Annotated in this window: 45 protein-coding genes, 3 tRNA genes and 3 pseudogenes (1 of these 51 running past the window's edge); 10 read left to right on the top strand and 41 right to left on the bottom strand. The window is 43.0% G+C overall.

Going from position 1 to position 57,671, the window contains the following annotated elements; genetic code table 11:
• Positions 1 to 550, bottom strand: partial view of a Cof-type HAD-IIB family hydrolase gene (locus STRDD12_RS00245; protein WP_066913791.1) — the 5' portion only. 251 nt of this gene lie to the left of the window's left edge; the window shows 550 of its 801 coding nt (coding positions 1-550); the start codon lies at positions 548 to 550; the stop codon falls past the left edge of the window.
• Between the two features lie 423 nt (positions 551 to 973).
• Between STRDD12_RS00245 and STRDD12_RS00240 the strand changes: the two are divergent.
• A pseudogene (locus STRDD12_RS00240) lies at positions 974 to 1,066 on the top strand (helix-turn-helix domain-containing protein); the annotation flags it as partial.
• Between the two features lie 34 nt (positions 1,067 to 1,100).
• Here the strand turns inward: STRDD12_RS00240 and STRDD12_RS00235 are convergent.
• The 3 genes from STRDD12_RS00235 to shp3 all read right to left on the bottom strand — a co-directional run bounded on the left by STRDD12_RS00235 (position 1,101) and on the right by shp3 (position 6,395).
• A complete protein-coding gene (locus tag STRDD12_RS00235) occupies positions 1,101 to 2,309 on the bottom strand; it encodes an MFS transporter (RefSeq protein ID WP_066913789.1) in 1,209 nt (402 codons plus the stop codon).
• Complete coding sequence (locus STRDD12_RS00230) at positions 2,302 to 5,673, bottom strand: non-ribosomal peptide synthetase (RefSeq protein ID WP_231853432.1); 3,372 nt, start codon at positions 5,671 to 5,673, stop codon at positions 2,302 to 2,304. Before STRDD12_RS00230 ends, STRDD12_RS00235 begins: the two co-directional genes overlap by 8 nt.
• A gap of 650 nt (positions 5,674 to 6,323) precedes the next feature.
• Positions 6,324 to 6,395, bottom strand: coding sequence for a peptide pheromone SHP3 (gene shp3, locus STRDD12_RS08145; protein ID WP_156471450.1), 72 nt, complete (start codon positions 6,393 to 6,395; stop codon positions 6,324 to 6,326).
• Between the two features lie 80 nt (positions 6,396 to 6,475).
• Between shp3 and STRDD12_RS00225 the strand changes: the two genes are divergently transcribed.
• Positions 6,476 to 7,327, top strand: a complete 852-nt coding sequence (locus STRDD12_RS00225; protein ID WP_066913787.1) for a helix-turn-helix domain-containing protein — start codon at positions 6,476 to 6,478, stop codon at positions 7,325 to 7,327.
• Between the two features lie 624 nt (positions 7,328 to 7,951).
• Here STRDD12_RS00225 and STRDD12_RS00220 read toward each other — a convergent pair.
• The 10 genes and pseudogenes from STRDD12_RS00220 to rfbD all read right to left on the bottom strand — a co-directional run bounded on the left by STRDD12_RS00220 (position 7,952) and on the right by rfbD (position 21,655).
• Positions 7,952 to 8,877, bottom strand: a pseudogene (locus STRDD12_RS00220) (glycosyltransferase family 2 protein).
• A gap of 22 nt (positions 8,878 to 8,899) precedes the next feature.
• A complete protein-coding gene (locus STRDD12_RS00215) occupies positions 8,900 to 10,687 on the bottom strand; it encodes a hypothetical protein (RefSeq protein ID WP_197456637.1) in 1,788 nt (595 codons plus the stop codon).
• A gap of 3 nt (positions 10,688 to 10,690) precedes the next feature.
• Positions 10,691 to 13,354, bottom strand: coding sequence for an LTA synthase family protein (locus STRDD12_RS00210; RefSeq protein WP_082753024.1), 2,664 nt, complete (start codon positions 13,352 to 13,354; stop codon positions 10,691 to 10,693).
• 17 nt (positions 13,355 to 13,371) lie between these two features.
• Positions 13,372 to 15,153, bottom strand: a complete 1,782-nt coding sequence (locus STRDD12_RS00205; RefSeq protein ID WP_066913785.1) for a rhamnan synthesis F family protein — start codon at positions 15,151 to 15,153, stop codon at positions 13,372 to 13,374.
• Positions 15,153 to 16,550 (bottom strand): glycosyltransferase, encoded by a 1,398-nt coding sequence (locus tag STRDD12_RS00200; RefSeq protein WP_066913782.1) that lies wholly within the window; start codon positions 16,548 to 16,550, stop codon positions 15,153 to 15,155. Before STRDD12_RS00200 ends, STRDD12_RS00205 begins: the two co-directional genes overlap by 1 nt.
• A gap of 12 nt (positions 16,551 to 16,562) precedes the next feature.
• Positions 16,563 to 17,804, bottom strand: coding sequence for an ABC transporter ATP-binding protein (locus STRDD12_RS00195; RefSeq protein WP_066913779.1), 1,242 nt, complete (start codon positions 17,802 to 17,804; stop codon positions 16,563 to 16,565).
• Entirely contained in the window at positions 17,804 to 18,607 is an 804-nt protein-coding gene (locus STRDD12_RS00190; protein WP_066913776.1) for an ABC transporter permease, read from the bottom strand. The genes STRDD12_RS00195 and STRDD12_RS00190 overlap by 1 nt, the downstream gene beginning before the upstream one ends.
• Positions 18,608 to 18,609: 2 nt before the next feature.
• Positions 18,610 to 19,539 carry a glycosyltransferase family 2 protein gene (locus tag STRDD12_RS00185; protein ID WP_066913773.1) on the bottom strand — a complete coding sequence of 310 codons (930 nt, stop codon included), beginning with the start codon at positions 19,537 to 19,539 and terminating at the stop codon, positions 18,610 to 18,612.
• The gene (cps2T, locus tag STRDD12_RS00180; protein ID WP_066916148.1) at positions 19,529 to 20,689 is read right to left on the bottom strand and encodes a beta 1-4 rhamnosyltransferase Cps2T; all 1,161 of its coding nucleotides are present in this window, start codon (positions 20,687 to 20,689) and stop codon (positions 19,529 to 19,531) included. Before cps2T ends, STRDD12_RS00185 begins: the two co-directional genes overlap by 11 nt.
• A gap of 114 nt (positions 20,690 to 20,803) precedes the next feature.
• Complete coding sequence (rfbD, locus tag STRDD12_RS00175; protein ID WP_066913770.1) at positions 20,804 to 21,655, bottom strand: dTDP-4-dehydrorhamnose reductase; 852 nt, start codon at positions 21,653 to 21,655, stop codon at positions 20,804 to 20,806.
• Between the two features lie 143 nt (positions 21,656 to 21,798).
• Between rfbD and STRDD12_RS00170 the strand changes: the two genes are divergently transcribed.
• Positions 21,799 to 23,178 (top strand): aspartate kinase, encoded by a 1,380-nt coding sequence (locus STRDD12_RS00170; protein ID WP_066913767.1) that lies wholly within the window; start codon positions 21,799 to 21,801, stop codon positions 23,176 to 23,178.
• 85 nt (positions 23,179 to 23,263) lie between these two features.
• Here STRDD12_RS00170 and STRDD12_RS00165 read toward each other — a convergent pair whose 3' ends face one another.
• The 5 genes from STRDD12_RS00165 to STRDD12_RS00145 all read right to left on the bottom strand — a co-directional run bounded on the left by STRDD12_RS00165 (position 23,264) and on the right by STRDD12_RS00145 (position 27,776).
• A complete protein-coding gene (locus tag STRDD12_RS00165) occupies positions 23,264 to 24,043 on the bottom strand; it encodes a (S)-acetoin forming diacetyl reductase (RefSeq protein WP_066913764.1) in 780 nt (259 codons plus the stop codon).
• A 142-nt stretch (positions 24,044 to 24,185) separates the two neighbouring features.
• Positions 24,186 to 24,584, bottom strand: coding sequence for a preprotein translocase subunit YajC (gene yajC, locus STRDD12_RS00160; protein WP_082753023.1), 399 nt, complete (start codon positions 24,582 to 24,584; stop codon positions 24,186 to 24,188).
• 66 nt (positions 24,585 to 24,650) lie between these two features.
• On the bottom strand, positions 24,651 to 24,992 hold the full coding sequence (traF, locus tag STRDD12_RS00155; protein WP_066913761.1) for a DUF6568 family protein: 342 nt from the start codon (positions 24,990 to 24,992) through the stop codon (positions 24,651 to 24,653).
• Positions 24,993 to 25,006: 14 nt separating this feature from the next.
• Complete coding sequence (pepF, locus tag STRDD12_RS00150) at positions 25,007 to 26,818, bottom strand: oligoendopeptidase F (RefSeq protein ID WP_066913758.1); 1,812 nt, start codon at positions 26,816 to 26,818, stop codon at positions 25,007 to 25,009.
• A gap of 4 nt (positions 26,819 to 26,822) precedes the next feature.
• On the bottom strand, positions 26,823 to 27,776 hold the full coding sequence (locus STRDD12_RS00145; protein ID WP_066913755.1) for a competence protein CoiA: 954 nt from the start codon (positions 27,774 to 27,776) through the stop codon (positions 26,823 to 26,825).
• Between the two features lie 88 nt (positions 27,777 to 27,864).
• On the opposite strand from STRDD12_RS00145, the gene queA reads away from it, so the two are divergent.
• Complete coding sequence (gene queA / locus STRDD12_RS00140; protein WP_066913752.1) at positions 27,865 to 28,908, top strand: tRNA preQ1(34) S-adenosylmethionine ribosyltransferase-isomerase QueA; 1,044 nt, start codon at positions 27,865 to 27,867, stop codon at positions 28,906 to 28,908.
• A 228-nt stretch (positions 28,909 to 29,136) separates the two neighbouring features.
• On the opposite strand, the gene STRDD12_RS00135 is transcribed toward queA, so the two are convergent.
• The 4 genes and pseudogenes from STRDD12_RS00135 to STRDD12_RS00120 form a co-directional block, all read right to left on the bottom strand.
• Positions 29,137 to 29,745, bottom strand: a complete 609-nt coding sequence (locus STRDD12_RS00135; RefSeq protein WP_066913749.1) for a superoxide dismutase — start codon at positions 29,743 to 29,745, stop codon at positions 29,137 to 29,139.
• An 80-nt stretch (positions 29,746 to 29,825) separates the two neighbouring features.
• Positions 29,826 to 30,857: a DNA polymerase III subunit delta gene (gene holA / locus STRDD12_RS00130; RefSeq protein WP_066916146.1), complete on the bottom strand. Its 1,032-nt coding sequence runs from the start codon at positions 30,855 to 30,857 to the stop codon at positions 29,826 to 29,828.
• A 25-nt stretch (positions 30,858 to 30,882) separates the two neighbouring features.
• A complete protein-coding gene (locus STRDD12_RS00125; RefSeq protein ID WP_066916144.1) occupies positions 30,883 to 33,129 on the bottom strand; it encodes a DNA internalization-related competence protein ComEC/Rec2 in 2,247 nt (748 codons plus the stop codon).
• Positions 33,113 to 33,562 (bottom strand): annotated as a pseudogene (locus STRDD12_RS00120) (helix-hairpin-helix domain-containing protein); the annotation flags it as partial. The gene STRDD12_RS00125 and the pseudogene STRDD12_RS00120, both read right to left, overlap by 17 nt.
• Positions 33,563 to 33,887: 325 nt before the next feature.
• Between STRDD12_RS00120 and STRDD12_RS08465 the strand changes: the two are divergent.
• The 3 genes from STRDD12_RS08465 to STRDD12_RS00110 are packed head-to-tail and all read left to right on the top strand — an operon-like array spanning position 33,888 to position 35,753.
• Complete coding sequence (locus STRDD12_RS08465; RefSeq protein ID WP_197456636.1) at positions 33,888 to 34,025, top strand: SPJ_0845 family protein; 138 nt, start codon at positions 33,888 to 33,890, stop codon at positions 34,023 to 34,025.
• The gene (locus tag STRDD12_RS00115; RefSeq protein WP_066913743.1) at positions 34,022 to 34,939 is read left to right on the top strand and encodes a permease; all 918 of its coding nucleotides are present in this window, start codon (positions 34,022 to 34,024) and stop codon (positions 34,937 to 34,939) included. Before STRDD12_RS08465 ends, STRDD12_RS00115 begins: the two co-directional genes overlap by 4 nt.
• Position 34,940: 1 nt before the next feature.
• Positions 34,941 to 35,753: a TIGR03943 family putative permease subunit gene (locus tag STRDD12_RS00110; RefSeq protein WP_066913740.1), complete on the top strand. Its 813-nt coding sequence runs from the start codon at positions 34,941 to 34,943 to the stop codon at positions 35,751 to 35,753.
• A 130-nt stretch (positions 35,754 to 35,883) separates the two neighbouring features.
• Here the strand turns inward: STRDD12_RS00110 and STRDD12_RS00105 are convergent, their stop codons facing one another.
• From STRDD12_RS00105 to STRDD12_RS00090, 4 genes are all read right to left on the bottom strand, one after another.
• The gene (locus STRDD12_RS00105; protein ID WP_066913738.1) at positions 35,884 to 37,608 is read right to left on the bottom strand and encodes a septation ring formation regulator EzrA; all 1,725 of its coding nucleotides are present in this window, start codon (positions 37,606 to 37,608) and stop codon (positions 35,884 to 35,886) included.
• Between the two features lie 77 nt (positions 37,609 to 37,685).
• Positions 37,686 to 39,632 (bottom strand): DNA topoisomerase (ATP-hydrolyzing) subunit B, encoded by a 1,947-nt coding sequence (gene gyrB / locus STRDD12_RS00100; protein ID WP_066913735.1) that lies wholly within the window; start codon positions 39,630 to 39,632, stop codon positions 37,686 to 37,688.
• Position 39,633: 1 nt separating this feature from the next.
• A complete protein-coding gene (locus tag STRDD12_RS00095; protein WP_066913732.1) occupies positions 39,634 to 40,197 on the bottom strand; it encodes an HAD-IA family hydrolase in 564 nt (187 codons plus the stop codon).
• Between the two features lie 224 nt (positions 40,198 to 40,421).
• On the bottom strand, positions 40,422 to 41,636 hold the full coding sequence (locus tag STRDD12_RS00090) for an FtsW/RodA/SpoVE family cell cycle protein (RefSeq protein ID WP_066916142.1): 1,215 nt from the start codon (positions 41,634 to 41,636) through the stop codon (positions 40,422 to 40,424).
• Positions 41,637 to 42,193: 557 nt separating this feature from the next.
• Between STRDD12_RS00090 and STRDD12_RS00085 the strand changes: the two genes are divergently transcribed.
• From STRDD12_RS00085 to nrdF, 3 genes are all read left to right on the top strand, one after another.
• On the top strand, positions 42,194 to 42,418 hold the full coding sequence (locus tag STRDD12_RS00085) for a redoxin NrdH (RefSeq protein WP_066913730.1): 225 nt from the start codon (positions 42,194 to 42,196) through the stop codon (positions 42,416 to 42,418).
• 28 nt (positions 42,419 to 42,446) lie between these two features.
• Positions 42,447 to 44,606 carry a class 1b ribonucleoside-diphosphate reductase subunit alpha gene (gene nrdE / locus STRDD12_RS00080; RefSeq protein ID WP_066913727.1) on the top strand — a complete coding sequence of 720 codons (2,160 nt, stop codon included), beginning with the start codon at positions 42,447 to 42,449 and terminating at the stop codon, positions 44,604 to 44,606.
• Positions 44,607 to 44,839: 233 nt separating this feature from the next.
• Positions 44,840 to 45,802: a class 1b ribonucleoside-diphosphate reductase subunit beta gene (gene nrdF / locus STRDD12_RS00075; RefSeq protein WP_066913724.1), complete on the top strand. Its 963-nt coding sequence runs from the start codon at positions 44,840 to 44,842 to the stop codon at positions 45,800 to 45,802.
• A 176-nt stretch (positions 45,803 to 45,978) separates the two neighbouring features.
• On the opposite strand, the gene STRDD12_RS00070 is transcribed toward nrdF, so the two are convergent.
• The 14 genes from STRDD12_RS00070 to STRDD12_RS00005 all read right to left on the bottom strand — a co-directional run bounded on the left by STRDD12_RS00070 (position 45,979) and on the right by STRDD12_RS00005 (position 57,668).
• Positions 45,979 to 47,025 carry a D-alanine--D-alanine ligase gene (locus tag STRDD12_RS00070; RefSeq protein ID WP_066913721.1) on the bottom strand — a complete coding sequence of 349 codons (1,047 nt, stop codon included), beginning with the start codon at positions 47,023 to 47,025 and terminating at the stop codon, positions 45,979 to 45,981.
• Between the two features lie 31 nt (positions 47,026 to 47,056).
• On the bottom strand, positions 47,057 to 47,656 hold the full coding sequence (gene recR, locus STRDD12_RS00065) for a recombination mediator RecR (RefSeq protein ID WP_066913718.1): 600 nt from the start codon (positions 47,654 to 47,656) through the stop codon (positions 47,057 to 47,059).
• A 12-nt stretch (positions 47,657 to 47,668) separates the two neighbouring features.
• Positions 47,669 to 49,741 carry a penicillin-binding protein PBP2B gene (gene pbp2b, locus STRDD12_RS00060; RefSeq protein WP_066916140.1) on the bottom strand — a complete coding sequence of 691 codons (2,073 nt, stop codon included), beginning with the start codon at positions 49,739 to 49,741 and terminating at the stop codon, positions 47,669 to 47,671.
• Positions 49,742 to 49,887: 146 nt separating this feature from the next.
• Positions 49,888 to 50,919 carry a YeiH family protein gene (locus STRDD12_RS00055; RefSeq protein ID WP_066913715.1) on the bottom strand — a complete coding sequence of 344 codons (1,032 nt, stop codon included), beginning with the start codon at positions 50,917 to 50,919 and terminating at the stop codon, positions 49,888 to 49,890.
• Positions 50,912 to 51,259 (bottom strand): YlbF/YmcA family competence regulator, encoded by a 348-nt coding sequence (locus STRDD12_RS00050; protein ID WP_066913712.1) that lies wholly within the window; start codon positions 51,257 to 51,259, stop codon positions 50,912 to 50,914. Before STRDD12_RS00050 ends, STRDD12_RS00055 begins: the two co-directional genes overlap by 8 nt.
• Positions 51,260 to 51,270: 11 nt before the next feature.
• Entirely contained in the window at positions 51,271 to 52,374 is a 1,104-nt protein-coding gene (locus STRDD12_RS00045; RefSeq protein ID WP_066913709.1) for a prephenate dehydrogenase, read from the bottom strand.
• A gap of 9 nt (positions 52,375 to 52,383) precedes the next feature.
• Positions 52,384 to 53,550 (bottom strand): chorismate synthase, encoded by a 1,167-nt coding sequence (aroC, locus tag STRDD12_RS00040; protein WP_066913706.1) that lies wholly within the window; start codon positions 53,548 to 53,550, stop codon positions 52,384 to 52,386.
• 1 nt (position 53,551) lies between these two features.
• Entirely contained in the window at positions 53,552 to 54,619 is a 1,068-nt protein-coding gene (gene aroB, locus STRDD12_RS00035; RefSeq protein ID WP_066913703.1) for a 3-dehydroquinate synthase, read from the bottom strand.
• Entirely contained in the window at positions 54,616 to 55,497 is an 882-nt protein-coding gene (locus STRDD12_RS00030; RefSeq protein WP_066913700.1) for a shikimate dehydrogenase, read from the bottom strand. Before STRDD12_RS00030 ends, aroB begins: the two co-directional genes overlap by 4 nt.
• Positions 55,487 to 56,164: a type I 3-dehydroquinate dehydratase gene (gene aroD, locus STRDD12_RS00025; RefSeq protein WP_066913697.1), complete on the bottom strand. Its 678-nt coding sequence runs from the start codon at positions 56,162 to 56,164 to the stop codon at positions 55,487 to 55,489. The genes STRDD12_RS00030 and aroD overlap by 11 nt, the downstream gene beginning before the upstream one ends.
• The gene (locus STRDD12_RS00020) at positions 56,161 to 57,333 is read right to left on the bottom strand and encodes a class I SAM-dependent rRNA methyltransferase (RefSeq protein ID WP_066913694.1); all 1,173 of its coding nucleotides are present in this window, start codon (positions 57,331 to 57,333) and stop codon (positions 56,161 to 56,163) included. The genes aroD and STRDD12_RS00020 overlap by 4 nt, the downstream gene beginning before the upstream one ends.
• A gap of 75 nt (positions 57,334 to 57,408) precedes the next feature.
• Positions 57,409 to 57,496, bottom strand: a tRNA-Ser gene (locus STRDD12_RS00015).
• A gap of 2 nt (positions 57,497 to 57,498) precedes the next feature.
• A tRNA-Ile gene (locus tag STRDD12_RS00010) sits at positions 57,499 to 57,572 on the bottom strand.
• A 25-nt stretch (positions 57,573 to 57,597) separates the two neighbouring features.
• Positions 57,598 to 57,668 (bottom strand) — tRNA-Gly (locus STRDD12_RS00005).
• Positions 57,669 to 57,671 lie beyond the last annotated feature (3 nt).

Genomic DNA, 57,671 nt, shown 5'->3' with positions numbered 1-57,671 from the left:
GTGATTCAAAGCCTGTCGTCACAGCTGTAATCGCCGAACACTGCTCATTGAGCCAGGCTTCGCCTTGCGCCACTTGACTGGCTGCAAAGTTCGTCGTTAACTTCAAAATCGCATCGTCTACTTGAGAAAAATCAGACACCACTTGGATATTTTCATAGTAGAGTTGCATAAAGTCCCGATAGGACTGTGGAGCAGACTCTAGCAGATAACTGCCCTGACGCCCAGACAAAAGCACCTCTTTTCCCGTGCTATAAGGGTTGTCCTGTAAAAGGTCAACCAAGCTAAGATAGAGTTCTGGCGCCATGGCCTGCTCATAGAGAAGCTGGTCGCGGTAGCTGGCTACACAACCATTTTCCGCAATGACAGCAATCTGATCGCGAAAAGGCTCAAAGAGCTTATCCACAGCCAAAAGCGCTCGCCCACTAGCCACAGTAAAAATGATATCTCGCTTGGCAAGCTCCGGTAAAAGCCGGCCAAGTCGCTCCCTATCATAGGAACCCCTGTCATCTAAAAAGGTACCATCCATGTCTGTTGCTATCAATTTAATCATACCATCTAACCTTTTCCTTTCAAGGGAGACAAAAACAAGTGAGCTCTGCAAGTCAATGCCTAAAATAACTTCTTCTATTGTAACACAGTTGCTCTAAAAAAAGACGTGTCAATCCGGCACGTCTCTTATCTTTTACACATCAAGCCCCAAAGAATTTTTAAAAGTTGGGGTGATGTCCTTCCCTTCTTTAATATCCAGCCTCCCGACATTGTACTGCAGAGTTATTGACTGCAAGCGATGACGAAGTCGTCTTTCCTTTCTTTTTGTTTTTCTTGAGTCCCAATCAAATATGAAATCCTAGTTCTTGGGATATAGAGGTTGGAAAGTCACTTAACAACTCTAAACTAAGAGCTACAATCACTGCACTATCAGAACAAAACGAGGCTTACTTAAAAGAGTCTGCTCCATCCGAAGAAGACTCAGATGAAGTTTAGCTACAATAAATTATGGAAACTTCTTATTGATAAAGGTTGGACCAAAACCAAGCTTAAGCAAAAAACAGGAATCAGCACTTCCAGGCCGTTTACTTAGTATGACTTAGTTAGAACTATCAAGTCATATCATATCTCTTGAACAACCTTCCAAAGACCAGTGATAATACCGTAATAGACGCACCAATAATAAAAAGATTAAATGTATTACTAGAACTTAATATTACCGAGAAAAAGCCAGTACCAATAGGCATAAAAAGTATTGCTACCGTAAAAATGATTCCAAAGACTCTACCAAGAAACTCATTATCTACATCTCTTTGAACAATGGAGAAAAATTGGATATTAAATATAGATAGAAATAGACTAAACAAAGCTGGAGACAAGGCTAGAACAATGGCATTGTGGAAGATAGAATAAAGCGGAGTAGATAGCATTAACATAATACCCGAACACGCCAAAAGGAGCATTAAACGTTTACTTGATAAAGATCTATTGACAAAAGCACTTAATATCGCTCCAATAAATCCACCTATTGCTTCTGCTGTTAAAAATGTTCCATAAAGCCCAGCTGATATTTCTCCAAACATTTGATTGCTATAAGGTAACAATAAATTATAAGCTGCTAGAAAAAAATTAACTAAGGCAGAGAGTGCGATAATCATAAATATTGGCTTATGGCTGTATACATACTTGAACCCTATTTTTAAGTCGCCAAAGACTCCACCTATTGTCATTTTCTCCTTTGTGACCACTTCTTCATTAATGGGTACAATCAAGAAAATCAGCAAGGCAGCAATGAGAAACGAGAAACCATCTAATAATAATACACCATGTATGCCCAATATACTACATAGGAAAATTGCTACCAGAGGAACTGTTACTTTAATAATTGTACTAGAAGTCTCCAAGTAAGAATTTAATTTTGTTATTTGATCTTTTTTCACAATTTCTTTCGTAAAGGCTTTGTAGGACGGCCCAGAAAAAGCACTCATAAAAGCCAAAATTACATTGGTAATGAGAATAGCATAAACCAACCATTGTTGTTGAGATATGAACGAAAGAACTATACAAGCAATAGCACATAAGATATTAGTTCCAATGATAATTTTTTTCCGCTTGAAGCTATCAGCAATAACCCCACCAAACAAATTAAATAGAACACCTATCACACTTTCTAGTGACTGATATACTGCAACTAATGATAGTGACGTTGGATGTAAACCCGCAAGAAAAGTATTATTCGCAAAGTCAAACATAATGTCTCCAATACGTGATATCATTCTACTCATCACTAGCAGTTTTACATTAGCCTTTACTTTATTCATACTTCTCCTTTTCAAATTGTTTCGAAAAGATTATTTCAAGTTTATTATCAACGATATATGCCGTTATGTTCATTTTATGACCATTTAGTTTTTTTATTTCCTTATTTATTTCAGAAGTAATTTGTTTAGTCTTTTCAAATTCTTTTCTTGACACCACCCCCAAATAGTCGACGGAAATAAAGACAGTATCATCAAAACACTTTACAATTTTCTTTTCATCCAAACCAATATTCGGAAAATTCTTGTAACCAATCGCTTTGGGGTTAAACATATTTTCTTTATAAAAATTTATTAGTTCTTCCAAAGTTTCCTCTATATCATCATTAAGATTAAGATTGTATGTTAAACCTAAATGTAAATCACCTATAGTCGAAGTAAAGTCTAAAGCTTCGTTAAATTTACGTATATTATAAATCAGATTGACCTTAACATTATCCAATTGATACTGTTTCAAAAATTTATCTCTTAAAAATAGAAGAATTTCAACATATACATTTCTAGTTTCAGTACTTAAATAGTTAAGAGTTGTGAAATTTACTCTATCGTTTATACCAACTAAAACTCCTGATACTTTTTCATCATCTTGTAAATCGAATCTCTCAACCTCCCTCAGAAGTCCATCTATTTTATTCCTAGAATGGACTTCTTTGATATAGGAAGAATAATTTTTACTTAGATTATTGATGCCAAGAAGATATCTTTCCAATGCATCTATCGAAGATGAATCGCATATACTATGATCAATTGAATAGTGAAGAACTAACTCATTTTCATCCTCAAAAAGAACAAACTTATACAAGAGACCATTGTTTTCCTTACTGTTCTTTACTAGATTACGTAATTCCTCAGAAATATCCAGCCGTGCATCACTGATTTCAATTCTAGAAATGTTGATTGGTGTATCTAGAACCTCAAAATAGTTCAAGTCATTCGACAAAACCGACTTAAATACCTCAATTTTGGAAAGTTTATGGTATATTTCTTCATAACTTATCTGTTCTTTTCTTAGATAAATTTTTCCCGTTAACTGACTATCAAAATTTAATGCATTATATATTCTAGCATAGAAAAAAGTTGGAAATCTATACTCAACATTTCTTATTATTGGATTATTTTTTAATTCTATTTTAGGTTCAACAATTGAAGTTACCTTTACGCTAGACAGTTTCTGAGATTTTTCTATAAACTTTGTCATTTCTTCTATTGATGAATTTACATAAAGATTTAGACTGCCTAAATCAATATTCAACCGCTCTTCTAGTTCTAATATAATTTCCACAGAGTTTAGAGAATTCAATCCCATATCCAATAAATTTTCATCAGGTTTTATCTGCTGCTGCATAACCGATTCTACTACATTGAGTACTATAGCACGTATATTGTTTTCCTCATGATTTCTGATTTCATTACTTGTAACTTTTTCTAACAGTAATTTCTTATCGATTTTACCATTAGAAGTTAAAGGAAACTCCTCAATGTTGATATATTTAGAAGGTATCTTATAAGAAATCATCTCCTTCTCCAACATCTCTCTGATATTATTTATTTTATCACCTGTATAAAACAGTATCAGCATATTGTTATCAAAAATGACTTCAAGATCTCTTTGGGAATCATTGATTATTTGTGCAATAGAAGTCCTAATTTCTCCTAATTCTAGACGTATACCGTAAAGTTGTATTTGGCTATCTTGCCTCCCTCTATAAACAAGTAACGAATTCGATTCCTCTACTATGTCTCCTGTATGGTAAAAAATACTACCATTAATTTTTGTAAATTTCTTTTCCGTCTGAATGACATCATTATAATAGCCATCCGCTACACCTTGGCCACCTATCAATAATTCATTATCAATAATTAGTGTCTCGACTCCTGGTAAAGGTTTTCCAATAGGTACTATATTTTTTAATCTAAAAGATTCACTTATCTCCCTAACATTGAAATAGGTCGCATAAACTGTTGTTTCAGTTGGGCCATATACATTAAATACATCTACTTTTTTTAACTTTTCTTCAGCTATTTTTAGTAATTCATATTTAAATTCCTCTCCTGCGATTAACAGGTATTTCAACTGATTAATATACTGTAATCCGATTTCATTACTATATTTAAGTAATACCCCTAGTATTGATGGAGACAAGGCAACATGAGTAATAGCAAATTTATTAATTATATTTGGTAATTCTTTATAAAAGTTCTTGTTTTTTACAGAAAATAAATAGACACTTCCTCCATTGTATAAAAAGCCAAAAATTTCTGTTATTGAAACATCGAAAGTCGTTCTTGTAGAAAATAAGTAGCAATCACTAATAGATACCGGCGCAAACGATTGGCAAGCTCTCATAATATAATTTAAATTGCTTGTTGTTACACAAACACCTTTAGGAACTCCTGTCGTGCCAGAGGTATGTATAATATATGCTAACTTATTTTTTTGATAATTCACTATTCTGTGATTAGAACTGAAAATCTTTGGTATGTCCAGATCAGATTCAACTTCACTAATATGTATACTATCAGGAAATTTTTTCCTAATTAACTCAATTTCTTTTACAGGGCTAGTATTATCTACTGGAATGTATACTTTCCCAGATTTCAATATTCCAAATATTATTGGCAGAAGTTCATAAGTATGAGAGTAATTCACAACTACATATTTTGATTCAAAATTTAACAATGAATCAGCCACATTATCTGAAAATCTATCTAGTTCCTCATAAGTAAGGTTCTTCGCTTCTGAGTAAACAGCTATCTTTTGAGGATGTTTGATTACATTAGTCTTTAACAACCTAATAAATTCACTTTCCGAATGATATTGATAGAATCTATGATATAAATCTTTAATAATTTTTGGAGAATACCCCCAATATTGCTTGTAATCCCAATTAACTTTAAAGATTTTAATAAAATCTGAAAACGTTTTTCCTCCAAAATTTCGAAACCTCTCTAAAACTTCTTTCCAAGCTCTATTACTGTATTCCTCATAATTTTCATCATCATCAAATAATTTTACTTTGGTCGTAAATATGTTAATAATTAGCCTATTAACGACATCTCTATAATCGTTTTCTAAGTCAAAGTCTTCAGATTGATTACTGTAACTTTCAAGAGCAGACTCGATCTTACTCTCACTCAAGAATAATTTATCCTTATATCTTATTTCCTCATCAATAACAAGTTTATTATCAATGAGAAATTGTCGATATCTATCATAAAACTCTTCATCAACAACTTTGTTAGTAATAATGCAAACATCAACATCTTTTGTATTGGAATGATTTTCGATACAGCTTCCGTAAAATATTTTTGTACCCGAAATTTTTTCTTTATTCAGATAATTCATTACTAGATCGATTTTGTTCATTAGATACCTCCTTCCCAATCTTTTCTATATATTTTACAGCATCTTCTAACTCGACTTCGGTAAGATTGATATTTCCACTGTTGTATCGAAGAACAAATCTATTGACACCATTTACATTAATTTCAAAACCATGAAAATAGTATTTACCATCTTCTAATAGAGTAGAGTCTAGTTTCTAGCCTCTCTCACACCACCGTATCTGTCTCCTTCTCTGACCGGCTTAGGGAAAACAAAATTGTGTTGACAGATTTTTTAGCCCTTCGCTCCACTACTCATCACAAAAGTTTCTTAACTACTATGACTTTCACTGATATCTCAGGTTCCTTGTTACTACATTTCTCCTGAAGTTAATAATGCCTCACGAGATAAATCACACATTTACTGATTGACGTACGTGATTTACACATATAAATTACGGCTACATATTTACACTTTCATGAGTTGTACGATACTTCGCCAATACAGTTCTCCCGAGAAAGATACTCGTAGAGGTGTCATAGGTCATAAAATCACTAAGGAGGGGATACGACGAAATTACTGATTTCTGTCCCACTCTCTTATCTGTACTGATGAGTACTAAAATTTTTAATTACACAACACAATATTTGCATTCTGCGAACTAGTCTACCAATCTACAACACTTATTTATACTATCTACCGACGATGATAATAATATCCATCACCAAAATAAAAATCGGTAAAAATTTTGAAATTTTCTTCATGCTCGGACTTCCTTTCAGTTTTTATTTATTGTACAATAAACAAAAACTGAAAGCATTTTTGTTGGGAAAATGGGAAAAATATGAAATCAAAACTTGGAATCACTCTTAGAAAAGTCCGTAAAGGAAAACAAATTAGCCTGTGTTCTCTAGCTGACGAACACCTTTCAAAATCACAAATCTCTCGTTTTGAGCGTGGAGAATCAGAGATATCGTGTATTCGGCTCATCAATATTTTAGATAAATTACACATTACTTTAGATGAGTTTCTTATTTTATATGATGAAAATTGCACCAAAACCAAATCATTTGGCGACCTAGTACAATACATCCGTAAGCAATATTCTTCACAAAATTTCAATAATATTGCATGCCTACTTTCCGATAGTTCTAATTACACTCTCAATTCGTTTGAAAAAACAATGGTAAAATCCATTTTACACACAATAGATTCGAGCATCATCCCATCTGATGAAGAGCTTCTTCAACTGACAGACTATCTTTTCAAAGTGGAAAACTGGGGATACTATGAAATTACTTTATTAGGTAACTGTGTACGCACAATTAACTACAACTCCTACTTCTTATTAACTAAAGAAATGTTAAACAACAGCATTTACTCATCTCTCAATAAAACTAATAAGCGGGTTGTCTCTCAGCTTGCTATCAATTGTTTAATCCTTAGTATAGATAAGGGGGAATTTTCAAATTGCTCTTATTTAATTGGTGAGATAAAAGCACTATTAGATAGTGAATTAAACTTTTATGAGCAGACAGTTTTTCTCTATGCAACGGGTTACTTTGAATTTAAGCGCCAATCAGGTACTGGAATTGAAAAGATGAGACAGGCCATACAGGTGCTTGATATTTTAGGAGAAGACAAGTTAAAATCACATTACACTGAACATTTTGATACATTAGTTAACAGGGAATAAGTGAAATCGTTCTCTACCTTTTAACGATATACCAATCAAGAGTATGCCCGCAGAATCTAAGTAATTCTAACAACCCTTCGCTTCTAGTTAAAGACAGTAAAAAAGCCTTGGAAACAGCTTATTCCAAGGCTTTATTTCTATTCTATTGTATCAATTACCTTATTCCGATTTCTGTTGCTATCAATTTAATCATACCATCTAACCTTTTCCTTTCAAGGGAGACAAAAACAAGTGAGCCGTGCAAGTCAATGCCTAAACTAATTATCTCTTTCTGTGATAAGAGGAATGACAGGACATTCTATGAATGCAACTGACATCAGGCGGTGAACTCACTCTCATCCGAGAAGCAATCTTTCAGTTCCTTCATCGAGTATGGTCTATCAAATGGTGACTAGAAAATTCTCCTGTTTGATTCAGCGAATGGGTCATCTCAGACGCTTCTAACATCTCATCAACCTAGGGCCTATTTGAGAGCTTCAAAATCAAACTTGTTACTGCTTCGTCATCAAAAAAGAAAGAATCTCTTGATTCTTTCTAGAACTTCGCTCTACATTGACAAGAGTTCACATATGATTTGTGTCTTCGACCTGAAAAAAGCTTGTGACCTCTTTCACTCTCAAATCCCTAGCCACGTTCTTTGACGATGTAGACGGGACGTTTTTTGGTTTCCAGGAAAATCTTAGCAATGTAATTCCCGATGATGCCGAGCGCCAACAGCTGAATGCCACCGATAAAGAGAATGATGGACACTAGACTTGGCCAACCGGCTACACTACCACCAACCGTGATTTTTCGAATAATGATAAATAAAATGCTCACTAGAGAAATCACAAAGGCAAGAGCACCTGACCATGTCGCTAATTTTAAAGGGACTTCGGAAAAATTGATAAATCCGTCAATGGAGTAGCGAAGTAAACTCCAGAAAGACCAAGAAGTCTCTCCTGCCACTCGCTCTTGGTTCTCATAGGCAACATAGGTCACCTTAAAACCTACCCAAGAAAAAAGACCCTTGGAGAAGCGATTGACCTCATGCATTTGCAAGATGGCCTGGACGACCTGACGCGTCATCAGGCGAAAATCACGCGCTCCGTCCACCATTTCCGTATCTGACACTTTATTAATGAGCCAATAAAAGGTCTTGGCAAAGAAGGAACGAATAGCTGGCTCCCCCTTGCGGTCACTACGACGGGTTCCTACCACATCATAGCCCTCTTGGATTTTGGCGTACATCTCCTTGAGCAACTCTGGTGGGTCCTGCAAGTCTGCATCCATAACAGTAACCAAGTCTCCATCTGCCGCCTCAAGACCAGCCAAGAGTCCTGCCTCCTTACCAAAATTTCGTGAAAACGATAGGTAATGCACATTTGGATAAGCCTGAGAGACTTCGCGCAGTACCTGCAAGGTCCCATCCTTGGACCCATCATTCACAAAATAATAGCTAAATTGCAGGTCATTTGCCAACTCTTTTTCAACTAGCTGACAAGCCGCTAAAAAGGGTAAATGGTCTCTTCTTCGTTATAACAAGGTACAACGACTGACAAAGTTTGCATAGACGACTCCTTTCTTCAAAAATTAAGCTTCTGTAGAAGCGACCGTTTTTGCTGTCGATTTCTTTGAACGATTTTTGAAGGTAAACAAAACACTATAAGTGATCAGGCCTAACCAAGCTAAAATCTCAAGGACAAATCCAGTTATCTGCGTAGCTGTCTTCTGATAAAAGACTTTCACATGACCGCTTGAGGTCACATCAATCACCCCACGGCCATCATAGAGAACCTTACTAGTTACTTTAGGTTTCTCCACCTCTTGATAAGCTTTTTCTTCTTCTGCAGTTAAAGGTTGCGATTTCTGACTGACTTGGCTACCGCTAGCGCCATTAGAGTAAGTGACGGCATATCCCTTATACCACATTTTCGGTAAAACAATCTCTGCCTGTGTCACTCCCTTAGGGAGCGTCACATCAAACTCTAAATTATTGTAAGTTTTATGAATGTTAGTCACCGCCACCGTTTGGCCATCATACTGGAACTGATTGAATTGACCGTTACGGGCATTTTCATGGTTGGTATCCAAATTAAAATACTCATCTCCAGATGTGTCAAAGGTGACTTCATTGTCGTAAGGGTTGGTGAAAACTTGGACAGCCTTGGCATTCATCCCCCGCATGACCTCAATATTGCTCGCAACGAGTCCGAAGGAATCTTTGTAGTTTGAAGCTGATGGTAAAAAACTCAAGGGGAAAACTAAGGCGAAATAAATCACTTGGATGCTAGCCAATACTAATACGACAAGCTTTTTCCCCGAGATAAAGAGGGCCATCATGACAAAAATAGGGAGGAAATAGGTCAAACGATGCGTGTACTGAAAGACTGCCAAGGAGGTGTGGCGCAAGATATCCCAAGGCAGGAGGCTTGAAGAGGCCAAGAGTAAAATTGTGGACACCAAAACCAGTTGTTTTGAAAGCTGATTAAGCTGTCTGAAAAGAAGAATCAGCGCCAGCAAAAAGACGAGGGCCAAGGGGAAGGTATAGGCCTGGATAATTTCCCAAAGATTCGACGAACTCATCACTGTCACTGTCGGGAAGGGAAAATCTCTAAGTTTCCAGTTAACAAAGAAAGTTTGAGAACGGCTTTGTTCCAAATACTGGAAGATGAAGCCAAGCGTCAAAAGGATAGAAATGACACCCGACAAGGCAAAGGAAATCATCTTTTGCAGGGTCCATTTTTTCAGATTGAGGAGAACAAACAGACCGCTGGCAATTGCCAATACTATGGTTGAAATGATGTGTGTCTGCACCAATAAAGCAATGACAACACCCAACAATACAGGATTTTTCTTATCGAGGTAGAGCACCTTATAGATGGCGTAAAAAAGGAGCGGAATAAATGGCACAACAGCCGTCATGCCAAACCCGTAATAAGGAATCAGGGTTGGGTAAACAAGTGAGAATAAAAGGGCACGATTTGTGCTGTTTGTGATTTTCTTAACTGACCAGTAGGCAGAAAAGCTTGATGACAGCGTCAATAAAAAGACGTAACTGGAAAAAGCAAGGGTCGCTACTTTAGTCCATAGAAATACGAAAGCTGGTAGGTAAAACTGCCAATTGCCGTAAAACATGGGCACACCATAACCAATGCCTCGGTTGTACATATCATTTAAGTTTGGCAACCAATCCCCATGAGAAATGGAATTGGCCAAACCAACGATACGAGCCAAGTGAAAGGGATAGTCATAAATCTGACTACTGGTATTGGCCACCACATAGTTTAAACCGGTGAACACCAGTGAGAATGCAGCTAAAACCAAGTAGGGCATATAGCCCTTACTTAGCCACTGATGTTTATGTTGTTTTCTTTTCATTTTCTACTCCACTTTAAAGAAATTGCTATCTTGAGTCAGGTAATTGTCACCAGTGGTCAAGTCATACTCGACCAACTTCAGATCTTCGCTAATGTCCTTTTGACTGGCATCCAACTCTCCCTTGTCCACACTGGCATTATTAAGCACATCCGTTAGAAGTGCATAATAGGGAGAAACCTTGGATTGCGTCACTGCTAAAAGTTCTGCAGGGAAATCGCTAGAATTCACATAAGGGTAGTCCAACTTAGGCGTCTCGTAGTTGCTCCAGATGAAATAGTCCGTCTGATATTGACTTCCCGGATTACTTGAAAAGACTGAAGTTGGGTAATACCCTGGCAAGTGGTCACCATAAAAGACAACCGTGATTTTTTTATCAATTTGGGACAATTGACTCAACCAGGTCTGCGTTTCTTGGTCGGTCTGGTTAATCAACTTCGTATAGGTGTCCAGTACCTTGTTGAGCCCCGGATCCAAATTGGCATCTGACGCACTAATATCACTGTCACCAGTATATGTCCACGGCGTGTGATTCTGATAAGTAATGACTGAGAAAAATTGATTTTGGTTCGTATTGATATTGTCAAGAACGGCATCATAAGTTGCCGCATCCCTTGGGAAAGTACCGCCCGGCAGGGCATCCGTATCCTTATAGGTTTTTGTCCCATTTTCCCTAGCGATAAATGTATCAAAACCAAGTTTTTTATAGAATTCTGACCGTGAATAAGTGGATCCATCTCCCAAGTGAATCGCAATCTTATTCTTGTTCTCAAATAAATTACTAATACTTGGCACATAGGACATGCGTAGCCCCACCTGCGTCATCGCCGAGCTAATTGAAGAAGAGAGGTTATACAGAGGTAAGCCCGTCAAGGATTGGAATTCCATATTGGCTGTCCCACCACCATAGCCATCAGATTTCATAAGGCCACCGGTACTCGTTTCTTTGACAGAATTGATAAATGGCAAGGGCTGGCTACTTAGTGTGACGCCAGCGATACGGTCTGGGTTAGCCAGACTCTCACTTAGCACAAAAATGACCGTCTGATCATTGATGTTTTGTGTGCGGCTAGCATTAATCTCAGCAGCCCGTTTTTGGTACTTTTTAGCCAAGGCTTCCATCCGCGCTTTCGAATAATTGGCTGGCTTTTGCATGGTGGGTGAAGACAGTTCCACTGACCAGACATAGAGCAAAGACTTATAGCTGGCAGTGCTTGCCTGACCCATCCAATCCAGATTATTCCAGTTGTTTAACTGAGAAAGCACAGGAATTCCATAAGGAATAATATTTCCCTTTCGCTGAGCCAGGGTATTTAGACTGGTTCCAAAGATGGCTATTACCCCTACTGCTGTGAGGACACGCGTCAGCATGTTATTGGTTACCCGGTCTTTAAAGAGATGTTTTTTTAGAAAACGATAAAATGCCAGCACCGCAATCAAGCCAAGCACATTATAGAGTACGATGGAAATATTAATATAACCGAGGAGTTGGTTAATTTCCTTAACCCAAGAAAAATCAGATAAGAGTAAGGGCTCATTGCGCATACTAACTTTTATGGCATTGATGGTTGAAATCGCCGCACCCAAAACAATCAGAAACAGGGTCACTTCCAAATAGCGATTAAAGATCATGTAACATAAAAGTGCGATAAGTGATAAGGCTAAAATTTGATAGAGCGTTGCAGCAGGAAAAACATAGCGGTTAACAATGGCCCCGCTTTTACGAACCCCCATCTGGATGGTGTAGTTAAAGAAGGTGCCTAATACCAGACTGGTACAGACCACCGACGCATAGGACGTCTGATTACGTCGAAAGGCGTGAATTCCTCGTAAAAAGAGATTTGCTAACCCAGAAAATATGAGAAGAACCAGCAAGAGCAGGCCTAGACTTTCAAAGAAATAGGCAGCAAAGTCATAGCTGTCAATTTCAATAGACAGACCTGTCACCAAGCTATCTTTAACCAAGGAAACCAAGCGATCATCTACAGCCATGGCCCCGCCAAGGAGGATGGAAAGCAGATAACGTTGAAAAAGAGGCATGGCATAGGATGGTCGCAGCCTATGCACATATCTTTTTCGTAGGGCAAAATAGGCAATCCCTAAGCCAATCGCAAGCAAAAGGGACAAAAGATAATCCCATTGGAAAAAATGATTGCCAATTAGGTCCCAGCCTTTAAAGTCTTGGTTATTTATGTTGCGTGAATAATAAATAAAATAAGACGCGACGAGAAAGATACCGTAACCAGAAAATAGGCGAATAAAGAACCTTTTCTGAATGTTCCGCGAGATAAAATACCCAATCCCCGCTAAAGAAATCAGATAAGGAAAAAGAAGGAACTGCTTCAATTGCCGAAAGCCAACTGTCAAATCATAGTCAGACTTCACCAGCATCTTCTGATTAAAAATATAAAGAACAATAAACAAAACAAAAATGATGACAAGCACCATTTGTAGAACTGTTGCAGGCGTTAATTGACGCCAAAAAGACAACAGGTTCTCCTTGCTATTAAGGATTTCCTGTTGTTGGTCTTTAAGCCATGTTTTTAGTGAGAAATGCTCGATTTTTCGCTTTATCCGCGGAAAAAAGGTCTGTATTGACCGCCGAGTCCGCTGCATTTTTTTCGCACTTCTCCCTTTAACTGCTTCGTAAAATTGCGTAAACCGATTCATAATAAGTTTCCTAATGATTAGTTAAAAGGCATCACCTTATGGTAGATTCTGAGCGCAGGGGCCAAAACACGTTTTGTAACATATTTAAGGATGCCAAAGTTAGCATGGAAGAAGAACTTGACCGATCCTTTCAAGCCACCAAATTGCGTGAATTCAATAGGTGCCCAAGGGTAAAAAGTATTACTTGGCTTGGTATTGAGCAAATTAACGTCAATATAAGGCGCTAAGCGTTTTGGATGGGGAGCGATGATAAAGTCATAGTCTTGACCCCAAGCGATGTAAACCATCATCCGCTCAATGGCATGCAAAATAGACCCCTGAGGCAATGGCTCTGCTGGAACCTGCTCCTCTGTCAAATCCAGGTCAAACAGGGGCTTCAAGGCATCGTACTTAAACCAAATGAAGGTTCCATAGGACATGACATAGGTCGAATAGGCTTTAAAATCAATAACCTTGGTCATTCCCATCTCTTTCCACATCTTGGTCATCATCGGTTCAATCATCGCCTCATGTGCAGGGTCCAACTTGACAAAACGGAAATAAGTTGGAATGTCCGCAATAACGAGACCCAAATCCGGTGATTTCTCTAATTGCGCCAAAAGGCTACCCGCCGGTCGAACGAGCATGTCTACAAGGTCATTGCGCCAAGATTCGCCCGCCCAGAAATCCGCTTCTTTTGACTTCTTCGTGTGAAAATGCCCGACATAATCATACTGGGACAGTTCCTTTTTCAGTTTCAACATCGGCAGGACATCTCGGCCAACATTACCGGTCACATGGATAGCGGCCTGGGCATTGTAAAGATTAAGAACTTCCTCAATCGTTGGCACCTTCTTTTTACTATCGGTAGTGATGTAAAGGTCATAGGCAAAGTCGTAGGTCGCAAAAATTTCCAAAAAACTAGCCAAGAGGTCTGTATAAAAGACATGCAGATGAATGGCCACCTTAGCTTTAGGGCTTGGTGAGGCAGGCGCCATTTGGGCATATTTATAAGCTAGGAGGTAGTTTTCCGTGTTGGGAAAGACCTTAGACATATGCCGCAAAATCAGCTCTGTTGGGTAATCGGAATTCTTTTGAATGAAATCAAGAACCGCAACCGTATACTCAGGTATCGCATTTAGCGGTTTGACCTTGATAAAAGGAACCCCGTGTTGCAAAATCGCTGACGTATTGTAGAAAGAAAAGTCCGGATGTGGCATGTGGTCAGTCGGCTCATCAACCGTATCAAATACTGCCCTGTAGCGGAAGCCTTCCTCTTCAAAAGTCGTCGTCACCTGTGTTTCGTAATGGTCAATCACATCCTGAACATCGTCAAAGTCCTGAACGTTCAGCCAAAAATGAGGAAAGGCTGGTGACAAAACCACTTCCTTTTTAAAGGAAATGAAGTAAGACTGCAAATGCTCCTTCATTTTTCCTTGAGCCCGATGGTTGGTCAAGCCCCAAAAATCAACGGTATTATCTTCCTCGAACTTTTGGTAAATAGGCAACATGTCCCAGAGAGGTCCAAAACAAGTGTCATTCATAATGGTGAGGGAATCAAAGTTTTTTAGCTGTTCCCAGCCCACCGCATCCATACCGTCACGCCAAGCACCAAAATCAAAACCAGAGTTTTTACGCTGAACCACTTCATCAATCAAGCGTCTTTCTCGTAACGTATTGATGGCAGCTTCATCCAGCTGGCTATTTGAGATGAAAACAATGCGTGAAAAAAGCGGATTCATCTGCTCCAGCTGGTAGAGGACATGGTCACTCAAGCTATTGTATCGGTTAAAGTGAACGTAAAGTAATAAACGCTTCATTAGTGTCTCCTAAGAACATCAATAATTTTACTTGGGTAGCGCCAACGGCGAGAATGAGTAACGGCATTGTACTGACGCACCATTTCTTCCAATTGGGCTTGGAGTTGCTTGTTTTGGGTCTGGTAGCGAACCAACTGCTCTTCTTGTCTAGCAAGCTTTTCTTCTTTTTCTTGGAGGTCTAGACCCAAGAGATTAGCAATATAATCTGGTTTAGACATATCGTCTACATTGAACATCTCATAAGATAGGGTCAACTCACGGCCTTGGTACTTTCCAATATCATATACGAGTTGCGGATCTGCATCAGGGAAGATATAGCCATTTCCCAGGCGGATGCCTGAAGTGTAGCCTGCAATAATATCGGTATTAAAGTGTCGATCAACCAAGGAAACACCTTTATAACAACTAGGTATTTCAGATAAATCTACTCGAACATGGGTCACATTATCGGGCACCTCAAAGCTAATCTTATCTTTCTTTTGCAAGGGAAAACGAAGGGCGCTATCCTCATCGAAGCCTTGCCCTTCCTTCGCAAAATAGATGGTGACCTCTTGTGCCCAAATCTGGGAAACAGGCCCAACTGACAAACGGCTGAGGGTTAATTCGAAAGTATTGCTTCGATCTAAGAGGAGCTCTAGCATGGCAGTTTTATCACTTTGAGGATACTTGTCTAGATAGCTTTTTTGAGTTTCCAACAAACGGTAAAAGCGTTCTTCCACTTTTTTCATATCCCTTGGGCGCGAATCTGATCCCGAATTCACCCGGTAAGCCACCATTGTCTCAGCTAGGAAATATTTCTGTGTTTTTTGAAAAAGATCTAACTGTAAGTCAAATGTGTCATCTGCCGTCGTTTCATCCATCTCATCATTGACCGCTAACATGAGTTGACGCTCTATTAGCCAGGTCGAAGGGGCCGTAAAACCACGCGTTGCCAACATTTCCTCAAAGGATGAAATCACGGGCATATGCCCATCCTGAAAAACCCTTTCAACCTGAACTTGGCCATCCTCATCCACTAGACTAATATCCGTAGTCACCCACTGACAGTCAGGATGGTCTTGGATAACTTGAACCTGTTTAGCAAGTTTGTCAGAAGCTAACCAAAAATCATCCCCATCACAGCGGGCAATATAGTCACCCCGCGCTTCCAAGCAGATTTTTTTCCAGGTTTTAGCAATGCCTAGATTTTGCTCATTATAAAAAAGGCGAACCTCTTTTTGACTCTGACTAGCAAAAGTCTCCATAATTTCCCGACTCTTGTCTGTCGATGCATCATCAATCAGAAGAATTTCAACTGGAAAAGGTGTTTCTTGAGCTTCAAAACTCGCCAAAGCTTCTTCCAAAAACTTCGCTTTGTTATACACGGTACAAATAATGGATACAAGTGGTTTATCCATAAGTCACCTCGACTAATTTTCCTTGATTTCCCAGCTTCCATTCCGGTGGATTAGCCCAGCGGCTGAGTCCACTGCTGAAAAATCAGACGAGTCAATATCATCACGATTGACCATAATGAGTGGCGCGTTAACCTCACTGGCATAGGCCAACATTTCCCGTGACGCTCCTAGTACCGTCACTTGCAGTTTCAATTTGAGGTTGTTTATCGCTGCTAGACTACAACGGTAAGTCAGCTCTTTATGCCCTTTCGTTAACGTAGGCGTGTCGTAGGAATTATCGTTATAAATCCAGATGTTTCGGTCGATATCTGTCATCGAAAAGACGGCATGCGTGTGCGTGTCCTCCAAAACATCATAAGATACACGAAAGACGACTTCATCATTTTGATGCATCATCGCATCTGACAAGAGCTCAACCGTTAGATTATCCACCAATAGTTTTTCGTCACTCTTGTCTGCAACCTCGGCTTCTTCTTCTGCAGTTTCCTCGGCATTTACCTTAGCTGCTGGTTGACTCGCATTATCAAAACTATACTGGTTAGCCACATCGTCTGGATTTCCCAGAGCCTTGACCAAGCCATTTTCAATCAGGACTGCTTTGTTACAATATTTCTTAACTGCGCCCATGTCGTGAGTGACCAAGATGGTGGTCTTACCAGACTTCATCCGTTCTTGGAAGTAATCATTACACTTGCGCTGGAACGCCTCGTCACCAACGGCCAGGACTTCATCCAGGATGAGGATGTCCCCCTCAGCCTTAATAGCAACGGAAAAGGCCAGACGGACTTGCATCCCGCTGGAATAGTTTTTGAGCTTTTGATTCATGAAATCTTCCAGCTCCGCAAAGTGGACAATGTCATCATACATGGCGTCGACTTCTTCACTCGAAAAGCCAAGCATAGCGCCGTTAAGATAAACGTTTTCACGACCGGTCAACTCTGGGTTGAAACCAACGCCCAACTCGATAAAGGAAACCAGTTTGCCATCAATGGTAACCTGTCCCTTTTCAGGAACATAAATCTGAGAAATAATTTTTAGAAGGGTTGACTTGCCTGAACCGTTACGTCCCACAATCCCAAAAAAGTCACCTTTTTCGACGTCAAAATCGATGTCCCGAAGCACATGCTGTTCTGTATAACCCTTGATGCCTCGAAAACGGTTAACCAAGGTCGTCCGCAAACTTTGAGAGGCTTCCGTCGGCAAACGAAAAGACTTACTGACATGTGAAACCTTTACTGCAATATTGTCTGTCATTAGAGAATCTCCGCAAAATACTTGGCGTTACGGTTGAAATACCAGTAACCGATTGCAAAGACGACAACTGGTATCACGTAAGGGAAGGCAACCAACAAGGGGTTGTGAACGATTTGCCAAACAGGAATGTTGTTGTGGTCGATGAGGACATAACGCATATCCTGTATGATTTGCGCCAATGGGTTCATCATCACTGCTTTGGCCGCCAACATAGAGGAGTTGGAAATCAAAGTCAGCGGGTAGATGATAGGCGTGGCATACATACCTGCCTGCATGACAACCTCCCAAATGGGAGCAATGTCACGGTAACGGACAAAGAAGGCTGACAACAAGAGCGCAATTCCGTAAGACAAGAGAGCCAGTTCTAGGGTCAGAGGGAACATCCACAAGGCCTGCCAAGTCAGCTGAACGCCGTTAAAAAGGGCAAAGACTAGAACAACCAACACATTGATGCTAAAGTTAATCAAAGCACCAATCACCGCTGAAAAGACGACTGTCTGTTTTGAAAAATTTAGTTTTCGCAAGAGGTCTCCGCGATTAACAATGGCCATCATTCCCATGTTTGTCGCTTCGCTAAAGAAGGTCCATGCTACCATCCCCAAAAGTAGGGCAACCGCAAAGTGAGGCATATCGGCTCCAAAACGTAAAAAACGAATGAAGACCACATACATAATAGCAAAGAGCATGATAGGCTTGAGAATTGACCAAAGGTAGCCAATGGCCGACCCTTGATAACGCAATTTAAAGTCAGTTTTGACCAACTCTCGCAGAAGAATTTGATTCTCTCGGCTAAAGAATTTCATATTTAACTCCTATATCCAAACTTTGTCACGACCAAGGTCCAAAAAACGAGGGTGTGAAAAGCGCGATTTTTCCGAAATCCAAAGTGTTTGAGGCGCTTGTAACGCGCAAGTAAGCTCCCGTCTAGGAGCGTGAGATAAGCTTGCACCAATTCGTACTTATCTTCAGGCAAAGGCAAATCCAGCAAAGGCTCTGCCTGTTTTTGACTGTTTGTGATCAGGGCCCAATACTTTTGGACAAGGCGATGAGGCCGAATCCAATGCTGTATCCGTTTGGTCAGGGTCCTTGCCCCTAGGACATTGGCATCGTGCTGGCGATAGAGTTCAGTCGGCTGATCCAAATAAATCAGATGCCCTAGGCTACTGGCCAGGAGGGCCAGGTACCAGTCATGCATGAGAATACCTTCGGTTTGCTTCCAGTATCGGGCCAAGCTATTGCTGATCATCATGGTACCACCAGTGACGGTGTTCTCTGTCAACTCTTGAATCAGCTGCGTGTTAGGATGGCCAGATTGGCTACGAATCATGCTCTCAGAGAGCACCTCCAAGTCCTGATTAACTACCTTGAGGTCTGTGTAAACCAAGAGGGGGTGATCTAGCGCATAACCTTGCGCTGCTTCTAGACAGAGAGCTACTTTCTCTGGCACCCAGATATCGTCTTGGTCGCTAAAGAAATAATAATCTGCCTCTTCATATGTCATGAGACGGTGGAAACTCTTGATAACTCCAAGATTCTCCTGGCTATCGTCATCGATCAGGCGAATGCGCGAATCTTTTTTGGCCAGCTGTTGGACCAGTGCCCGTGTCTGGTCGCTAGAACCGTCATCTCGCACTAAAAGGGTCCAGTCACTAAACGTCTGGGCTTGGATAGATGCAATCTGCTCCTCGATGAAGCGCTCCCCATTGTAGGCGGCCAAAAGTATGTTAACCTTCATGGGCAATCAACTCCTCATAGTCCTGAACAATTTTATCCCAGCTATACTGGTCCTGCATGTGTGCCTTAGCCGATTGGCCAAGCTCTTTAAAATCAGTCTCCTTGTCAACCTGATCGATGAGTCTGCTCAAGTCACCCGCCGTCTTGGTCCAGTATCGTGCGGTGTCTAGAGCCACTTCCTGATTAAAGGACACTTTTAAGATCAGATTGAGGTCTGTGCTAGCCAAGGCTTCTAACAAGCCAGGATTTGTCCCTCCGACCTCATGTCCATGCAAGTAGGCAAAGGCCTGCTGACGAATGTAGGTCAATAGCTCACGGTCATAAACGGTTCCCACAAAACGCACGCGCGGGTCTCTATCAAAGCCTGTTCGTTCACGCAAGAGTTCGTAAAAGGCTTGGCCTGGCTCAGCCTGGTTACAGATGATGACCAAAGCCCGTTGGCTACGAGAGGCCATGAATTCACGGATAATAGTTTCATAATTGTTTTCCGGTACGAAACGACTGACCATGAGATAGTAGTCTTTTTCCTTGGTCTGTGCCTTTTGATAAAAGTCTCGCACGCGCTCATCGTCCTCACTCAACTGTGGGAAGTTAGCTTCTGTACCATAAGCAATAAAACAGGTCTTGCTAGCTGGGTATTGTTCTTGGATATACCGCTCAATTCCCTTATTATCGGAGATAACTAGGTCACAGCTTTTGGCCATGCCTTTTTCAGCATATTTAAGGTATGCCCGTACAGGCTTGGACCACTTGGTCCGTCGCCATTCCAGACCGTCAGGATTAACCCAGAGTTGACCACCTAGCTTACGGATTTTTTTGGCAAATGGACCAATAAACCCACCAATGGTATTGCCTAAGATGTAAAAAATCGGCGCCTCAATCCCTTCAGCCTGTACATAGGCAAAGGCCTGTTTCAAGGCCAGCATATCATAGGCGATGACGCTGGCAGGGCCTAATTTGGGGACATAAACAGGGAAACAACGCGCTCCCTTATAGTCAAAGGCTTGGGCCCCCTTGTCACGGCTCAAACAGGCCACGTGGTAACGGATGTTGGTGTTTTTTTGATGAGACACCAAGGCTTCTACAAATGTTTCAAAGCCACCGTACTGGGCTGGCAAGCCACGACTGCCAATAATAAATACATGACGCACACCAACACCTCCCTTTCTTGGCATAATATCCATCCTATTATACCACCATTACAAATAAATGGCAAAAAGCTTCTGTCATGTAAAAGAACCCGGCACAGCCAGGTTCTTTCTTACTTATTTCACGTCTTGTTTGTAAAATTCTTTAAGGGCTTCTTGCCAAGTTGGGATGACAAAACCTGTTGCCTTAGCTTTTTTCAAACTCATGGTAGAGTTTAGCGGGCGTTTGGCCTTAGCTGGAAATTGACTAGAGTCCACTGGTTTGACCTCAACATCGGTATCCTTAAGGATTTCCACAGCAAAATCGTACCAAGTCGTGTCTTCACTTGCATCATTAGACAGGTGGTAATAACCAAAGTCTTTTTGATTTTCTGCCAAATAAGTCATGAACTCAGCAAGAGTCCGTGTCCAGGTTGGACGGCCATGCTGGTCATCAACCACTGTCAGGGTTTTATGCGTTTTGGCAAGATTTTGCATGGTAAAGACGAAATTCTTCCCATAATTTCCAAAAACCCAAGCCGTACGGATGATATAGAAGTTCTTGGCATATTTTTCCACCAATTCTTCCCCCATGCGTTTGGTCCGTCCGTATTCTGTTTGAGGGTCTGGTTGATCGTCAACTTCCCATTCTTGGCCGACAGGTTTTTCCCCATCAAAGACGTAGTCAGTAGAGATATAAACCAAGGTCGCATCGTACTTAGCCGCTGCCTTTGCAATGTTTTCTGTCCCTGTGACGTTAATGGCAAAGTCTAGTTCCTTGCCTTCGTCTTCGGCAGCATCAACAGCTGTGTAGGCCGCACAATGGTAAACCAAAGTTGGCTTGACTTCAGCAAAGACTTGCTCTACCTTTTCGGCATCTGTAATGTCCATCTCTGCGACATCCACCGCAACATAGTCTTCATTGCGCTCATCCAATAGGTAACGTAATTCTGTTCCTAGTTGCCCCTTGGCACCCGTAATTAAAATCATAACTCGACTCCTTTATGTGATTTCTCCCCCATTTTACCTTATTCTGGCCAGATGGGAAAGGAAAAAGAGAATTTTTGAAAAAGGCTGGTGAAATTGTCAGAAAATTGCTATAATGGGAAGCACTATATAACTAGGAGTTAGGCATGAAACGTAGCGTAGAAAATGCAAGAAAAGTAGTCAAATTCGGTGGGAGTTCGTTAGCCTCAGCGACGCAATTGGAGAAGGTCCTCGATATTGTTCGTGCAGATGATGCCAGACGATTCGTGGTTGTTTCAGCACCCGGCAAGCGTAACGACAAAGACACAAAGGTCACTGATGCCCTGATTCGATACTACCGCGACTATACCAATGGCCAATCTGTCGACAGTGACCAAGATTGGATTATCAACCGTTACAAATCTATGGTGGATGAATTGGGCTTAGACCATGCTGTGTTAGATCGCATCTCAGCTAGTATCATGCAGTTGGCAACCCTCCCTATCGAAGGCAACCGCTTCTTGTATGACACCTTTTTAGCAGCTGGTGAAGATAATAACGCTAAGCTCGTAGCAGCCTTCTTTAGAAAATGCGGGATTTCTGCTCGCTACGTCCACCCCAAGGAAGCTGGTATCATCGTCAGCAGTGAGCCTGGCAATGCGCGGCTCTTGCCTTCATCCTATGACCGACTCGAAGCCCTCCAAGACACTGAAGATGTGCTGATTATTCCTGGATTCTTTGGGGTGACTGTCGATGGTGACATCTGTACCTTTTCTAGAGGGGGCTCTGACATCACAGGTTCTATCGTCGCTGCAGGGGTCAAGGCTGACCTCTATGAAAACTTTACCGATGTTGACGGGATTTTTTCAGCCCACCCAGGTGTCATTCACAACCCTCGTCCCATCAAGGAACTCACCTATCGTGAAATGCGGGAGTTGGCCTATTCAGGCTTTTCTGTCCTACATGATGAGGCCCTTATCCCTGCCTATCGCGGACGGATTCCCTTGGTCATCAAAAACACCAACAACCCTAGCCATCCAGGGACAACTATCACTCTAGAGCACCATGGGGATGCCCTACCAGTTGTCGGGATTGCCGCGGATGATAAATTTGTCAGCATCAATATGTCCAAATACCTAATGAACCGAGAAGTTGGATTTGGGCGCAAGGTCCTACAAATTCTAGAAGACCTCAACATTCGCTTTGAACATATGCCAACAGGCATTGATGACATGTCAATCATTCTCCGTGAACGTGAGTTAACGCCAATCAAAGAACAAGAAATCATTTCTCAACTGGTTCGCAAACTCGAGGTTGATGAGGTCGATATCGAGCACGATCTCTCTATTATCACCTTAGTCGGCGAAAATATGAATAACCATGTTGGCGTGACAGCGACCGCTACGAAGGCCCTCTCTGAAAATGGCATCAATATCGAGATGCTCTCACAAGGGTCTAGCGAACTCTCTATCATGTTCTTTGTCAAAGCCGACCAAGTTCGGGCTTCTCTCAAAGCCCTCTACAATGCCTTTTTTGGCCAAGACTAACACATCATCACAAAGCCCAACAAAAGGCATCTCGAGTTATCGAGGTGCCTTTTATTTTGTTTTTATTTAGTAAGTACAGAAGCCCTTAGTTAAAGACCATACCCCCATCAATAATAAGCGCTTGCCCCGTCATATAATCGCTGTCTGGACCCGCCAAGTAGGAAACGCAGGCTGCAACATCTTCAGGTTCTGATAAGCGCTTCAGAGCAATGTTTTGCGCAAATTGCTCCATACCCCATTCAAAGGGTTTGCCTGCCTCATCTGCAGTCTTTTGTGCGATGTCGTTCATCATTGGTGTCTTCACAATTCCAGGACAGTAAGCATTGACCGTAATTCCCAAAGGTGCTAGGTCACGGGCTGCAGTCTGTGTAATCCCACGAATGGCAAACTTAGTCCCACCATACACCGCCAAACCAGGATTACCAACCTGGCCAGCTTGAGAAGAAGCATTGATGATTTTACCACCATGGCCCAATTCACGAAAAGCTTTGACAGCCGCTTGAATCCCCCAGTAAGTACCACCGACATTGACGTCGTAAGTCCGACGATAAACCTCATAATCGATTGTTTCAATAGGGGTTTGGGGACCTAAGCCTGCATTATTAACGATGACGTCAAAACCACCCAGGCTCTCTTTGGCGGTATCAACAGCAGCAAATACGGCTTCACGGTCTGCCACATCAACCTGAATAGCCAAGGCTTGATGTCCTTGGGCTGTGAGAGCCTCTGCAACAGCTTGTGCGGTTTCGAGATTGTAGTCAGCAACTGCCACCTTAAAACCGTCCTTAGCCAAGCGTTCACATATGGCTTTCCCAATGCCTTGACCTCCACCCGTCACAAAAGCGACCTTACCAGATACTGTCATAACCGATACCTCTTTCCTAAAAAGTTACCCTCATTTTACTGCTTTTGGTGAGTGATTTCAAACAAAAATCAAAGAAAAAGCGCCATCGAAACAAACCTTTCTGGCCCTATTCGATAACACTTTTGTCCTCATATTGTTTTATTTAGTCTTGATGGTCTTTGGAAGCAACAACAACTTCCTCTGCCTTTGCAGCATCCTCTGTTGTAGCCGAAGCATTCACTTGAGCCACCTCGCCATCAACAGGTACCACGTCATCCGTTGTGACATCATTGGTCACTGCAGGCGTTACCAAACGCGCAAAAGCTCGCAATTCAAAGGTTAAATAAACCCCTTCAACGTCCAAAACCATAATGTCTTTTTCAAAGTCGACTTCATCAATGACACCGTAAAGACCACCGATGGTCACGATTTCAGCCCCCTTCACCAAAGCCTTTTTGCGGTTTTCTTCTTGTTCTTTCATGCGTTTACGTTGTTGGCGCGTGCTCCAATAAAAGTAAGCCACCATAAAGACCAAGACAATAAGTAATGTATAGCTGTTCATGTAGTTCTCCTCACATTTTCCTGTGCTTATTACCTTATCATAAAAGCCAAGGACAAGCAAGGCAAATTAGCCAATAAAGAGAGAAATCTCATCTGGCGCTAAACTCGAATCGCAGACCACACGAGCGACGCCCTTGTCTCCAACTAAAAGACCAGGGACTGTTGTCACATTGTATTTTTGACGCAGTTCTGAAATACCTGCTTGGTCAGCGGCATCATCACTGGCTAAATAATGGACCGTCACGCCACCTTCACGCGCTACTTGTGACAATTTAGGGGCAAAGCGTTGACAGTAAGGACAGGTCGAACGTCCGATAAATAAAACGTAACCTTCTTCTTCCTTAATCCCTTGAGCGGCTTCTTTGGCACTGACTGGGGTAAATACACTAACGGCTTCTTGGTATGTCATTGTCTTTCTCCTTTTTAAATACTTGTTTCTAAGACACCTTTGTCCACCAGTTCTTCTAGAGCGGTTAAGCGCTCTTCAAACAGAGCAAAAGCTTGATCCAAATAGGTTTCCTGGGTCATATCAACACCAGCAGCCTTAATAATATTTAGCGAATAATCCGAACTACCCGCTTTGAGGAAATCAAGATAGGCTTCTTTTTCGGCTTGCGTTCCATGGACAATGCGTTCGGCTAGATAAGAGGCCGCACAAAAGCCAGTCGCGTATTGATAGACATAATAATCATAGTAGAAATGCGGAATGCGCGCCCATTCGTACTGGATTTGTGGGTTGTCTTCTTTTGAAAGACCATAGTAGGCTTCATTGATTTCTGCATAAAGCCCATTGAGGTAGTCACTGGTCAAGACTTGACCAGCAGCATCGGCTTCATGGATACGCAACTCAAATTCAGCGAATTGGGCCTGACGAAAGACCGTCCCACGAAAGCCATCCAAGTAGTTATTCAAAATCGCAAAGCGTTCTTGGTCGTTTTTGGCTTCCTTTAGCAAGGTTTCAGTCAGAATATTTTCATTAGTCGTAGAGGCAATTTCCGCTAAGAAGAGACTATAATCGCCATAAACATAGGGTTGACTTTCCCGTGTATAGGTCGAATGAATGCTGTGGCCCGTTTCATGAATGAGGGTAAATAGTGCATCTAAATTATTTTGCCAGTTCAACAACATAAAGGCATTGGTATCGTAGGCTCCACCAGAATAGGCCCCTGACCGTTTCCCTTTATTCGGGTAAACGTCAATCCAACGCTCATTGAAGGCGCGATTAACCTTTTGGCTGTAGTCCTCACCAAATACCGTCAAGACTTCAGCCGCCTTAGCCTTGGCCTCTTCATAAGGCAAAGCCAAATCAAAATGGGATAGAGGGGTGTTGACATCAAACATCTTGATATCCTCTAAACCAAGGATTTTCGCCTTGATTTGCACATAACGGTGCAACAAGGGCAAGTGCTTACGTACGGCTGACAACATGGTGTCATAAACAGCTTCAGGGATAGCATTGGCATCTAGGGCAGCCTGGCGGGCCGATGCGTAGTGACGAACCTTAGCTGTGAAATTATGTGACTTGACGGTCGCTTGCAGGGTTTTCGCGTAAGTGTGTTGGAACTGTTCATAAATGCTGTATAGCGCTTCATAAGCATCTTTTCGAACACGGCGATCTGAAGACTCTAAAAAGGTCATATAGTTGCCATGCGTGATTTGAACAGTCTCTCCCTTGGCATCTGTGATTTCAGGGAAAGCAATATCGGCATTATCTAAAATTTCAAAAGTGTCGGCTCCCGTAGCAAACAATTCCCCTGCACCGGCTAGCAGAGCCTCTTCTGCTTGACTCAAGACATGCGCTTTGGTTCTTAGCATGTCATCGAAATATTGCGCATACAGCGCTAAAGCAGGCTCCTGCTCTGTGTAGGCCTTGAGGGTAGCCTCATCAATGGCCAAAAATTCAGGTTGGTAAAAGGAAAAAACTTCTCCCAACTTACTATACAAGCCCCAAGCTCTATTGGCCATACTCTGATAGGTCGCCACTGTTGTGTCCTGATCATTTTTCATGTGAGCATAGACATAAACATTTGATAGTTGGCGATTCAAGGCCATGTAGCTTTCTGTAATCTCTAAGAGGGACTGCGCTGAATCGAGCAGGTGTCCCTTAAAAGGGGCTGCTTTGGCAATTGCCCCCTCCAAAGCAGTATAGGCTTTCTCCCATGCTTCATCAGTTGGGAAAATGCTACTTAAATCCCAGGTGTCTTCCGTTCGTAACCCCTTACGGTTTTCTGACATGTCATTACCTCGCTTTCTTAGCCTTCATTATAGCATAATAAGCTGGAGGATAGAGCCTTTGAGGGTAGCTGTAACCAGCATTTTTATAAAAGTGCTCAAAATTTGTCTGATAGTTGCCTAGGTCTGCCGAAATTTGCAAGAACCCCTCTGGGCAAGTAGGGGGGCGACACTGCGGGAAAAAGGCCTTAAGGGGTAATTGCAAAAGATTGCCACCTAACAAATAAGCTTTTTCTTGACGTTGCAACCATTTTTTATCCCGTCGAAGCAAACAGGCTTGAATATAGTTTTTAATGTGTTTGTCTTCATAAAATACCAACTGTGGCATGGGCTGAGCTGCAAAGGGACGACGAAAGTGATCCAAGGTGACATCAGCTAAGGAAAAAACGCTTTGAAGGTAATGGACAGTTCCATGCAAATCCTCATGGATGAGATACTTAAGGCGCAAGACCTTCATGTCCTGATCGAGCTCCCACAGGTAAAAACCATAATTTTCTGAATAATACAAGAATTGTTTTTGCAGTGAAGTCAAGCGGTGCTTTAGCCATAACTTCTTCCCCAAAAGCCAGAGCACTTGATAGCCATGCCTGTGGTAGGCCTGGGTTCGCTGACGAAGGCGCTCAAACGCTAGGGGAGAACATTGAACCTCCAAGGCCAAACAGTCGTTGACTAAAAGATCCGCAATTTGTCCCAATTGAGGCAAAGTGGCTTCCACCTGCACCTTTTCTTGACCACTCAAGGCTTGGTAAAGGGCTGATTTTAAGCCCAAATGCTCCGATGATTCATTCTCTGAACAAAAGGAACATTCTTGTCGTGAGACATGGGCAAAATGAGCGACCGTAATCTCCCCCTGTCGCAACCGCAGGAGACTCTTACAAGCAGGGCAATAAAAGGGGCCTTGATTTTTTGTACTGTCTTGGGCTAGGACAAGCTGGCCAGTTTTCAAACGGGCAGTTAGCATAAACACCTCCTATCCTCATATTCGAAATGCCGGTCATAAAATGCTATAATAGAGAACGTATGTTTAGCTAGAAATGAAGGAATACCATTTGAAAACAAGCGATTTTGATTTTAACCTCCCCGAAGAACTCATTGCTCAAACCCCACTTGAGCAACGTGATAGTTCCAAACTCTTAGTCATTGACCCTGTCACCGAACAAATGACAGATACCCACTTTGACCATATCATTGATTACCTCAGCCCTGGGGACGCCTTAGTCATGAACAACACCCGCGTCCTACCTGCGCGTCTCCACGGGGAAAAGGAAGGAACACATGGCCATGTGGAATTTCTTCTCCTCAAAAATACTCAGGATGACCAGTGGGAAGTTCTCGCCAAACCCGCCAAACGCTTAAAGGTCGGGACCAAAGTGTCATTTGGTGATGGGCGTTTGACGGCCACCATCTGCCAAGAATTGGACCACGGTGGACGCATCGTCACCTTTCACTACCAGGGAATCTTTCTAGAAGTGCTTGAAAGCCTGGGCGAGATGCCACTTCCACCTTATATCCATGAAAAGTTAGCTGATAAAGACCGATACCAAACGGTCTATGCCAAGGAAAATGGTTCAGCGGCTGCCCCGACAGCTGGTCTTCATTTCACACCTGAGTTGTTAGAACGTATCAAGAACAAGGGCGTAAAGCTGGTCTATCTGACCCTCCATGTGGGCCTAGGTACCTTTCGGCCTGTCTCTGTCGATGACCTTTCAGAGCATACCATGCACTCTGAATTTTACCAACTCGATGAGGCATCTGCCCAAACGTTAAGAGAAACCAAGGCAGCTGGTGGACGTATTGTGGCAGTTGGGACTACCTCTATCCGAACCTTAGAAACCATTGGCCAAAAATTTAAGGGAGACATCCAAGCAGACTCGGGCTGGACCAATATTTTTATCAAACCTGGTTACCGCTTTACCCTTGTCGATGCTTTTTCGACCAACTTCCACCTGCCAAAATCAACCTTAGTCATGCTCGTATCCGCTTTTGCAGGCCGCGAATTTGTCTTATCTGCCTACGCACATGCCGTTAAAGAAAACTATCGCTTCTTTAGTTTTGGCGATGCCATGTTTGTCACTAGACGCACACAAGATTAACACATCCAAAAAGAGACCTTGATTGAAAAGGCCTCTTTTTGGATGTGTTAATCTTGTGTGGGGACTTTTTGAAGAAAACACGACGCTTTTTGCGACCAGTTTCAAAAATCTTTGGTAAAGCACTTCATCCCCTAGCATGCTGGAATTTCGGTCAATAGCCTTTTTAAAAGAGGCAGTCTATTTTCAGCAATCAAAAAGCAAGCCTAGTCAGCTCACTTTTTTCATTTATTAGGCCTTAGCGGCTGCGTAAAGTTCGTTTACTTTGTCCCAGTTGACAACGTGGAAGAATGCTTCAATATAATCTGGTCGAACATTGCGATACTTCAGGTAGTAAGCGTGCTCCCAGACATCCAAAGCAAGAATTGGTGTTTTCCCTTCTGACAAAGGCGTATCTTGATTAGCCGTTGATTCAACTTGCAGGTTACCGTCTTTGTCAACAACCAACCAAGCCCAGCCAGAACCGAAGCGTGTTTTAGCTGCTGCTGCAAATTCATCTTTGAAGTTTTGGAAGTTGCCAAAGCGTTCATCAATAGCAGCTTTCAACTCAGCTGACAAGTCTGTTGACTCAGGTGTCAGCAATTCCCAGAAAAGGCTATGGTTGAGGTGACCACCCCCATTATTAATGACTGCTTGACGAATAGCTTCAGGAATGCGATCGACATTTGCCAAAAGACTTTCTAAGTTTTCACCAATCTCTGGATGTTTTTCCAAGGCAGCGTTGGCATTGGCTACGTAGGTCGCATGGTGCTTGTCATGGTGCAATTTCATCGTTTCAGCATCGATATAGGGTTCAAGGGCATCATAAGCATAAGGTAATTCAGGTAATTGGATTGTCATTAGCCATTCCTCTTTTCATCTTAGTTGCCTACATTTTATAGCAAAGTTGTGGGACTTTCAACTTATTTGACTGAAAAAATCTATTCACAGACCATCTTTAGCAGAGCCACATCAAACAAATAGGCCTTCTCATACTGCCCAGTCTTTATCCCATAATCCGTCTCGATGAGGGTCAGCATACAATGGCGTAACTGTTTCAGCGACAAACCGCGACTATCACGGATAGCGAATTTCACTTGGTAGGGATTCACTTTGCGCCCCAAAGCATCTGATAACAATGAAATCATCTGACTCTCCGACTTCCCTGCCTTGACCAATAGCCCCACTTGATAATACATGCGAAACTGACCAAGCAAAACAGCCAGTAATTTGACCTCATCTTGTCCTTGCATCACCAAATCCTGCGTCAACTGACGGGCTTGGTCAATCTCTTTTTGGAGCAGATAACGACTCAACAAAAAGATATCATCTTGCAAACTACGGGGCAGGATATCCCTGATGTCTTTAGCATCAACTGGCCCTCTCCCCTTGACTTGAATCAACAATTCCTTATTTTGAAGAGCCGTCGCAAAATCAAATTGTGACTTTTCTAAAAACACTTCCAAATCTGCTGCTGATACCTCCAATTCTGAAGCCTGTAAAAGGTTAGCCATGTAGGTGCGCAAATCCGCTTCCTTTACAGGAGTTGCTTCTATGAGGGATGCCTTTTTTTTGAGTAATTTGACCAGACGCCGCTTGCCATCTAGCTTCCCTGGCGCACAGATAATCAAACGTGTGCTTTCGACAGGGTTTGAAAGATACTCTTCAAATGCTTTGAGGTCTTTTTCGTCCAAATAGGATTTTTTAACCGTCGTTAGGTCAAGAAACTGGTCAAAAATCACAATCTTTTGGTCTGAGAAAAAAGGTAATGATTCCAAATCCAAAGCCGCTTCTGCATAGGCTACTTGAGAGAGGTCAAAGTAGCTATATGTTAAATCTCCAGGGTTGTAGCCGACCTGAGCCAAGAGCTTTTCTTTTAAAATCGTGTACTGGCCACTATCCTCGCCACTTAGTACAGTAACTGGGGGCAATTGGGCCACTGTTAAATTGTCTATCGTTGTGATGGGTAACATGCTTTCATTGTACCACAAAAGAGCCTTATTCCGCTTCATGGACCGTCTCTATATGCCAATGGGTCCAACCAGTGAAGCGAATCGCCCCTTGTTGGTCCGTCCGCAAAACAGCCATCTGTTGGGCTTGAAATCGTTCCAAGGTTTCTAAATGGGGATGCTGGTAGCGGTTATTTTTACCTGCAGACACCAAGGCTAGTTTCGCTTTGATAGCTTTTAAAAATTCCGGACTGCTTGACCCTTTGGAACCGTGGTGCCCTGCTTTTAAAATATCTACTGGTAAATTAGGATAGGTTTGCAACAACTGTTGTTCGCCTTCTGCCTCCAAATCACCCGTGAATAAAAACCGTTGCCCCAGTAGACTACCGTACAGGACTAAGGAATCATTATTACCACCATCGCCTGTTCTTTGAGGATAGAGACATTCAAGATAAGTTCCCATAATGGCTAGGCGACCGCCAGCCTGTAAAATGTTCACGCGGCTACCGCTTGCTTTTAATGTTTGGACAAAATCCTTTTGCGTTAGACTCCCCGGAGAAACTAAAATTTCACCAATTTTGACATTTTTAGCTAGTTCTAGTAAATCACCGACATGATCGGTGTCCGTATGTGTCAAAACCAGTTGGTCAATTTTCCCTACACCACGCGCTTGTAAATAGGGAATGACTGTCTTTTGAGCATTAGGCGTTGAGGTTCCCGACCGCCAGGGGTCTTTAGAGCCAAATGTTACCTTCCCACCCGTGTCAATCAGAATGGTTTTCCCCCTCATATCGCGTAAGAAAATACTGTCTCCTTGCCCAACGTCAATGATGGTTACTTCATTAGTAAGGGGCCATTTCACACTAAAAAAAAGGACTACCAAAACGATACCAAGGCTAAGACGCAGGGATTTTTTTGACCAGAAGTCCAGCAAAAGTCCAAGCAGGATTAAGAGCAAGAGACAGAGTAGAAGACTCGGTTTTCCCAGAACCAGAGGACGTATAGTGTTTTTTTCAATAAAGGTCAACACGTGTTCTAGGAGTTTAAAACTACCATTGACCTGTGTGACAGGATAAACACAAGAAAGGATAAAAAGTAATGTCAGGCCTGGTAGCATAAGCAAGTCGAAGACAAAGGAAAATAAGGCCGTCAAAGGGATTGATAAGGGTTGGTAAATTCCGTAATAATAGAGCAGAATTGGCAAGGCACCCAAACTAATGGTGACAATCTCCATGGCTAAGGCTGTCATCTTTGGCCATTTTTCCCAATCACAACTAGACAAGATAAAAGCATAGGCCAAACTGAGGACACCGCCAGCTGTGAGCAGACTCTGTGGCATCAGCCCAATTAAGACAAGCACCGTCAAGGCTAAATTATCCCAAGACCGCAAACCTAAAAAAGAGAGTTGCGACTGTGTGAGGCTACGTAATACAGAAACTGTCCCTCCAGTTAAAGCCCCATACAGCACCGCAAAAGGTAACTGCCCCCAAAAAAGCCAATCTCGGTAACCACCAAGACGCAGATAACAAAAGCGAAAAGCCGCTAAAAAGAAACCAACCTGCATGCCTGAGAGGGCAAACAGATGAATAATCCCCAAACTCGTGTAAATCTCACTCATCTCGTCGAATGACTTATCCAAATACCCAAAAAGTAGGCCGGTCATATAATGTTGCATAGGCGCTGGAAAATGCTTTTGGATATGAACAATACAAGCCCGCCGCCACTCCGCCAAGACCCCTCTTACCCCCAGGTTTCCCCTGTCTATTGAAGAAATAGAGCGAATCTGCAAAATCCGATAAATTCCTTGTGTCCGCAGGTAGTTACGGTAGTCGTAACCTTGAAAATTCCGCTGTCTTTCAGGCATTTCGAGCTTGGCCGTCACTTGCAGTTTAAGACTATGGAAATTTTCTTCAAACCATCTCTTTTCCTGTGGATTCTGGAATTGGTAAAAAACTTGATAGGTCTGTCCCTGATCAGAGCCACGAAAACTCAGGCGATCCCCATTGACTGTCACAGTATCTGGTATAAGCGTCACTTGGCTGACTTGCTCAGGGACCTGTGCCTCCTTTTGCTTCGCTTGAAAACTTTGCCACAGGATAAAAGCAAAGCAAGTCAGTAGAACAAAACTTGTGAAGCCATAGCATTTTTTAGGCATGCGCCAATAGGCAAGAAAGCAAGCAAACAAGCAGCCTCCCCATAAGTAAGGATGGTTGACAAAAGAGGCATAATAAAATAAGAGGACCAATAGGGTGACATGAGGCAGTGATATACAACGTCCTTTAGTCCACTGTAACAGCGTCTTTAATTTTTTCAAAGGTCTTGTCTCCAATGCCTGAAACCTCTTTTAAATCATCCACCGATGTAAAACCGCCCTTGCTATCTCGATAGGCAATAATATCTTGCGCACGCTTTTGCCCAATGCCAGAAATCGTCTGAAGATCGGCTACCGTAGCCGTATTGAGATTGATTTTCTTGTCTGAAGCATCGATTGAGATAACTGTATTGGTCTCAGAAGCCGTACCTGTAGAAGCACTGATCACTTCGGAGACAGCCTCCCCTTGACTCGCAACGTAGATGACAGCCTCATCTTGTAATTTTTGGGCAAGATTGACTGATTTTTGATTGGCATTAGCTTGAAAGCCTCCTGCTTTTTTGATCGCATCGGTCACTCGACTCCCATAAGCCAGTTCGTAAACGCCTGGCTGCTTGACCGCCCCCTTGACATCGACAACCAGCGTCCCCTCACTAGACGACTGACCTGACTGTGAGGAAGATGGATGAGAAACAGTGGTAGAAGACTGGCTAGATAGCGCAGAGTAGTGATTAAGGTCCACACCAGTTGACTCTTTCGGGCCTGACAAGATCAAAACTGCTAAGAGCAAGCAGGCACAAATTCCAAAACATAAAGGCCATCGATAGGCCTTAATCCACTTACAAAACTCCTGTCTCATGACAACCTCCTTCTATCCCTTTATTCGAAAAAGTCAGCAAAATTTTTCACTTATGCGCTGATTGGTAGTATAATAAATCCATTACAAGACTTGGAGGTCCCCTATGGGTATTACTTATCGAAAAAATGACGACTTAGAAAAAATGTTAGAAAACTTTGCCACGCTGCCTAAGCTAGAAGGCGCTCAGGAGCCAGACCCTAAACAGACAAAAAAATCAACTAAAAAAGAGACGGACGCATGAACTTGTTTTCCCATTTACCAGCTAGCGTCTTACAATGTTTGGCCATCTTTTTGTCTATCATCATTGAAGCGCTACCTTTTGTTTTCATGGGCGCTATTTTATCAGGCTTCATTGAGGTATATGTGACCCCTGACCGCGTCCAAGGATTTCTCCCCAAAAATAAGGTGCTCCGTATCCTTTTTGGAACCTTGGCTGGGCTTGTTTTCCCTTCTTGCGAGTGTGGCATTGTCCCTATTATCACACGCTTTATCGAAAAGAAAGTCCCCTCCTATACTGCTATTCCTTTTTTGATTACAGCACCTATCATCAACCCCATCGTATTGTTTGCGACTTATTCTGCGTTTGGGAATTCTTGGCGGTATGTTTTTCTGCGCTTTATCGGAGCCATCTTGGTGGCCAATGTCATGGGCATTCTTCTTGGTTTTGTCATCAATGACCAGATTTTAAAACCTCAGATAATTGCAGAGAGACCGTTAGGGCACCAAGACGAAGACCAGTTAGCCCCAACAGGGCCTAAAAAAGTTTTCGCAGCCTTAGCCCATGCGGTAGATGAATTTTTCGACACAGGTCGCTACCTGGTTTTCGGTGCTTTGGTGGCAGCTAGCATGCAAATTTATGTGCCAACGCGCCTCTTAACGAGCATCAGTCAGACGCCTTTGATTGCCATTTTACTCATGATGCTATTGGCCTTTATTTTATCCCTGTGTAGTGAGGCAGATGCCTTTATTGGTGCTTCCCTGCTCTCAACTTTTGGCATGGCACCTGTTCTAGCCTTCTTGCTTTTTGGGCCATTAGTGGATATTAAAAATCTCCTCATGATGGGTCATGCCTTCAAAACACGTTTCATTGTTACCTTTGTCAGTGTCTCAGTAGCTGTCATTCTTTCTTATTGTTTAATTGTAGGGGTTATCTAATATGCGACGTTTTCTTATCTTAGCAGGCTATTTTGAGTTAACCATGTACTTACAACTGACAGGGAAGCTCAATCAGTACATCAATAGCCATTATACTTACCTGGCCTATCTTTCCATGTTTTTTGCTTTTCTACTCGCCCTGGTTCAATTGACCATCTGGATGAAGCAACTGCATTGGCATAGCCACCTAAGTAGCTGGCAGGCACGTCTATCAAGTATGGTTCTGCTGGCTTTACCTGTATTTATTGGACTTTTAGTGCCTACAGTCACCTTGGATGCCACAACAGTGTCCGCAAAAGGCTACCATTTCCCATTAGCGGCAGGAAGTACAGGTGGAACCAGTCAAGATGGAACCACCGTCCAATACCTTAAGCCAGATACCAGCTCCTACTTTACCAAATCAGCCTATTCAACTGAGATGGCAAAGGAACTCGCTAAATATCAAAAAGCCCAATCTATCACCATCACATCTGATAACTATATGGAAATCATGGAACTTATCTATCAATTTCCACAGGAATTTATCGGAAAAACGGTAACCTATACGGGATTCATCTACAATGACCCTAAAGTTAAAAATTACCAATTTGCCTTTCGTTTTGGCATCATCCACTGTATCGCAGATTCGGGGGTCTATGGCCTAGCCACTACTGGCAACACGACTCACTATGCTGACAATACTTGGGTCACCATGACAGGTACGATCACACAGGAGTACCACCAATCTCTCAAAGAAAATATCCCTGTCCTACATATCACCGACTGTAAAACCGTCTCTCAACCCAAAAACCCTTATGTTTACCGTGTCTTTTAACGGTCAGAACAATTCTGATGATAAAGGCAAGGAAATGTCTAAGCAGCTGATAAGATGTCAGAGAATTTTCGAGGGCAAAAGATACTAAAAAGAAGACCTTTTGGTCTTCTTTTTTAGTATGGCTATCGCTTTAGAAATCAATCCGTTGTTGGGTTTTCTCATAAGAGTTAACAAAACGGTCCGTTACACCCGTCTCAACAGTCTCAAGTGCGTATGAGATGGTCTCAAATGCACCTAAGTAATTGAAATCCACTTCAAATTGGTGCAGGGCTTGATGATAGGCATCCTGAACGGCTGGTTCAAAACTGCGATAACGGTTAGAATACTGGAGCAATTGTTCTGCTAGGGTAGCATTCTTGATTTCTTGATAGGCATCCTCTTCTAAAAGCTCCATGGCACTGGTCGCAACCGCTAAAAGGTGTTGGACTTCTTCCATGGCTATACGGGCTTGATCCAATTCTTTAATCAGAACCTCAACCTGATGGCTGGTGTTAAAGAAGGTGTTCAAGAAATCCGCTGGGATACCCGGCAAATTGCGTTTTTCCATATAACGCTTGATGGCATGAAGCTTATTGACATAGCTGTTGGCCTTGTGACGCGCCGATGCTTCAGCCGTTTCTAATCCTTCTAAATCACGGAAAACATCCATTTGGCTGTCTTCTACTGCGGCCAAGGTTGACAAAGTCGTGTCCAAATCACCGCTAAGTTCTGAGTAAGGTTTAGGTTGATTATCCAAGTCAGAGATGACCGGAATAACGGTATCTTCGATGTCTTTTAGAGAAGCTGTAAATTGTTGCAAATCCAGGGCTTGAGCATCAGGGAACAGATAGCGCTTAGACAAACGTTGCAATTCTTGGGCCAGCTTGTCATTGTTTTCTTTGGCATGGTCCAAAAAGGCAGGAATTGTTTTGACTTTCTTTTTAACGGCCTTTTCTGCCTTGATTTCTCGTTCAAACAGGTGATACAGACCATCAATCTTATCTTGAATGTCTGTGTTCATGCTATCTGATCGATCCAGGTGCAAACTCGCTACTTCATTGAGTGAGACAGTTATTGAGGCACGCAGTTCTGAGAAACGATTGTCAATATTCTCATCACCAAAGTGGAAATGCTGTTTTAGCATTTCTTGGTAGCCTTGCTCCAAATCTTCCAACTGATCAGGTAGAGTCTTAGTGAGCAGGGCAACCAGTGCAGGAATCTTCTCGGTCATTTGACCCAAGGCGATAGTATGTTCCTCAGCCTTGTCCAGAATATCAGAGGCCTCAATCGGGTCACCAGAAGAATTCAAGGTTACAAATTGCGAAAACTCTGTTTCAATATTCTTCAGCTGGTGCTCAATTTCACCCTTGGCTGGTCCATAGGCTTCACCGCTGTTAGCCACGGTTTCTTGTAATTGTTCATAGAGGTCTAAGGCGTGCTTGACACGAGCGGTATTCTTTTCCTCTTGCTCTTTGAGTAGCCCAAGAGCCTCACGGATGGAAGCAATATTATCTTCCAAATCTTTGAGCTTGGTTTGAACAGTGGTAATTTCTTGACGTGTTTTCAAGAAATGGAAGGTATCATTACTGTTTTCCGCTTCGAACAAATGATTTTCAATGTCTGTAAAGGCATTCAGCGTTAAATCTGTCCATTTTTGCGTCCATTCTCTAAAAGCGGTCTGACTTTGTCCAATGAGATGAAGGCTTTTGACCCCTTCTATTTCGGCATTGACAGGTAAATCAAATAAGGCCTGCTTTTGGTCTTCTAGGCTTGCGATGGTCGCATCATTACGGCGTCTGACAATAATGCCCAACAAGTAGGCAATGATGACAACGATGACCACAATCACGATGATCACGACGATACTGCTTGACATGTATTACTCCTTAATCGTTTTTCAGCATTCAAATACTTTATGATTATAACACACTTAAAGGTATTTGACACCCTGATTTAAATATCTAATGTGCTATATTCGGCATTTTCTTCAATAAATTCCCGACGAGGTTGGACATTGTCCCCCATCAGCATGTCAAAAATACGGTCTGCTTCTGCCGCATCATCTACTGAAACTCTAGCCATCAAACGATGCTCAGGATTCATAGTTGTCTCCCAAAGCTGATGGTCATCCATTTCCCCCAACCCTTTGTAACGTTGAATCGTCGGCTTGGTACGTCCACTGCTATACTCTGCAAGCGCCTCTTGCAACCGTTGTTCTTGGTCTGCACCAGGCTGGATGTAGGTTTTGACCTCACTGCCTACTTTTACCCCGTAAATCGGTGGTTGAGCTATATAGACATAACCTGCCTCGAGGACTGGACGCATAAAGCGGTAAATTAAGGTCAAGAGGAGCGTCCGAATATGAGCACCATCGACATCGGCATCCGTCATCAGTACCAGTTTGTGGTAGCGTGCTTTAGCGACATCAAAATCTGCGCCAAATCCTGTTCCCATGGCTGTAAAGAGACTGCGAATCTCTTCATTGGCTAGGATACGATCCATGCTGGCTTTTTCAACATTGAGGATCTTTCCACGGATAGGCAAAATAGCCTGAAACTCTCGATTCCTACCTGATTTGGCAGAACCACCCGCCGAATCTCCTTCGACAATGAACAATTCATTTTGACTGGCATCGTTCGAAGAGCAATCCGCTAGTTTTCCAGGAAGGTTGGAAATCTCCAAACCAGATTTTTTGCGTGTCACTTCGCGCGCTCTTTTAGCAGCGACCCTGGCCTTGCTGGCTAAAATACCTTTTTCGACAATTTTTTTAGCAACAGCAGGATTTTCCAACAAGAAGCGGCTAAAGGCGTCACTAAAGAGACGATTAGTGATTTTTACCACTTCGGAATTACCGAGTTTGGTTTTGGTTTGTCCTTCAAACTGCGGATTAGGGTGCTTGACCGAGATGACAGCCGTCAGGCCTTCTCGCACGTCCTCACCAGATAAATTATCTTCATTGTCTTTGAGGAGCTTGTTTTTTCTAGCGTAATCATTGATGACCCGTGTAAGCGCCGTTCGAAAGCCTTGTTCATGAGTCCCCCCTTCATAGGTGTGAATGTTATTCGCAAAACTCATGATATTTTCTTGATAGGCCGTTGTGTACTGCATGGCGACTTCCACACTGATGCCTTCTAGCTCCCCCTCGGTAAAGATAGGGTCTGGAAAAATCGCTTCCTTGCTCTCATTCAAGAAGGTGACGTATTCTTCAATCCCGCCTTCGTAATGGAAACTCTCAGATTGCGCTTTGCCCTCACGCTTATCGGTGATAGAAATGCGTAACCCACGGTTTAAAAAGGCCAACTCCTGAACACGTTTAGCCAGTTTAGCATAGTCATAGGTCGTTGTTTCTGTAAAAATCTCAGGGTCTGGCGTAAAGTGAACCGTTGTCCCATGACGATCCGTCTGATCAATGACACGGAGGTCTTCAACAACCATACCTTGCCGATACTCTTGGAAATAAACCTGACCATTCTTGTAGACGCGAACATCCAGCTGGGTGGACAAGGCATTAACGACAGAAGACCCAACACCGTGCAAACCACCTGAGACCTTATAACCGCCACCGCCGAATTTACCACCCGCGTGCAAGACGGTGAAGACCGTTTCAACCGCTGGACGACCCGTTGTTTCTTGAATATCCACGGGAATGCCACGTCCGTCATCCACAACTGTGATGGAGTCATCCGCTTCGATGATGACTTGAACTTCAGTCGCAAAACCAGCCAAAGCCTCATCAATGGAATTATCTACAATTTCCCACACCAGATGGTGAAGTCCCTCTTTTGAGGTTGAGCCGATGTACATTCCAGGGCGCACACGGACAGCCTCCAAGCCTTCTAAGACTTGAATTTGACTGGCATCGTAGGCCTGAGCTTCTAATTCTTTGTTTTCTTCTGACATATTACACCTCAATTAGCCTATCTAACGGCACTTGTCCATGATAAAGCATGCTAGCAAAGCCAGCCGCACGCCCTGCAGTCACGTCAATCAAACGGTCACCGATAACAAGCGCATCGCTAAGCTGGTATTTTTCTTTGAGATACAAAAAACTCTCTGGACTCGGTTTTCTCGCAAATCCCGCATCGCTGGTCACGACTTCCGTAAAATAGGACCGGATACCCGTGGCCTCTAGAACCTCTGTCACATTGTGGTTTCGGTGCGTCACCAAGAAGTTACGCCCGCCAGCTGCCACAATTTTTTCCAATAAGGGTTTCGCTCCCTCAAACAATTGGGGATGGCTTAAGGCGTCTTTTTCACGCGCTTTATAAGCCTCTAAAAAACCTGGAAGTCCCTGGGCAAAGGTTTCTATTGCTTCCTGGGTTGATTGTTTTAAGGCGACATAAACCGCACTTTTATCTGCCTTCCGGCCAAATTCTGCTAGGGTTTCAACAAAGGCACGACTGGAAGTTTCATAATTATCCAGCAAGGTCCCGCCCAAATCCCAAATATAATCTTGATATTGCATACCCATCTATTATAGCAAAAATTAAGAAAAATAACCACCCAAACCATAAGAGCGCCTAGCTTCTATGGCAATTTTATGGCCCGACAAAATGTCTGGTTAAGCTGCCAGCAATAGCGATTATTTTCTTGCCTCAAATACCAGCAACCAAGCGCTAAACGTGAGGCTATTAAAAGCCCCATTTTAAGCAAAAACGTCCAGAAACTAGGTTTCTGAACGTTTTGGGATTAGTGCTCTAGTCGACGCTTGGTGTAGCGGTTAGCAATCATCATTTCTTCGTGCAAACGGTTTTGGTAAGCCATGGATAAGACAATACCGACACCGATAAGGTTAGAAATCAAGGATGAGCCACCCTTAGAGATAAAGGGAAGGGGAATACCTGTCAAAGGCAGAATCCCAACGGCCGCTCCAATATTTTCAAAGATATGAAAGACAATCATCATAATAAAGCCGGTAGATATGTAGGTGTAAAAGAGGTTGTTGGATTGGAAAGTCACACGTAACATGCGATAGATGAGAATCAGATACAAGATGAGAATCAGCGCCGCACCAAGGAAACCGAAATCCTCACCGATGACTGTGAAAATCATGTCACTTTCACGGACAGGGACTGACAAGTCCAGGACATTCATCCCTTTACCAAAGAGTCCCCCAGTCCCAATCGAAATCATCCCCTGAGTTTGCTGGTAAGCAATACCTGAGGCATAAGAGAAGGGGTCTAACCAAGCCGAGATACGGTTGATTTGATAGGTGTCCATCCCCAGATGATAGAGAAATTCTTTTCCACCTTTCATGGTAAAGACATATAAGAAAGTCGAAATCATCAGCACAATAGCACCCGAAATCGGCAGGATAATGCGCCAAGAAATCCCTGAAACCAAGACCATTCCAGCAAAAATTGCCATAAAGACTAAGGCTGTCCCCAAATCTTTTTGAAGTCCGAGCAGTAACAGAACAGGCACCGTAATGCCAATAAAATAGCCCAACAAAGTCCAATCGACTTTGATGGTGTGCTGACGGTGCTGACGCTTAAAGTCAACAATCATCCGCGCCAGCATCAAAATATAGGCAATCTTCATGAACTCTGATGGTTGAAAGAGCGTGACAGACCCAATCGAAATCCAGTTCTTCGCTCCTGTTGAGGCAACAAGGGCCTGACTGTAAAAGATAAGGGGTAAAACCATCAAACACAGACCAAAACCGTACATCCAGGGAGTGATTTTCCAGAGAAAACTGGTACTAAAGAACATAACGATAAAGGCTAAGGCCACCCCGATAATCATCCATAAGGCTTGTTGTGTCAACACTGACAATAGGGTCTTGGGATAATCATGCGAAGTCGCAATGAAAATCGCCACTAGGCCTATCAGTAAGAGTAGGAAAACAGGGATGACAATCATAAAGTCGATACGCCGTTCAACCTTATAGCGGTTATTGAGCAAATCCCACTCTGGCAAAAACATCCTTTTGTGGACACCCATTTCAGCTAAGTCTTTGGCGGGTTTTTCTTTAGGCTTATTTCCCTTGCTCATTTTGAAGAATGGGTTTTTAGGCTTCTTTGCCTTGTCCTCTGGCACTTTTTCCTGCGATGCCCCAGACGCTTTATCAGTTTGCTTTTTACTGTCTGAACTTGCTTTTACTCCCAACCAAGTCCTCTTGGCTAATAGTGTCTTAAAAAACGAATTCTTGCCTGCCATTTCAACCTCAATTTCTATTGGAATTATTCCAGTAAAAGTATTATATCACTTTTACTCGTCTGAAAAAGAAAATTTTTGACTTTCCTTTTGAAAATTTCTCATTTTATTACAAATGTTACAAACGCTTGAAACAGATGGGTTTTCTCTCCTTTTTCCTCTTGTGTTTATGCAAAGCAAACACAAGATATGGGTTTTTATTTTAAAAACGCCCCCTATATTTTGTGTTTTTCAGGGATTTTCAACTTGCTTTTTAAGGCCTTTTGGGGTATCATGACTAAGCATTACTTTTTGGAGGTGCCACTATGGCAAAAATTACTGTTTTTTCAAAAAACAACTGTATGCAATGTAAAATGACTAAGAAATTCCTCGAACAGCATGGCGCTGATTTCGAAGAAATCAATATCGATGAGCATCCTGAAAAAATTGACTACGTCAAAAGTTTAGGCTTCACTGCTGCTCCTGTCATCGAAGCTGGCGATACTGTCTTTTCTGGCTTTCAACCTAGTAAGTTAAAAGAGATTATCTAAACGCGCATTCATCATAAACGAGGTTACTATGAGTTTAAAAGATTTGGGAGATATCTCCTACTTTCGTCTGAATAATGAAATCAATCGCCCCGTCAATGGGCAAATCATGCTTCACAAGGACCAAGAAGCCCTCAAAGCTTTCTTCAAAGAAAATGTTCTGCCAAATACAATGGCCTTTGACAGCATCACCGATAAAATTGCCTACCTGATTGAACATGACTATATCGAGTCTGGCTTTATTGCCAAATACCGGCCCGCGTTTATCGAAGAGCTGTCAGATTTCTTGAAAAATGCAAACTTTCGTTTTCAGTCCTTTATGGCGGCCTACAAGTTCTACCAACAGTACGCTTTACACACCAATGCTGGCGACTACTATTTAGAGTCTATCGAGGACCGGGTCCTCTTTAACGCCCTCTACTTTGCTGATGGTGACGAGGCCCTGGCCAAGGATTTGGCCAATGAAATGATTCATCAACGCTACCAACCCGCAACGCCTTCATTCCTTAATGCTGGTCGGAGCCGTCGGGGGGAATTCGTTTCTTGTTTCTTGATTCAAGTGACCGATGATATGAATGCAATTGGGCGTTCCATCAATTCTGCCCTGCAACTCTCACGTATCGGCGGTGGGGTGGGAATCTCCCTTAGTAACTTGCGGGAAGCTGGCGCTCCTATCAAAGGATACGCTGGCGCTGCATCTGGAGTGGTTCCCGTGATGAAACTGTTTGAAGACAGCTTTTCTTACTCCAACCAGCTTGGCCAACGTCAAGGGGCTGGTGTTGTTTACCTGGATGTCTTCCACCCAGATATTTTGTCTTTCCTATCGACTAAAAAGGAAAATGCTGACGAAAAAATTCGGGTTAAAACCTTGTCTCTTGGGGTTACCATTCCAGATAAATTCTACGAACTGGTGCGTGAAGATGCCGACATGTACCTCTTTAGCCCCTACAACATCGAAAAAGAATACGGGGTTCCTTTCAACTACATCGACATTACTGAAAAGTACGATGAATTAGTTGCTAATCCCAAGATTCACAAAACAAAAATTAAGGCGCGGGATTTAGAGACTGAAATTTCTAAATTGCAACAAGAATCCGGATACCCTTATGTCATCAATATCGATACTGTCAATAAAGCCAATGCAATTGACGGACGCATTGTCATGAGTAATCTGTGTTCTGAAATTCTGCAAGTGCAAACACCAAGTGTCATTAACGATGCTCAAGAATTTCTCCAAATGGGGACTGATGTGGCCTGCAACCTGGGTTCTACCAACGTGGTCAACCTCATGACGTCACCAGACTTTGGAAAATCAGTCAGAACCATGACACGCGCCCTGACTTTTGTTACTGACAGTGCCAATATCGAAGCTGTCCCAACCATAAACAAGGGTAACCATGAGGCCCACGCTATTGGACTCGGGGCGATGGGCTTACACTCTTACTTTGCCCAACATCATATTCACTATGGTAGTCCAGAATCTATCGAATTCACCGATATTTATTTCATGTTGCTCAACTACTGGACACTCGTTGAGTCAAACCGTATCGCTAAAGAACGCGGGGAAAGCTTTGTCAATTTCGACAAGTCTGACTATGCTAATGGGTCCTACTTTGATCGATATGTCACTGGAAACTTCCAGCCACATTCTGATAAGGTCAAGGAGCTCTTTTCTGGCCACTTTATCCCATCCGCTCAAGACTGGGAGCAACTCAGGGAAGCGGTTATGCGAGATGGTCTTTATAACCAAAACCGTCTGGCTGTTGCGCCCAACGGTTCCATCAGCTATATCAATGATGTCTCAGCCAGCCTTCATCCTATCATCCAACGGATTGAGGAACGTCAAGAGAAAAAAATTGGTAAGATTTACTACCCAGCTGCTGGTCTGTCAACGGACACCATCCCTTACTACACGTCTGCCTACGATATGGATATGCGTCGGGTCATCGACGTCTACGCTGCTGCGACACAGCACGTCGACCAAGGGCTTTCTTTGACACTCTTTATGCGTTCTGACATCCCAGAAGGTTTGTATGAGTGGAAAAATGAAAGCAAACAAACCACCCGTGACTTGTCCATCCTGCGTAACTATGCCTTTAACAAGGGCATCAAATCCATCTACTACGTTCGTACTTATACGGACGATGGCGATGAGGTTGGTGCCAACCAATGTGAAAGCTGCGTTATCTAACCAAAGTCTAAAAAACACAGGCTTCTAGCACAAAAGAGGCCCTATAAATAGTGCGACTGCTCCTACCATTTGACCGTTGGAAGCAGCCGGTTAAGGGAGTGGGAATGCGAACTACATTTTTGAAATTTAGTTCTAACTCACTCCTTTTTCGTCAGTCACAAGGCTGGTCCCATTTTTAGAAGCTTTTGTGATAAAATAACAGTAACACTTGATAGAATCAGAGGAAACCCATCATGTCAACCTACTACAAAGCCATAAACTGGAACGAAATCGAAGATATTATCGACAAATCCACCTGGGAGAAGCTAACCGAACAATTTTGGCTAGATACACGTATTCCAGTGTCTAATGACTTAGACGATTGGCGCAAACTCTCCGCAGAAGAAAAAGACCTAGTTGGTAAGGTCTTTGGTGGTTTAACCCTGCTCGACACGGTCCAATCTGAGAGTGGTATGGCCCACCTCAAAAAAGATATCCGAACACCACATGAGGAAGCTGTCCTCAACAACATTGAATTCATGGAATCTGTCCATGCCAAATCTTATTCGACAATTTTTACAACGCTCAACACCAAAGCAGAAATCGAAGCTATTTTCGATTGGGTTGATAACAATGAATACCTGCAACGTAAGGCAGAAATTGTCAATGAGCTCTACAAAAACGGTACGCCCCTTGAGAAAAAAGTAGCCTCTGTCTTTTTGGAAACCTTCCTCTTTTATTCTGGTTTTTTCACCCCCCTTTACTATTTGGGCAATAATAAACTGCCAAATGTGGCTGAAATTATCAAACTCATCATCCGTGATGAATCTGTCCATGGTACCTACATCGGTTACAAATTCCAACTAGGTTTCAATGAACTTTCTGAACAAGAGCAAGCTGATTTTAAGGATTGGATGTATGATTTGCTCTTTAAGCTATACGAAAACGAGGAGGCATACACGCACTATCTCTACGATCAGGTTGGCTGGACCGAGGAGGTTATGACCTTCTTGCGCTACAATGCCAACAAGGCCCTGATGAACCTAGGGCAAGACCCTCTCTTTCCAGATACTGCAGACGATGTCAACCCAATCGTCATGAATGGTATCTCAACAGGAACCAGCAACCATGATTTCTTTAGTCAGGTTGGTAATGGTTACCTCCTAGGTGAAGTCGAAGCCATGCGTGATGAGGATTACCTCATTGGGATGGATTAATGCTAAAGCTAAAAGCTCTCTAATAGTCATTAGAGGGCTTTTTTGGTGGCAAAACTGACTCGACTAAGCCCAAAACAAACTGAAACCATGTAGCTTCCTTGCGAAATGAGGCAGATTTTAGACGTAAAAAAAATCGGCTAGCTTTTTCAAGCCTCCGACTTTTTGAGTGACCCAACTCAGTTGAGATGAGCTTCACGTTTCGTATACATTTCTTTTCCTAAATCAACCAGAGCTTCAATCAGGTCTCCATAGGAAAGTCCCATGTTTTCCCATAATTTAGGATACATAGACCATTGGGTGAACCCTGGCATGGTATTGAGCTCATTGAGATAAATGTCCCCATCTGCCGTTAGGAAAAAGTCACAGCGAGACAAGCCACAGCCACCAATAGCTTTAAAGGCGAGTGCTGCGTAGTTTCTCATTGCGTCAGCAACGGATTCCGTGATTTCTGCAGGAATCGCCATGGTGATCTTGTTGTCAATGTATTTGGCATCGTAATCATAAAAGGCGACGTCTTTAACCACTTCGCCGGGAAGTGTGGTCTGAGGGTCCGTATTTCCCAGAATACCCACTTCGATTTCTCGAGCACTAACCCCTTGTTCAATTAAAATACGGCTATCATAATGGAGGGCTAGCTGAATGGCAGTTTCTAATGCAGAAGCGTCATCTGCCTTGGAAATCCCAACACTAGAGCCCATATTGGCTGGTTTGACAAAGACTGGATAGGTCAGGGTCTTTTCTACTTGGGCAATTTTGTCAGCAATCGCCTCTCCTTCAAAATAGGTCACATAATCAACTTGGGGAACACCAACTGTCGACAGCGCCTGTTTAGTGGCGATTTTATCCATAGCTAAACTCGACGATAAAATATTAGTCCCAACATAAGGCAGGCCTAAAACTTCTAAGAAACCTTGAATGGAACCGTCTTCTCCCATAGGCCCATGTAAGACCGGGAAAACAACCGCCTGCTCTTCGTAGATAGCGCTTGGGGCAATTTTACGGGAAAAGTCTATGGTTTCATTGGTCATTAAGCGTTCAGATTGGTCAGGCGCCTGCTCAAAAACTTGTGTGGCGATAAAATCACCCGCTTGTGTAATGAAATAGGTTTTGACCAAGAAGCGCTCGTAATTCACCGCACGCATGACGCTTTCAGCGGAAAGCACAGAGACCTCACGTTCTGCGCTTCTCCCACCGTATAACAGTATTAGGGTTTCCTTTGACATAGTTTCCTCTTTTTCTTCTGTACTGAAGTTCTTAAAGTTCTGTACGATTTTCAATCGCAGATAAGAGAGTGACCTCATCTGCATACTCAATGTCGCTTCCGACAGCTAAACCACGCGCTAAGCGTGTCACCTTGATGCCCGCAGGCTTTAGAACGCGTGAAATATACATTGAGGTGGCCTCGCCATCAGCTGTCGCATTGGTTGCGATAATAACCTCGGAAATTTCGGTATGTTTTTGCAAACGTTCGATAAGGGATTTTAGATTGATGTCATCAGGACCAATTCCATTCATGGGAGAAATCAAGCCCTGCAAAACATGGTAAAGCCCCCGGTACTCTTGAATCTTTTCCATGGCGGAAACATCTTGGCTATCCTCAACAATCAGGACCGTGGTCTGGTCACGATTGGGGTCACTGCAGATGTCACAAGGGTCCTCATCCGTCAAACGTCCACAAATACTACAATAGGTCAACTCTCGCTTGGCAGCAAGTAAATTTTTAGCAAAATCATTCACATCTTCATCAGTCATGCCCAGCGTATAAAAGGCTAGACGCGTAGCTGTCTTAGTCCCGATACCAGGAAGTTTCGAAAAGCTGTCTATTAATTTTGCAATGGGCTTTGGATAAAGCACCTAGCCTCCTTTCTAGCTAACGCCATACATAGAAGCGTAAAGATTTATCATGTCACGTGCAATGTATTGGCTAGCCTTACTGTTTGAATTGGTTGAGTGAGGGTACATAACAGCTACTGCAACTTTAGCGTTGTCGCTAGGGCCGTAGGCAACAACATTGTTATTTACCGTTGTGATCGTAGCCCCACTGCTTGATGTGGCAAAGGTTTCAGCCGTCCCTGTTTTCCCAGAAATACTGATAGCCCCTCCTAGCATGCTGGTACCAGTCGCATAACTGCTCGAACTGTGAACAACATCATAGAAACCTTCCTGTAAAATGGCCATATCACCATCTGGAATGGTCACCGTATTCATGGTCTTAGGAGAAATAGTTTGAGACAGAGCCCCCATACTGCCATCGCTGTTGCTATCATAAATACTATCTACCAAGTGAGGGGCTAAACGTGTCCCACCATTAGCAATAGTCGCTGCATATTGCGCTAACTGCATGGTCGTATAGCTATCATACTGACCAAAGGCTTCCGTCACGACATTCCCTGGCGTAAAGCTACTAGAAAGGAAACCTGTTGACGCATTCGGAAGGTCAATACCTGTATCTGTTCCCATCCCGTATTCCGCATAGGTCTTGCGCAGGGCCGACATGGCTGTATCAGCCCCCGAGTCAGATAGAGACATCCCCGGTGTGTAGTCTTGTCCCATCAGCTTCAGTGCAATTTGAACCATATAGGTGTTTGAGGAATAGGTTAAGGCCTGAACAGCCGTAATAGGCATACTACCTGATGTAAACCAAGACTTGATGACATTGGTCCCTGATAGGTAAATTGGTTGGTCATAGAGGGTTTCATTGCCTGTTAAAACATTATTGGCCCAACCAGCTGTTATGGTTGCCCCTTTGACAACAGAACCTGGCACAAAAACATCTGTAATGGTTCCCAAGGCATCTGGTGTCGTCGTCGAGGTCTCAGGCGTATGGGAGAGACCTGCCATGGCTAAAATGGCTCCTGTTGAGGTATCTAGGGCTACGGCATAGATACCCTCAGAGTAGGTCGCATTGCCCGCCGCTAGTTCCGAATTATAGTATTGGCTAAGGATATTTTCAACACCCGTCTGGTAAGCCATATTGATGGTTAGTTTGAGCGCCTTCCCTTGCGTACCTTGCTGGCTAACCACATCCTTAATGACTTCTCCTTTACGGTTGACCCTAATCTTACGAATCGTGTGCGACCCTTGCAAATCTGATTCGTATTGTTTTTCTAAGTAGCTAGTCCCGACTCGGTCATTGAGGGAGTAGCCTTTCTTGAGATAACTTGAAACATCTTCAGACGGCAAACCTGTTTGAGAGCTTGAAACCGTGCCAATCACATCAGCTAAACTAGAGGCACTATCCGAGGTTGACCGATCCCAATCTGTCGTGATAGAAATACCTGGGAGGTCTGCCGTATCGCCTTGAATGGCAGCAATCTGATCATCGGACAAATCACCTGTTGTCAGATTAACAGAACCAAAGGTCGAGGTGCCATTCATCTGGGTAAAGATATAAACAATTTTTTCTTCATCTTCTGAAAAATTAATCTCGTCATCCGTCACCGCATTGACTGCATTTTCGTAAATGGTTGACTCTGACAGGCTATTGCCAAAATTATCATAGCGTTCATTTTTAGGTAGACGCGCCACAACAGCTTGGTAGTTTTCAGGTGTCGCAAGGAAATAGTCCTTCTTATCCCGAGTGCTAACGCTTGTCTGCGTCAGGGGGGCTAGGGTTGCCAAACGCTGAGCCACCTGCTTAATCTGAGCCGTTGTGATAGTATTGCTTCTCGTAAAGGCAATCACATTTTTGGTTGTATTTGTCACCAAAGGTAGCCCTGTCGCATCATAAATCTCACCACGAACGCTCGATGTCTTGATGGTGTAATTGGTCGTTGCATTGAGCTTTGCCGAATAAAATTTCTTTTCTACAATCTGCATCTGTGCCAGACGTAACAAAAGAATGGTAAACAAGACAAATACCGTAAAGAAAAGTAAGTTCACACGATGTGCTACCCGTTGAGCCGCCTTACTTTTACTGCTATTTCGCTTACTAGCCATAGGTCCCCCCGCATACATAGTCTCCTATATTTTATCACATTTGATGATTAAAATACTAAAATTGTCAGCCTTTTTTCAGATAAATTTCTCCTTTTTCCCAGATTGTTTTCAATCAAAAAGAGCCGGCCTACTGCTGACTCTAGATACTACCAAATTCCCAATAATTTTTGCACGAAAAGACTCATGCCACTAATGGCCAGCCAACAAGCCCCGCCCAAAAGGATGGCAGTCTTGCCTGAACCTAGCAGAGATTTCACAGATGTCTGACAACCAATTGCTGTCATGGCCATGACAATTAAAAACTGTGATACGACTTTTACTTGACTAGACCAGGTCACTGGTAACCCAAACCAACTCCAGAGGCTAATAAATAAAGAAGCCAATAAAAAGAAGATAATAAAGGACGGTATGGCACGATACCAGGCCTTTTTCTTTTCTTTGCCCCCCTGTTTACGATGGGAGTCTATCGACAGGACCAAGGTAATAGGAATAATGGCCAATGTCCGGGTTAATTTGACAATCGTGGCTTCGGCTAAAATATGGGTGCCATGCAAACTGTCCCAAATACTGGCTGTCGCCGTTACCGACGAGGTGTCATTGACAGCCGTTCCCGCAAAAATGGCAAAACCGTGAGAACTTAAGCCCAGATATTGCCCCAAGGTGGGAAAGAGCAAGGCGGCCAAGACATTAAACAAAAAGACAACCGAAATAGCTTGCGCAATAGCCTCTTCATCCGCATCAATGACCGGTGCTGTCGCAGCAATCGCCGATCCGCCACAAATCGAAGACCCCACACCAATAAGCGTGGCAAGCTTTTGATCCATCTTAAGCCACTTTTTCAATAAAACTGTCACTAACAAAGCAGTTGCGATAGTAGACAAAATAACCGGTAAAGACAGGGCACCAACCTGAAAAACTTGATTTAAATTAAGACTAAACCCAAGCAAAACGACGGCTGTTTGCAAAATAAGTTTGCCACTAAATTGCAAGCCCGCTTGAAGCTCCTTAATCGGCCTGAGCCAACCAGACAAAAAGATGCCCAACAGAATTCCAAAGACAGGGCCTCCGACAAGGGGAAACAAGGTCCCCAAATACCAGGCAAGACTGGCTAGCACGAGACACACGGTCAGCCCGGGCAGGCGCTGGAGCCACCGATTAGACCAGCTGTGCTTAATCATTTTGCATCAATTCTTGCAGGGGTTTAAAGATAATTCCTTCGATGTCCTGGATGTATACCCCTAAACGTTGTTGCTGGTCAAAATAAGCCTTCACCAAAGGGTTGCCTTCAATTTTTTCACTGACAGCTGCCATAGCTGACTGGTCCGCTTCAGTTGGCATCTGACCAGTTGCCATAGCTTGTTGAAAATGCTCTTGCAAGTGTAAAAATTCGGTTAAAATGGCCTGAGCGGCTTCATCTGCTTGGATAGCTGCCTTGGCATCCTTTACTGCTTGGTATTCGGGCAACTGACGTAAGCCACGCTCTAAGGCGTTAGCTAAATCATAAACATTCACTGACATAGGTGTCCTTTCTATAGAAAAACCTTGTGGGAGGTATGGGTCTCAATCTGTCCTTTAGCAAAATCCAAATCCTTTTGGTTTTTAAAGGAAATCCGCAAAATCCCATTGATATCTTCTCGGTTGTTCTCGAGAATTTGAACATTGACCAAAGAAGTTCCCCGTAGCAACTCTAACACATTAAGAATTTCATCTTCCTCGTCTGGGATAGATACCTGCAAATCAAAGGTGGAATCCACTCCACCACGCTTGTGAATTTCCATCTCCTTGCGAGCCTGGCGAGCCTGGTCAAAGAATTGCCAAATGCCATCAGCATCCTCATCCCGGATTTTTTGAGCAATGTCCGCCAACAAGGTTTGAAAATTTTCCAAGCGTTCTAAAATAGCTTGGGGATTGCTTAGCAAAATACTGGTCCACATCCCTGGCTCGCTCTCAGCAATACGGGTCATGTCCCGAAAGCCACCAGCAGCAAAATGCTGTGTGAGCTCATGCCTTTGACGATAGTCAGCGGATTGTTCCATGAGACTGGCCGCCAAGACGTGTGGGAAATGGCTGATTTGAGCAGTCACTCGGTCATGTTCTTCGGCATCGACTTCGATAAATCGCGCATGCAAGCCTGACAAGACCTCTTTAAGTTCTCTGATGGTATCAGGTCCAGTGACATCTGATGGCGTAAAAATATAGTAGGCATTTTCAAATAAATTGACATCACTCGCAATAGCCCCTGATTTGTGGGAGCCAGCCATGGGATGAGAGCCAACAAACCGTGCTTTCGTCCCTGTCAAATACTTTTGGGCAGCCTTAACAATTTCTGCCTTAGTCGAACCCGCATCGGTGATAATGACCCCATCTTTAAGAGGCATTTGCGCCACCGCCTCGAGCAATGCAATCGTCTGTTTAATCGGCACACATATAAAAATAACATCTGCCTGTGGAACAAAAGCCGCAAAATCATCCGTTACCGCATCAACGATGCCACGCTCTAAAGCAATCTCCCGAGATTTTTCAGACCGATTATATCCAAGAATGCGGTAGTCTGGATGGTCTCGACGAATCCCTAGAGCCAAAGACCCCCCAATCAGGCCGAGACCTGCAATGTAAATCGTTTTTTGTGACATAAGCACCTTCTAAAACTTCTGGATATGTTGCCTGTGACTTGCTAGAGCAGCTTGCAACTCTGCTAAACTATCTGATGAAAATTGATTGATGATTTCTGTTGCCAAAACCGTCGCTACAACACTTTCCATCACAACACCAGCCGCTGGAACAGCTGTTGGGTCACTGCGTTCGACACTCGCCTTATAAGGTTCATGCGTTTCGATATCAACGCTCATGAGCGGTTGATAGAGGGTTGGAATAGGTTTCATGACACCACGGATAAGCAAGGGTTGCCCATTGGTCATACCACCTTCAAAGCCACCCAAATTATTGGAACGGCGGGTGTAACCTTCTTCTTTTGACCAAGCAATTTCATCCATGACCTGGGAACCACGCAGGTAGCCATCTTTAAAACCAAGTCCAAATTCGACTCCCTTAAAAGCATTGATGGAAACAACCCCCTGCGCTAATTTGCCATCCAGCTTGCGATCCCATTGCACATAAGAGCCCAAGCCAGCAGGCACGCCACCGACTACAGTTTCAATGACACCACCAATTGTATCCCCCTCTTTTTTGATCTGGTCAATGTAAGCCTTAATCTCAGCTTCACGATCCGGAACGACGATGGAGACTTCTGATTGACGGGCACGCTCTTTGATTTCTGAAACAGTCAAATTTTCTGGGACATCAATCTCAATCCCCCCAAAAACAACAATATGAGAGGCGATATCGATGCCAAGTTCTTCTAAAAGACGTTTTGCCACAGCACCAACTGCTACACGCATCGTGGTTTCTCGCGCAGAAGACCGTTCTAAGGCATTTCGCAAATCGGTGAATCGGTATTTCATCCCACCAACCAGATCTGCATGGCCAGGGCGTGGCTTAGTCAATTTTCGGATACCTTTTTTCTTTTCATCAATATCCGCTGCTGACATGATTTCTGTCCAATTTTTAAAGTCACGATTGGTGACATTAAGGGTTATCGGACTTCCCATCGTTAGCCCATGACGCACACCTGAGGTAATTTCAACCTGGTCGGACTCAATTTTCATCCGTCCGCCACGACCATAACCGCCCTGACGACGTTTGAGCTCCGCATTAATATATTCCGCAGTCAAAGGCAAACCTGCAGGCACCCCTTCAATGATGGCCGTTAAACGCGGGCCATGTGATTCTCCAGCTGTAAAATATCTCATTTTATTTCTCCAAATACTCTTTCATTTCCGTTAAAGGAATCGGGTGAATTTCTGCTTGGCCAATGCTTGGGACCAAAACAATTTTAATCAGGTTACCCCGAGTCTTTTTGTCATGTGTCAAAGCCTGATAAAGCATGTCCTTATCCCAATCAGCATAGTCAGTAGGCAGACCAAACTTTTGACACATCTCTCTGATTTCCTGCGTCAAGCCTGTCGCAATCAAGCCTTTCTTTTCAGCGATTTGGGAAATTTGAACCATCCCCATAGCGACTCCCTCGCCATGCATCACTTTGCCATAGCCCGCTGTCTGTTCAATCGCATGCCCAATCGTGTGCCCAAAGTTCAAATACAAACGTACCCCATTGTCTAGCTCATCTTCAACAACAACACGACGTTTCACTTCACAGGAATGGTAAATAATTGCCTCGGCCTCTTCCAAAATGCCTTGGCGCCCTGCTGGGAGGTCTTTGAGCAGGTCCCATAGCTCAGGATCAGCGATAAGCCCATATTTAACGACCTCGCCCATCCCTTCAATCAATTCTCTTTCACCCAAGGTTTCCAGAGTGTTGGGATCAATCAAAACCCCGTCAGGTTGGGCAAATGTTCCCACCAAATTCTTCGCAAAGGGGGTATTGACCGCTGTTTTCCCACCAATTGAAGAATCAACTTGAGCTGTCAAACTGGTTGGAATCTGAACAAAGTGAACACCGCGCATGAAGGTAGAGGCAACAAAAGCCGCTAAATCCCCCGGTACACCACCACCTAGAGCCACAATCCCGTCACTTCGTGTCATTCCGAATTTAGCCAAAAACTCATAGACACGATTGGCTGTCGTCAAACTCTTTTGCGCTTCTCCTTCTAGAAAATCGAAAACCGCTACCTCAAAACCTGCACTTTCCAGAGACAGTTTTACGGTTTCCGCATAAAGCCCAGCCACATGGTTATCTGTAATAATCGCAACTTTCTGAGGCTGCCATAGTTGCCTTAACCAGCTTCCAGCTGTCTTCAAAGCACCTCGTTCAATGAGGATATCATAGGGATGATGTGGCAAATCGACACGTAATTTCATGATTTCTCCTTTGTGAGTTGATACTTTTCAACCAAACTTGCCCAAATGTCATCTGTCGGCATCTCTTGACCCGTCCAAAGCTTAAAAGCTTCAGCCGCTTGATATAAAAGCATGCCTAAGCCATTGGTTGTCTGTAAACCTGATTCTTTTGCTCTAATTAGGAAGGGGGTCTCAAAAGGCTGATAAATAGCGTCAGCGACTAGGAGTTGCTGGCGTAACCTTATCCCCTCTGAAAGAGGAGATGTAACCCCATCCATACCAAGACTTGTGGCATTGACCAAAAGGTCCGCCCTGTCTAAAGCAGATTGTAACGTCAGGTCATCCGTTATCGCATAGACATGAATAGCACAAGCTGTTTTGGCTTTGATAGAGGCGATTTTTTTAGCCGTTTTTTCCAAGGATTTCTCTCTAACAAAAACCGAAATTTCCTTAGCACCATACAGGGCAGCCTGCGCCATAATAGCCGTTCCAGCACCACCCGCTCCCAATAAAACCAGCGCCTTTTGACGCACATCAAAAGCAAATGTTTTCTTAAGGTGATGGAAAAAACCAATACCATCCGTATTATAACCGACCAGGCGACCGGAGTCGTTGACCACCGTATTCACAGCACCAATCAGTTCAGCCTCAGCAGACAAACTATCCAAATAAGGAATAACAGCCCTTTTATAAGGCATGGAAAGATTTATTCCCCACATGTCATAACGGCGAATATTAGCAACCGTTTCAGCTAAATCCTCCTCTCCAATATCCCAAGCTAAATAAACCCCATTAATCTGCAAGCTATTAAAGGCAAAATTATGAATAAAAGGTGAGATCGAATGCTTAATAGGATGTGCCACAACAGCCGCTAACCGAGTATAGCCATCAATCTGCATCTAAAAGCCTCCTCACTTGCAACAAATCCTCGAGACTAACCTGACCAGGTGCGCTGGCTTTGCCAACACTTGCAAAAGACCAAGCGCTTCCAGAAAGATCCGCTCCCAAACGCGAGAGACGCCCTAAAGACCCCATGGCCATGGTCACGTAAGCTTGCTTAGGATTTTGCGTTTTGAATTCTCTGGTCCAAGTCATCAGTTGCAAAACATCCATTTCTTTTTGAGGCATAACAGCTATTTTGACAATGGCAGGTTTTAAGTCAGTCAGCACCTGACATCTCTGCGAGAAGTCGGCTGGCAGTTGTGAAAAATCGTGGTAAGAAAGCACAACTTGCCCTAAGGAAACAACTTGCGCATAGACATTAGGATAAGTAAAATATTGAACATCTAAGTAAGCCGGCGTATAGCTTTTTGAGATGTCTTCAATCAAACGCAAGTATGTTTCTTCCTCTAGTTGAATATTACCTCCCTCTTCCACTGTTCTTATGGTGAAAATAAGAGAGTGATTGGAAAATTTATCAAAAATAAGAGGGGCTGCTTCTAAGATTAAATCGACAGGCAAATAATCTGCTCGCCATTCGATGAGATCTGCCCCCTTATAGTTTTCAGGCGACAAGGCCGACACCTCTTCAATAGACTTCGGCGTAATGGAAACAACAATTTTCATGTATTAACCTTTATTGTAACTACTTTTAAATAATTTGACTGGGGATCCGCTGAAACCACTGGGAAGTCAGCTGGTAATCGGTCAACATGCGACAAAGTCGCCTTGACCTTACCAAGCCCTTTTTTCAATTGTTTTTTAAACTGCTCTAACGATAGGGTAGCCGAGTTGGTACTCGCAATGATGGTTCCACCGGGTGCAAGAAGCTCAAGGGCACCGGCTATCAATTTATAATAATCTTTTGAAACCGAAAAAGTCATTTTCTTATTTCTCGCAAAAGACGGTGGATCAATGACAATCACATCAAACCTTAACTGATGCCTTTGTGCGTAACGAAAATATTCAAAACAATCCATCACAACAAAGTGATTGTTTTCAAGACTAAGACCATTTGCCTCAAAATGAGCCGCAGATAAGTCCCGTGACCTCTTGGCTAGGTCAACAGAAACAGTGCTTAAGCTCCCCCCCATAGCTGCAGCAACAGAGAAAGCCGCCGTATAAGAAAAAAGATTTAAAACCCGTTTTCCAAGGGCTAACCCATCTACCAGTCTGCCTCTAACATGATGCTGATCCAAAAAGATCCCAGTCATTAACCCATCATTTAAAAAAACTTGGTAGTGAACACCATTCTCCATAATTAAAAAAGGGGATTCTTGTCTCTCGCCATAAACATGCTGGGAAACAGGCTCACCATTTTGAAAACGAACTTTTTCATAAGCCCCAATGATCTCAGGGTAAATGGCTTTAAAGGCCTCAATAATCCTATCTTTTATACCATAAACATAGGCGTTATACCATGAGAATAAGGCATAGTCCCCATAACGATCTATGGTAAAACCACCAAAGCCATCGCCATCTTGGTTAAATAACCGATAAGCCGAGTCAGCAGGTGAGTTTTCAAAAGAGTTTCTTCTTTGTTTTGACTTTATAAACAACTCGCAAAAGAAGGCAACAGAAAAATCAATAACATCCTCAGAAACAAACCATCCTATCCCCTTATTTTGTTCTGAAAGGTAGCCCGTTCCAAGAATTTCCTCTTTTCCTGTATAAAAAATAACCTGATGATTCAAAACACCATCGGCAAGTTTATCTTCAACCAGAATTTTAGGTAAGCGTTGCTGCCCCCTCCCAACCAGTTGACGAAAATCATTAGATACATACAGCTTTTTCATGATTTAATTATATCAGAATTGTCAGAATTTTACTCTCATTTTCAGAAAATAAAAAAGAACCCTAAGGTTCAGATACGGAGAATGGGGGATTCGAACCCCCGCGCCAGTTTCCCGACCTAACGATTTAGCAAACCGTCCTCTTCAGCCTCTTGAGTAATTCTCCAATGGGCACGAGTGGACTCGAACCACCGACCTCACGCTTATCAGGCGTGCGCTCTAACCAGCTGAGCTACGCGCCCAAGCAAAAAGCTTGGCTATTTATAAAGCGGGTGACGAGAATCGAACTCGCGACAACAGCTTGGAAGGCTGTAGTTTTACCACTAAACTACACCCGCAAT

The sequence above is a fragment of the Streptococcus sp. DD12 genome (assembly GCF_001578885.1).
Taxonomy (GTDB): Bacteria; Bacillota; Bacilli; order Lactobacillales; family Streptococcaceae; genus Streptococcus.
This window is presented reverse-complemented; position numbering and strand designations above follow the sequence as displayed.

Bases quoted from the DNA above. Each gene is read 5' to 3' on its own strand.
- pbp2b (WP_066916140.1), bottom strand. From the start codon at position 49,741: ATGGCTAGTAAGCGAAATAGCAGTAAAAGTAAGGCGGCTCAACGGGTA.
- aroC (WP_066913706.1), bottom strand. From the start codon at position 53,550: ATGAGATATTTTACAGCTGGAGAATCACATGGCCCGCGTTTAACGGCC.
- STRDD12_RS00190 (WP_066913776.1), bottom strand. From the start codon at position 18,607: ATGAAATTCTTTAGCCGAGAGAATCAAATTCTTCTGCGAGAGTTGGTC.
- traF (WP_066913761.1), bottom strand. From the start codon at position 24,992: ATGACATACCAAGAAGCCGTTAGTGTATTTACCCCAGTCAGTGCCAAA.
- rfbD (WP_066913770.1), bottom strand. From the start codon at position 21,655: ATGATTTTAATTACGGGTGCCAAGGGGCAACTAGGAACAGAATTACGT.
- STRDD12_RS00055 (WP_066913715.1), bottom strand. From the start codon at position 50,919: ATGATTAAGCACAGCTGGTCTAATCGGTGGCTCCAGCGCCTGCCCGGG.
- gyrB (WP_066913735.1), bottom strand. From the start codon at position 39,632: ATGTCAGAAGAAAACAAAGAATTAGAAGCTCAGGCCTACGATGCCAGT.
- STRDD12_RS00205 (WP_066913785.1), bottom strand. From the start codon at position 15,153: ATGAAGCGTTTATTACTTTACGTTCACTTTAACCGATACAATAGCTTG.
- aroD (WP_066913697.1), bottom strand. From the start codon at position 56,164: ATGAAAATTGTTGTTTCCATTACGCCGAAGTCTATTGAAGAGGTGTCG.
- STRDD12_RS00215 (WP_197456637.1), bottom strand. From the start codon at position 10,687: ATGAAAAGAAAACAACATAAACATCAGTGGCTAAGTAAGGGCTATATG.
- holA (WP_066916146.1), bottom strand. From the start codon at position 30,857: ATGTTACCCATCACAACGATAGACAATTTAACAGTGGCCCAATTGCCC.
- STRDD12_RS08465 (WP_197456636.1), top strand. From the start codon at position 33,888: ATGGGTATTACTTATCGAAAAAATGACGACTTAGAAAAAATGTTAGAA.
- STRDD12_RS00195 (WP_066913779.1), bottom strand. From the start codon at position 17,804: ATGACAGACAATATTGCAGTAAAGGTTTCACATGTCAGTAAGTCTTTT.
- STRDD12_RS00170 (WP_066913767.1), top strand. From the start codon at position 21,799: ATGAAACGTAGCGTAGAAAATGCAAGAAAAGTAGTCAAATTCGGTGGG.
- STRDD12_RS00020 (WP_066913694.1), bottom strand. From the start codon at position 57,333: ATGAAAAAGCTGTATGTATCTAATGATTTTCGTCAACTGGTTGGGAGG.
- STRDD12_RS00235 (WP_066913789.1), bottom strand. From the start codon at position 2,309: ATGAATAAAGTAAAGGCTAATGTAAAACTGCTAGTGATGAGTAGAATG.
- STRDD12_RS00030 (WP_066913700.1), bottom strand. From the start codon at position 55,497: ATGCAGATTGATGGCTATACTCGGTTAGCGGCTGTTGTGGCACATCCT.
- STRDD12_RS00045 (WP_066913709.1), bottom strand. From the start codon at position 52,374: ATGTCACAAAAAACGATTTACATTGCAGGTCTCGGCCTGATTGGGGGG.
- aroB (WP_066913703.1), bottom strand. From the start codon at position 54,619: ATGAAATTACGTGTCGATTTGCCACATCATCCCTATGATATCCTCATT.
- STRDD12_RS00225 (WP_066913787.1), top strand. From the start codon at position 6,476: ATGAAATCAAAACTTGGAATCACTCTTAGAAAAGTCCGTAAAGGAAAA.
- STRDD12_RS00230 (WP_231853432.1), bottom strand. From the start codon at position 5,673: ATGAACAAAATCGATCTAGTAATGAATTATCTGAATAAAGAAAAAATT.
- STRDD12_RS00050 (WP_066913712.1), bottom strand. From the start codon at position 51,259: ATGTCAGTGAATGTTTATGATTTAGCTAACGCCTTAGAGCGTGGCTTA.
- STRDD12_RS00135 (WP_066913749.1), bottom strand. From the start codon at position 29,745: ATGACAATCCAATTACCTGAATTACCTTATGCTTATGATGCCCTTGAA.
- STRDD12_RS00165 (WP_066913764.1), bottom strand. From the start codon at position 24,043: ATGACAGTATCTGGTAAGGTCGCTTTTGTGACGGGTGGAGGTCAAGGC.
- STRDD12_RS00095 (WP_066913732.1), bottom strand. From the start codon at position 40,197: ATGCAATATCAAGATTATATTTGGGATTTGGGCGGGACCTTGCTGGAT.
- STRDD12_RS00210 (WP_082753024.1), bottom strand. From the start codon at position 13,354: ATGAATCGGTTTACGCAATTTTACGAAGCAGTTAAAGGGAGAAGTGCG.
- STRDD12_RS00105 (WP_066913738.1), bottom strand. From the start codon at position 37,608: ATGTCAAGCAGTATCGTCGTGATCATCGTGATTGTGGTCATCGTTGTC.
- pepF (WP_066913758.1), bottom strand. From the start codon at position 26,818: ATGTCAGAAAACCGTAAGGGGTTACGAACGGAAGACACCTGGGATTTA.
- STRDD12_RS00070 (WP_066913721.1), bottom strand. From the start codon at position 47,025: ATGTCAAAGGAAACCCTAATACTGTTATACGGTGGGAGAAGCGCAGAA.
- nrdE (WP_066913727.1), top strand. From the start codon at position 42,447: ATGAGTTTAAAAGATTTGGGAGATATCTCCTACTTTCGTCTGAATAAT.
- yajC (WP_082753023.1), bottom strand. From the start codon at position 24,584: ATGAACAGCTATACATTACTTATTGTCTTGGTCTTTATGGTGGCTTAC.
- STRDD12_RS00185 (WP_066913773.1), bottom strand. From the start codon at position 19,539: ATGAAGGTTAACATACTTTTGGCCGCCTACAATGGGGAGCGCTTCATC.
- nrdF (WP_066913724.1), top strand. From the start codon at position 44,840: ATGTCAACCTACTACAAAGCCATAAACTGGAACGAAATCGAAGATATT.
- STRDD12_RS00200 (WP_066913782.1), bottom strand. From the start codon at position 16,550: ATGGATAAACCACTTGTATCCATTATTTGTACCGTGTATAACAAAGCG.
- STRDD12_RS00145 (WP_066913755.1), bottom strand. From the start codon at position 27,776: ATGCTAACTGCCCGTTTGAAAACTGGCCAGCTTGTCCTAGCCCAAGAC.
- STRDD12_RS00085 (WP_066913730.1), top strand. From the start codon at position 42,194: ATGGCAAAAATTACTGTTTTTTCAAAAAACAACTGTATGCAATGTAAA.
- STRDD12_RS00115 (WP_066913743.1), top strand. From the start codon at position 34,022: ATGAACTTGTTTTCCCATTTACCAGCTAGCGTCTTACAATGTTTGGCC.
- STRDD12_RS00110 (WP_066913740.1), top strand. From the start codon at position 34,941: ATGCGACGTTTTCTTATCTTAGCAGGCTATTTTGAGTTAACCATGTAC.